The sequence below is a fragment of the Muriventricola aceti genome, from assembly GCF_025567565.1.
Classification (GTDB): Bacteria; Bacillota; Clostridia; order Oscillospirales; family Oscillospiraceae; genus Lawsonibacter; species Lawsonibacter aceti.
Genome location: NZ_JAOQKF010000001.1, coordinates 80,688 through 133,757 on the forward strand (window position 1 = coordinate 80,688; position 53,070 = coordinate 133,757).

Sequence of the window (53,070 nt, forward strand, 5' to 3'; positions counted from 1 at the left end):
CCCTCGTTTTTATGCGTGCTCCGAAAGCCGCTGGTAGGCGAGATAGAGAAAGACAAGGATCAAAGCCGACAGAATAAGAGCCGGAGGAAAGCGGCCGAAGAAGGTCATCCACAGCCCATACCAGAGGCTGTACAGGACATGGGGCGTGAACAGCAGGAAAAACCAACGCCTCCAGTTTCTCCGCCAGGGGGGAGAAACGGTGATCAGATGCTCCCGCCGGACAAAAATGGTGGAGTAACTCAGGATTTCACACAGGATGCTGTACGAAATGAAGATGACAACAGCGGCTCCCTCCCAGCCGGGCTTAAACAGCCGGAGCCGGACGCCGCACAGCCAATAGAAGAGCTGCGATGCCAGGACGAGGAGCTGGACGAGCATAAGAAAATACTCCGGGCGAAGAAGTTTTCTCCCAGCTTTGTGGGTTTCCATACAGCACTGCCCCTTTTCTTCTATAATAGGGCTGATAACTATTTTTAGTAATTTAATTTTACCATATTAACATAAAATTGTAAATATCGAACATAAAATCATTGATATAAAAGTGGATTTTATATATATTTGTGAATTTTTGAAAGCAAATCACAGCACATTGACCAGGCTGGCCTGCTCCATCTCGGCCAACAGCTGGATCTGTGCCGCCAGGTCGGCGTTGGCCGCGGCATACTGGTCCAGCTCCTGGAGCTCCAGATATTGGAGGACAGATTGAAAGGTCCGTAAAATCTGATCGGTGTCCGAGTGGCGCATGACCACATGGAGATAAAAGTGGCTGTCCTGCCAGTCCTGGTAGACCTGCCGGGTCAGCTCCTCCGCCTGGTCCCACTGCTCCCGCTCCACCAAAGTCTGGGCCTGGGTCAGCCGGCCGGACAGGCTGTCTGCCAGCTGTTGGCAGTAGTAGGCGTTGACCAGGGTTGCCCCGCACATGGCCGCCAGCAGGGCGACGGCTATCCAGAGCCGCTTCATGGCGATTCCTCCTTATACGCTCATATCCTTCCGGGCCAGGTAGATGCTGCCCGTTTGATCCACCAGCAGCAGAAAGACGGCCTCAAGGCCGGAGCAGCCCCGCTCCTCCAGCCGCTGGTCCAGCCACTTCCGGTCCCGGCCCAGAGCCCGCAGGTTATGCTCCAGCAGTCGGCCGTCGCTGATTACCACCAGGGGCAGGCCCGATTCCTCCGCCGACACCTGCAGCTGCTGGGCGGTGGGGGGCTTCTGGTTGGCATAGGGCAGGACGGACAACTGTCCATTGGTTTCCAGGATTGCGTATTTCACTGTGGCCGGATCGGTGTAACCCTTGGCCCGCAGCTCTTCCAAAAGCTCATCTATGGTCAGCCGGTTTCGGGCCATCTCCCGCTGGTCTACCAGCCCATCCCGGATGACGATGCTGGGTCGGCCGCACATGAGGGCCCGGAACCGGACGCTTTTCATAGTGAGGACGGACAGGATCATGGTCATGGCCAATAGGGCCAAAATGGGGAGGATGCCGGTGAGCAGAGGGATGCCGTAATCCTGCATAGGGACGGAAGCCAGGTCGGCGATGATGAGGGACAAGACCAGCTCGGAGGGCTCCAGCTCCCCAACCTGGCGCTTGCCCATCAGGCGGATTCCTATAATAATGAAGATGTATAGGATGATAGTGCGGATCAGTCCTGTGAACAAAAGATCACCTCGCGGTATCGATGTCCGCGCCCTTTGGGGAGGGCCGCGGGATATGGACGGCTCTTTCTTTCAGTCTTTCCCCGCCGGATGGAAAATATCCTGCAAATTGCCCAAAAGCTCCCCCGAAAATTCTGCTGAAAAAAGGAAAGATACATCTTGCCAACCAGACGATTTTTCGATAAAATAACTTGATTTAACCAAACAATAGAACTGGAACGGAAGGCGTGTGAGAATTCAATGAAAGCGACTTTGATCCTGGCCAACGGAAGCGTATTTTCCGGTGCCAGCATCGGCAGCACCTCCGACCGGATCTGTGAGATGGTGTTTAACACCTCCATGGCCGGGTACCAGGAGATCCTGACCGACCCATCCTACGCGGGGCAGGGCGTGGTCATGTCCTATCCCCTCATTGGCAACTATGGTGTCAACAGCGAGGACAACGAGTCCAGCCGCCCCTGGGTGGAGGCTCTGGTGGTCCGGCATCTGTCCCCCCGCGGGAGCAACTTCCGCTGTGAGGACACCTTGGATGATTTTTTGAAGCAGCATAATATTTCCGGCATCCAGGGTGTGGACACTCGGGCGCTGACAAAGATACTCCGCAACCAGGGGAGCATGAATGGTATGCTCACCTGTGCGGAGCATTTTAATGTCGCTGAGGCCCTGGAAAAGCTGAAAGCCTATAAAGTGGAACATGCCGTGTCCAAAGTCACCCGGACTCAGCCACAGGTGTTCCCCGCCCAGGGAGAGGAGAAATGCCGCCTGGCGGTGATGGACTACGGCGTCACTCAGGGCGTGGTGGACAGCCTGACCCGCCGGGGCTGCGCGGTGACCGCTCTGCCCGCCTCCACCCCGGCCGAGGAGGTGCTGGCCGGCGGGTATGACGGAGTGCTGCTGTCCAACGGTCCGGGCGACCCGGCCGAAAACACCGCCCTCATCGCCCAGGTGAAGAAGCTGTATGACAGTTCCCTGCCCCTCTTTGGGCTGGGGCTGGGCCACCAGCTGCTGGCCCTGGCCACCGGGGCCAGGACCGAGAAGCTGCCCTACGGACACCGGGGAGGCAACGTGCCTGTCCGGGATCTGGAGCTGGGAAGGGTATTCATCACCAGCCAGAACCACGGCTATGCCGTGGTCCGGGACTCTGTGGACCCGGCGGTGGCCCAGGTGTCCCTGGAGAATGTGAACGACGGAAGCTGCGAGGGATTGAGATATGCCCGCCCCAACTGCTTCTCCACCCAGTTCCACCCCGAGGGCAATACCGGCCCCAAGGCTGTGGAGTATCTGTTTGACCGCTTTGTTGGATCCATGGGAGGTGCCAAGTAATGCCGAAATATACGGACATAAAGAAGGTACTGGTGCTGGGCTCCGGCCCCATCGTCATCGGTCAGGCCGCCGAGTTCGACTACGCCGGGACCCAGGCCTGCCGGGCCCTGAAGGAAGAGGGGCTGGAGGTGGTGCTGGTCAACTCTAACCCCGCCACCATCATGACGGACAAGGATATCGCCGACCATGTGTATATCGAGCCAATGAATATCCCCTCTATCACCCAGGTCATCGAGAAGGAGCGCCCTGATGCCCTGCTGCCTAACATGGGCGGCCAGACCGGCCTGAATATGGCTATGGCTCTCCATGAGAACGGGACTCTGGCGAAATATGGGGTGCGCCTGCTGGGCACCAGCCCTGCCTCTATCCACAAGGCGGAGGACCGCCAGGGTTTTAAGGACTGCATGGAGTCCATCGGGCAGCCCTGCGTGGTGTCCAAAGTGGTCAACACCGTTCAGGACGCGGTGGACTTCACCAATGAGATCGGCTATCCAGTCATCGTCCGTCCCGCCTATACCCTGGGCGGAACCGGCGGCGGCATCGCCTATGACGAGGCATCCCTGCGGGAGATCTCTGAGCGCGGCATCGCCCTGTCCCGGGTGAACGAGGTGCTCATCGAGCGGTGCATCTCCGGCTGGAAGGAAATCGAGTTCGAGGTCATGCGGGACTCCGCCGGCAACGTCATCACCATCTGCTCCATGGAGAACATCGACCCCGTGGGAGTTCACACCGGCGACTCCATCGTGGTGGCCCCTACCCAGACCCTGGCCAACCGGGAGTTCCAAATGCTCCGCTCCGCCGCCTTGGACATCATCACCGCCCTGGAGATCGAGGGGGGATGTAATGTTCAGTTTGCCCTGAATCCGGACAGCTATGAGTACGCGGTCATCGAGGTCAACCCCCGTGTGTCCCGTTCCTCCGCCCTGGCCTCTAAGGCCACAGGCTACCCCATCGCCAAGGTGGCCGCCAAGGTGGCTCTGGGCTATACCCTGGATGAGATCCCCAACGCGGTGACCGGCACCACCATGGCCTGCTTTGAGCCCACCATTGACTACTGTGTGCTGAAGATTCCCCGCCTGCCCTTTGACAAGTTTACCACCGCCAGCCGCACTCTGGGTACCCAGATGAAGGCCACGGGCGAGGTCATGTCTATCGCCAACTCCTTCGAGGGCGCTCTGATGAAGGCCATCCGCTCCCTGGAGCTGAATGTTCGTGCCCTGAAGCTGGACAAGCTGGAAGGACTGTATACCGACGAGATCGAGGATATGCTGGTCCAGGTCACGGACGAACGCCTATTCGTGGTGGCCGAGGCCCTGCGCCGGGGCTTCTCTCCCCAGAAGATCAATCACATCACCAAGATGGATGTCTGGTTCCTGGACGGCTTCAAGCGCATCATCGACATGGAGGAGGAGCTGAAGGCCTGCAAGGGCGTTCCTGACGCCGACCTGCTGAAGCGGGCCAAGGAGATGTGCTTTGCCGACAGCTATATCGGCACCCTCTGCGGCATGAAGCAGGCGGAGGTCAAGGCCCTGCGGGAGAAGTACGGCATTATTCCGGCCTTTAAGAAGGTGGACACCTGCGCCGCCGAGTTCGACGCCGCCACCCCCTACTACTACTCCTCCTATGACGGGGAGAATGAGGCTGTGGACAACGGGGGGGACCGCAGGAAGGTGCTGGTGCTGGGCTCCGGCCCCATCCGCATCGGCCAGGGCATCGAGTTCGACTACTGCTCTGTCCACTCTGTTTGGGCCTTCAAGCGCCTGGGCTATGAAACCATCATTATCAACAACAACCCGGAGACCGTATCCACCGACTTCGACGTGGCGGACAAGCTCTACTTTGAGCCCCTGACCGCTGAGGACGTGCAGAACATTGTGGAGCAGGAGAAGCCCTGGGGAGCCGTGGTTCAGTTCGGCGGGCAGACCGCTATCAAGCTGGCTAAGGCCCTGACTGACATGGGAGTGCGCATCCTGGGCACCCCCGCCGACGGCGTGGACGCGGCCGAGGACCGGGAGCGGTTCGACGAGATCTTGCAGAAGTGCAACATTCCCAGAGCCAAGGGCCGCACCGTCTATACCACCGAGGAGGCTTTGGCCGCCGCCCATGAACTGGGCTATCCTGTCCTGGTCCGGCCCTCCTATGTGCTGGGTGGACAGGGGATGGAGATCGCCTACTCTGACCGCAACATCGAGGAATTCATGCGCATCATTAATATGACCGTCCAGGAGCACCCCATCCTCATCGACAAGTACCTGATGGGCCGGGAGCTGGAGGTGGACGGCGTATTCGACGGGGAGGATATCCTTATTCCCGGTATTATGGAACATGTGGAGCGGGCCGGCGTCCACTCGGGCGACTCCATCGCCGTGTATCCCCCCCTTCATCTGGAGCAGAAGCACCGGGATCTCATCCTCCAGCACACCCGGAACATGGCCCAGCACCTGGGTGTCATTGGCCTGATCAACGCCCAGTATATCCTCTATAACGACGACATCTACGTCATTGAGGTCAACCCCCGCTCCTCCCGCACCATCCCCTATATCTCTAAGGTCACCGGCGTGCCTATCATCGACCTGGCCACAAAGGTCATGCTGGGCCAGAAGCTGAAGGACCTGGGCTATGGCACGGGCGTCTATAAGGAGGCCAGCTACTTCGCCGTGAAGGCCCCCGTCTTTTCCTTTGAAAAGCTCACCGATGTGGACACCGGCCTTGGCCCTGAAATGAAGTCTACCGGTGAGGTGCTGGGACTGGCCGAGACCTTCCCCCAGGCGCTGCTCAAGGCGTTCAAGGGCTCCGGAATGCGGGCTCCCAAGAAGGGCGGCCGGGTCATCCTTACGGTCAAGGATGAGGACAAGAGCGAGGTGATCTCCATTGCCCGGGGCTTTGAGGACATGGGAGTGGAGCTCTATGCCACCTCTGGGACCTGTGACGCACTGAACGAGGCTGGTATTGAGTGCAAGCGGGTGAACCGGGTATCCCAGGCCCACCCCAATATCCTGGATATGATTGCCTCCGGGACTGTGGACCTTGTCATCAACACCCCGACGCGGGGCCGGAAGCACGACTCTGACGGATTCCGGATCCGCCGCTCCGCCGTGGAGCATGGGGTGGGCTGTGTTACCGCCATCGACACCGCCCGGGCCCTTCTCACCGTCCGGCAGCAGAGCCGCAGTGAGGACCTGACACCCATAGACATCACCAAGATCTAAGCTCCCCGCGGGGGAGGGAAATTCCCTCCCCCGCTCATCTTTTTCAAAATCTTTTTCATCTGTCCGCAACTCCGCCCTATGATTTCCGTCTTATACAATAGAAAGGATTTGGGAGGCGTAAAGGATGAAAAACGCGGTCAAAAAATGGGGATCCTTCTGTGGGGTGCTGGCTATCCTTCTGGGAGGGCTGGCGGCCTTTGCCTGGTTTACCTCCCGGCCCGTGTCCCTGCGGGCGGAGGAGCTGACCCCGGCAGAGACGATGGAAGCCTATTCTGGCGCGGAACTGACCCTGGAAACCACCGGGTATCAGCTGTATCTGACCTTTTCCAATTTCAGCGATGCGCGGCTGGAGTCGGGGGCCTCGGTGGACCGGGAGGGGAAGCTCTTGTTCGATGCCGGGCTGACTGCCCTGCTGGACGGACAGTGGTACTGGGTCCCCCATAAGGAATACGACACTGCCGGGGTGGGACTGGAAGCGGAGCCGGGGGATACTGTTCAGGGACAGGTATTTCTGTCGCCCTATGGAAAACTGCCCGACGGACAGTACCGGATCACCTTCGGCTATTGGCACAGGAGTTCCGACGGCCCCCTTCAAGAACAGGACTATTATGAGTCATATGCCCAGTTCCGCGTAGAGGGCGGGAGATACATCCCATAAAACAAAAAACCCACACCCTTCGGTGTGGCTTCTTGCACAGATCTGTTCGTGTTACCGCTCACTGGCGACGGTCTGCTGGTCCTCATAAATCAGATCCTCCAGATCAGAGCGGCTGTTCCAGTAAAAATCATTCATGGCATGACCTCCTTTCCTTGTGTTCTGCGTTTATCATAGCGCCGCTGGAGGTAAAAAGCAAGGCGGGGACGGTTAAATCTTTGTAAATTATTCCATTTTATGAAGCAAGGAAGGATGTTTCCATGTCCCATCAGACTGTCATCGTTCTGGACTTCGGCGGACAGTATAACCAACTCATCGCCCGCCGGGTCCGTGAATGCAATGTGTATTGCGAGGTAAAGCCGTACACGACCCCCTTGGCCGAGCTGAAGGCCATGGACCCCATCGGCATCATTTTCACCGGCGGTCCCAACTCTGTGTACCTGGATGATTCCCCCCATGTGGATCCGGACATTTTTACCTGGGGCGTGCCCATCCTGGGCATCTGCTATGGCTGTCAGCTGATGGCCCACGCTCTGGGTGGACAGGTCACCGAGGCCCAGGACGACTCCGCCCGGGAATACGGCAAGACCCAGACCTACTACGATACGGCCTGCAAGCTGTTCCACGGACTGTCGGCCCAGGGCATTTCCTGGATGAGCCATGGGGATTATATGGCCAAAGTGCCAGAGGGCTTCGCCTTGGTAGCCCACAGCGATGCCTGCCCCAACGTGGCTATCGCCGATGAAACGCGGGGATTCTACGGCGTTCAGTTCCATCCGGAGGTGAATCACAGCGAAAATGGTGTGGCGATGATCCGCAATTTCCTCTACGAGGTGTGCGGAGCCAAGGGCGACTGGACTATGGAGGATTATAAGAACACGGCTATCTCCGCCGTCCGGGAAAAGGTGGGGCAGGGAAAGGTTTTGCTGGCCCTGTCCGGAGGGGTAGACTCCTCGGTGGTGGCCGCCCTGCTGGCTGAGGCGGTGGGAAAGCAGCTCACCTGTGTCTTTGTGGACCACGGACTGATGCGCCTGAATGAAGGCGACGAGGTGGAGGCCGCTTTCTCCAAGTGGGATATCAACTTCGTCCGGGTGGACGCCGAAAGCCGTTTCCTGCTGAAGCTGGCCGGAGTGGACGAGCCGGAGCGCAAGCGGAAGATCATCGGCGAGGAGTTTATCCGGGTTTTTGAGGAGGAGGCCAAAAAGGTGGGGGCCGTGGACTTCCTGGCCCAGGGTACTATCTACCCCGATGTCATCGAGTCGGGAGCGGGGGACGCCGCCGTCATCAAAAGCCACCACAATGTGGGTGGGCTGCCTGACTATGTGGACTTTCGGGAGATCATTGAGCCGCTGCGCCTGCTGTTTAAGGACGAGGTCCGCCAGCTTGGGCGTGAGCTGGGTCTGCCGGAATATCTGGTGTCCCGGCAGCCCTTCCCCGGCCCCGGCCTGGCCATCCGCATCATCGGGGATATTACCAAAGAGAAAGCCGATATGCTCCGGGAGGCGGACTTCATCTTCCGGGAGGAGATTGCCAAAGCCGGTGAGGACAAGAACTTGAACCAGTATTTCGCCGTCCTTACCAATACCCGCTCTGTGGGAGTCATGGGAGACGGCCGGACCTACGACTACACCCTGGCGCTCCGCGCCGTGACCACCAGTGACTTTATGACCGCCGACTGGGCCAGAATCCCTTACGACGTGCTGGACAAGATCTCCACCCGAATTGTCAATGAGGTCAAGGGTATCAATCGCATCTGTTACGACATCACGTCCAAGCCCCCCGCCACCATCGAGTGGGAATAATGGACGCTTCTGAAAAGCGGATGAAATTTATTTGAAATTCTGATTTTTATATCAAAAAAGGCCCCTGTCTGAACTTAAAAAGTTCGGGCAGGGGCCTTCTTTTTTTGCCTGTGGCTCTACAATGGCTCTACGGCATCAAATCATCGAGCTTTTTGACCACTCCATCTGTTGTGGAGGGGTATAAGTGGCCGTAGGTCCTCAGGGTGGTTTCAATGTCCTCGTGACCAAGCCTTTCGGACACAGAGAGAACAGGGGCGCCGTTGTTGATGAGAAGCGAAGCGTGAGAGTGCCTGAGGTCGTGCAGGCGGATGCGCTCCACCCCTGAGGCCTTGCACCCCTGATTCATCTGATGATGGAAATAATACTTTGTGAATGGGAACAGCCTATCGTCTGGCTGAGGCTCATATAAGGCGTCCTCATACTGCCGTATCATGTCGCACAGTTTCCTGGGAAGCTGGACGGTTCTGTTTGCCTTGGGTGTCTTTGGCTCTGTGATTATTTCCTTGCCGTCTATTGTCTGGAAACTCTTATTCACTGTCAGAGTTCCGGCCTCTAGGTCTATATCCTCCAGAGTAAGAGCCAGCAGCTCCCCTATGCGGAGGCCTGTCCAGAATAGGACTGAGAAGCCGACCCTCGCCGGGAACTTTGGAACGCACTCAATAAACTTGCTGAACTGTTCCACCGTCCAGAAGTTCATCTCCTGGGCCTTCTTTTTCCCTATGGAGCCGGCCACCCTGGCCGGATTTTCCCGGAGGCCATAGTACCTGACAGCGTAGTTGAAAATGGCCGAGAGCTGATTATATATCGTCTTGACGTAGGTGGGCGAATAGTCCTTTGACAGCAGCTCAGATTGCCATTTCCGTACATGGGCTGGAGTGATGTCGTTTACCTGGAGGCCCTGGAAGTATGGGAGGATTTTCAGGTTTATCAAATACTCCTTGCTTCTCATGGTGGTGGCCCTGAGCCTTGGGCGCATATCGTCCATGTAGAGCTCCACCATGGAGCCGAAGGTCATGCTGCAGGTCCTGGAGCCTTTCTTCAGAAATTCCTCCTCGTAGGCCTCAGCATCCTTCTTCCTGGGGAAGCCCCTCTTTTTCTTCTTTTTGCGCTTCCCGGTCCAGTCCACATAGTAAAACTGGCAGTACCATGTGCCTCGCTCTGTGTCTTTGTATGCTGGCACTATTTTTCACCATCCCCTGGCCCTGTCTGGTCCCTCTCCCTAAGTAACTTTTCTTTGATAGCGTCACAGATAATCTCCTCTTCACCGAGGCCATCTGTATTGTGGGAGGCCTTAAAAGCGTCCAGCTCCGGAATAGGGATTGACGATGCCCTGATTATGCAGTCGAGGCAGTATCCGGCCCCATTAAGCGGCTTGAGGCCCCAGCACCCCTTGCAGCAGCCTTCTTTCCCCTGATATTTCGGATTATGCAGTTTTTTGTAATGGGAAGCAGGGGGAAGGCCTACCTTTCGCTCAAACTTCTTCTTGCTGTTTTGGGCCTCAACCATCTTTTTGTATTCCAGAGCCTTCTCGAAGATGTAGTCCCTCGTCAGAGTATATGAGCCCTGGGGATATGAATACAGGTTAGCCTTTGCAAATGGCTGTAATAGGTCCGTAAGCCTGAGCGCAAGTAGGCATCTATTATATCCGGTCATAGGTGTTTTTGCGCTGTCCACTAAAACCATGCTGTCGTGCATCTGTTTAGAATACATGTGATAGTTCATACCACAGGTATTACAAACTCCCTTAAACCTTCGCTTCTCCGGAAGTTTTGCCCCGCAGACAGAGCACTTCTTTGAAAACAGGCCCATGTGGAAAACCTCCTCCGCTTTCCTCTCCCAGCTAGGAGAGGAGAACATAATAATCATTGTCTATATACATACACTGTCTTAATAACTAAATAAGGTGTCAAGGGCGTATTCGGTAAAAAAACTTTACCGAAACAGCACTTATTCGGTAAGAAATATTTACCCTAATTGATGTAATTCGGTAAAAATTTTTTACCGAATTTTTTATGCCTTCCCGTGGCTGTGGAAAACAATGTGGAAAAGCTATCGGAACTCTCAAGCAACCCTCCAATATTGGAGAGTTGCTTTTTATTTGCCCTTCCCGAAGTCTACCCAGATCACACGACCCTCTCCTCTTGACCGCGGGGGGCCCCTGTTTCGATGGTATCCTCTGCCGGGGCCATGGGCGCCACCATCTCCTGAAGGCGGCCAATCAATATAAGCTGCTGCCGCTCTGGAAGCTGTTCAAAGAGGGCCAGCATCTCCCTGGAGTTCTCTCGAAGGCCCCCACTTGCCTGGCCTGTCCCCGCTGTGGCGAGCTCTGCTGTCCTCCCAAGAAGATAGTCTACGGAGCACTCCAGACGGTCTGCTAATTTTGCGAGACTGGCGGCGTTTGGCATTGACTTCCGCATATTAGTCATCAGGTTAAAACTGAGGCCTGCATCATTCAGAGCATCTTTCATCGTAACTCCTCTGAGCTTTGCCACAGCCCTAAGCCTGTCCGCTACGTCTGATGATTTATACATAAGACGATACCTCCATTTGTGCATAATGACAAATATATAAAATTTGAGATTTATCGCTTGCAATCTCATTATTTACGATATATACTCAAGTCAACCTCTAAAAAATGAGATTTACGAAGCGTAAATTTATAGAAGGAGAAATAACCATGAACACCTATGAAATCAGCATCCAGCGTGAGAACGGAACCACCTGCACCGACCGGGTGGTGGCTGCCACCCCCGCTGAGGCGAAGAAACTATTCCGGGAAATCTACCGCCACGGAGAGGCCTTCCAGAGCAAGGACCTGAAGGTGGAGCTGGTGGCCGAAAATGTCCCCGCCTCGAAAGACCAGGAGCTGGAGGCCCTGGAGAGGATTAAGGCCATTGTGGAGAGCCTGGGCCCTGACAGTTATGTTGGGACTGCCTTCGAGGGGTGCTTTGAGATTGCCGAGGACAACATCGGAAATGACTTCGCCTGTTCTATGAAACAGCGGGTTGAGGCCGTGGTGGTTGAGAACTCCAGACTGAAGGAGAAGGTCAAGGAACTGGAGGAAAAACTGGCCGAGAGCAAGAAGAACTATGAGGGCGTCCGTTCCTTCTCCCGTGAAGTGGTAGCCGAGAAGGATGCCGAAATCTCCCGCCTCAAGGCTCTGGCCCTATCCGATGATGACCTGACCGATTGTATCCAGATGGCCCGGGAAGCTGCCTATGGGTATCTGCTGGAAATGGAGAAGGCTGCCGCCTCTGTTGTGGAGCTGGCCGAAGACCCCACTTCCCCTGAGTTTGTTCAGGCCGTGAAGGACCACAGAAACGCCAAGACCTCCAAGGAATATGCTGAGGGACTGGCTGACCGCCTGACTGAGAAGCAGAAGAACCTCGCCGGGGCCTGAGCGCCCCGGCCACCCTGAAAGGAGAAATAACCATGCTCGATAAGAACGGTATTGAAATCCGCACCGGCCAGGTCGTGAAGGTATCCGGGGCCTTCTTCCAGAACGACAACGGCCTCTACTATGTGGAGCACTCCCCCGGGGACCCAACCTGGAGCGGCCACGACTACTGCCTGAAGAAGGTATGCAAGGACGGGCGCCTCAGCAAGTCCACCCGGAACATCTGCTTCTGGCCTATCGGCGCATTTACCAATGACCGGGTGAAGAACGCCAAGGCTAATGCCTGGAACCGAGAGCACTCCGAGATTGAGGTCGTTACCATCTCTGATATGTCCTGGATACTGGGACGCTTCCGGGAGAAGCTGGAGCAAACCGCCAAGGATGTTCAGCGTCACACCTGGGACTTTGGAGAGGACGATACGATGGTCCAGAAGGAGAAGGCCATCCAAAGCCACTATGAGGGTGTCATCCGCTTTATCGAGGGGAAGGAGTTTTGACTATGAGAGCGTGCGAGCTGCTGGAGCTCCTGGAGGAGCTTTGCGACCATGACCCCGATGTGGAGGTTAACATTGCCTACCAGCCTCATTATCCACTGGCGGCTCCCGTGTCCCATCTGAAGGTCCGGGGTGGGGAGGCCTATATCTGCGAGAGTGGCTACGGGGGCAACTGCTACGCCCCCGGCCATCTGTTCGATGACAATGAGAGCAGCATGGAGGACTACTACGGGGAGGACGAGGACTGATGAGCTACCGGGAGGAACTGAGCGCCCGGTACGGCTGGCCCCTGAAGATACACAGCCTGGGGCACGATGCCTACCTGGTAGACCTCCAGCTGCTGACCGGCGGCGAGGTGGCCGCCATCTACCGCTTCCCCGGAGGGGACAGCGTAGTGTTCGATGATGAAATCCGGGCCAGCCTGCCCGCTGAGGAAGGAGAAAACCATGGGACTGTTTGAGCTGTACCGCCTGGACCGCCCGGAGGTAGTTGTCCAGACCGTGGAGGCCGGGACATCTGAGGAGGCAATGGAGCTGGCCGGGAACCGGCTGGCGCCACTGTTTGGGGGAGCGGTTCAGGTATCCATCCCCCTGCTGACCCTGGCCGCCCCGGTGGGGCTGCTGGGGGTCCGGCGGGGGGCATCCCCCAGGAGGGAGGCGGCAGACGAATGGTGACCGCTGAAACTCTGGACGCCGCCGTGGTGTTTCTGCTCTATGCAGCTGGTATCCTCCTCACCCTGGGTGCCGGCGGCCTAGTGGCCGATTACATATTCCCGCACATCAAGCCTCTGGGTCGGTTCATGGACGGCCTCCCCATGATGGATGATGAGGAGGAGGGGCCAGGGTGAGCCGGTGCAAGTTCTGCGGGGCCCAAATCGACTGGATATGGAGCCAGGAGTGCGGAGGCTATGTGAAGGTCGATTCCGAGCCTGTATTCGTGGACCTGAGCGGCGGAGAGGTCACCTTTATTACGGATGAGGGTGGAATACTCCAGGGAAGGCTTGCGCCGGCCACCGGCGACCATACCGGCCAGGACGTGGCTTTTCTTCCCCACCGTTGCGGTGGATATTCCCAATATATCAAAAACGAGACTAAAAAACAAGAGAAGGGGGCGAGACAGCGTGAAGAAGCCGAGAACTGAGTTCGGTGTGGAGTGCAAAATCTTTATGGCCGAGACTGGAATGACCGTCCGGGAGCTGGCCCAGGCCTCCGGCGTCAAGGAGAATACCCTTGTTGCGGCCATGGTCGGTAAAACCCCCGGCCATGACCTGGTGCCTATGGTTAAGGGCTACATGGAGAAGCACCGCGGCGGAAAGGAGGCTGCCGTATGAGGACCGCCAAGGAAACCTTCTATTTCGTCGAGGACGTGATGAAGATGCTCGGCCTGTCCAGGTCGAAGGCCTATTCCATCATCAAGCAGTTCAATTCTGAGATGGAGGAGCAGGGCTATTTCACCGTCCCTGGGCGTGTAAACCGGAGGTATTTTGATAGCCGCATGAACTTTGAGCCTGAGCCGAAGCCGGGCCGTAAGCGGGCTCGCACGGCCTGAGAGAACGAAAGGAGAAATAACCACTATGTCAATTTTTAGAGAGTGCCCCAAGTGTGGGGCGAACTTGGACCCAGGCGAGGCCTGCGACTGCACCGCCAAGAAGGCCGTGGTCACCTACGCCGACTGGGAAGCTGCCGGGAGCTTCGACAAGGCTGCCAAGCCTGGGGATGCCGTGGAGGAGCGCATTGTGGACGAGTTCCTGAACTGCCTCCCTCCCGTGCGTCAGGAGTATGGCTTCATCCAGTGTGGGGAGCCGCACAGCCATGAGTTTGACCCTGAGACCGGGCGCTGGAGGGCGACCTTCGCCACCTTCCAGAGGCTGGCCGGGGTGTGGTACTACTGCGGGAACTGCTTCGCTGGGAAGTCCGTGGAGCCTGTTCGCATCAGCCCCTCCGCCGGGGCCCGTGAGGGGGTGTGACCGTGTACCGCTACTACACCACTAAGCTGAACCAGTACGGCATCATGGAATATCCTCCCCTCCCCATCCCCGATACCGTGGGCCACTATGGGAAGAACGGGATTGCCTTCGAGGGTATCTGCGGCCACTTCTATGGCTTCGTGGAATATGAGAAGGAGCTGCCGGCCTCCGATGTAGCCAACTTCGACCTGGTCCCCGGACCGTCCCCCAGCTACTACCCCATCGACGAGGAGACTGCCAGAAGGGCCCACGAGATGATGTCTTTCAGGGACTACCAGAAAGGGTCCAAAACGTGGCAGTACAGGGTCCGTGTGGACGAGGCCTCTATGATTGCTGACCGCCAGAAGAAGCGCATCGACCCCATGTACCACGAGAAGGTGGACCGTCTCCTCGCCAGTTTCTCCCGGCGGCTGGCTGAGAACCTGAATGCGGAGAGCCGCATCGGGACCATGTGCCCCTCGGTCCTTATCTCTGGAGGGTCTAACTTCCCTGTCAGGAAGAAGCAGCGCCAGAATGAGGCATCCGAGCGGAACATGAAGGAGTACCAGGAAATCATGGGCCTTATTTCTCGAATCTGCTCTGTGGGTACCGGGGGCATCTCCTCTGATGAGCCCCAGGCCATTGAGAAGCTGAAGCTCAAACTGGAGAAGCTGGAGAAGCACCAGGAACTGATGAAAGCGGCCAACGCCGCCATCCGAATGAAGGACCGGGGCAAGGGGGATGCCAAGCTGAAGGAGTTGGGCTACGCCCCCGACGAGATTGCCGAGCTGCGGGCCCCTGACTTCTGCGGGAGGGTCGGCTATCCTGCCTATGAGCTGTCCAACAACTTGGCGAACATCAAGCGCGTCCGGGAGCGCATTGCCTCCCTGGAGAAGCTGAAGGAGGCCCCTCCTGAAGGGTGGGGCTTTGATGGGGGCCATGTGGTGGTGAACACTGAGGAGAACCGGGTCCAGCTCATCTATGACGAGAAGCCTGATGCGGATACCAGGGCGAAGCTGAAGGCCAACGGCTTCAGGTGGGCGCCGTCCCAGGGGGCATGGCAGCGCCAGCTTACATCTGCTGGTATGTCTGCTGCCCGTGATGTGGCCCCTCCCGTTGAGAGCTGACCCCCTGCAACTATTCCCATGATACCAGAAAGGAGGATTGACACTGTGGCTGTGACAGAAGCAAAACGGCCCCCCGCATATCTGCGGGAGGCACGTTCAAGGGCTGGATATGCGAACCGGGTGGCTGCTTCTATGGCTGTACCATTTTCCCCGGAGACCATAGGCCGCCATGAGAGAGGAGACGTGGAGATGGAGCCTGAGGACGCTATCCTCTACTCCGAGAAGTACCGGGACCCATCTATCCTCGTTCGCTACTGTGCTGACTGCCCCATTGGAAAGAGGACCGGGAAGGATGTCACGGAAAGGCCCCTGCCATTTGCCACACTGAGGGTAAGCCGGATGCTGGATGAGGCTCAGCAGATTGCAGACCGGCTGGAGGACATTGCCTATGACGGGCAAATTGATGAAAGCGAGGAGGCGGACTTCAAGAACGCCCTGGCCTTTCTTCGGGAACTGGACCAGACCATAAATGACATGCTGCTGCTCGGTATGCGGGTGGGAATGACTGAAGCCGCCACACCCGCCGGGAACGGGTGAAGCGGCTCCATGAAGAAATAACCATGCTTACTGTACCATACCAACTTGCCGCTGTCAAGCTGCTGCTGAAAGGAGAAATAACCATGATTGAGGTCAAAATTACCCCTAAGGGAGAGGGGCACGATGTAATGGTGGCCGTAAACGGCAACTTCAAGGAGCTGGTTGCTGAGGGCCTTCTGGCAATCGGGACCATCTGCGAAAGCATCCGGGAGTGCGGGCCTCTGGAGGCCGCAATTTTCAATGACATTCTCCTGAAGGCCGTTCAGGATAAGGCCTCCCCCATCTGGAACCTCCAGGGCGCCAATCATACCAAAATCATCTTCGCACCGCCTGTCAACAGGGAATGAGCTGGCTGGATGTGCCGGACCACCCCGTTATCGTAGCCTGTGAGCGGACAGGATACCCTCCGGGGATGGAGCCGAAGGTCTACACCTGCCCCATCTGTGGGGCGGAATGTGAGACGGTTTTCACTAACTATATCCGGGAGCCTGTGGGCTGTGATGTCTGCCTGGAGGCCAAGGACGTGTACGACTACTACGAGGAGGAATGACCAATGCGAGGCATCAAGAAGGTATCCATTGCCGGGAAGAGCCGGGAGGAATGGCTGGAGATGCGGAGGCACACCATCGGCGGGTCCGATGCTGCCGGTATCATCGGCCTGTCTAAATGGTCCAGCCCCATGAGCGTGTGGGCCGATAAGACCGGACGGATCCCCGATAAACCTGACACCGAAGCCATGCGCCTTGGGCGGGACCTGGAGGGCTATGTGGCCCGCCGGTGGATGGAGACCACTGGGAAGAAGGTCCGGCGGCTCAACTCCATGCTCTATAACGAACTCTACCCCTTTGCCCATGCTGACATCGACAGGGAGGTTGTTGGGGAGAAGGCTGGCCTGGAGTGTAAGACTACATCCACCCTGGACGTGAAGCAGTTCCAGGGGGTGGAGTTCCCGGAGAAGTATTACGCCCAGTGCGTCCACTACCTGGCTGTCACCGGGTACGACCGCTGGTATCTCTCCGTCCTGGTGTTTGGCCGGGGCCTGTTCAACTTCGTGCTGGAACGGGACCAAGCGGAAATCGACGCCCTGATGAAGGCGGAGAGGGACTTCTGGGGCCTGGTGGAGAAGGACACACCTCCGGCTGCTGACGGGACTGAACCCACGGCGGAGACGCTTCAGACCATTTACCGGGAGAGCACGGATAACGAGGTTGTCCAGCTTTTTGGCCGGGAAGGGCTCCTCCAGGAATGGAGTGGTATCAAAGAGCAAATCGAGGCTCTGAAGGGCCGTAAGGAGGAAATCGAGAACACTATCAAACTGGACCTGAAGGAAGCCGAGCGAGGAGCCTGTACTGGATACGGGATTACATGGAGGCCCCAGAGCCGCCGGTCCTTCCAGGCTGCCGCCTTCGAGAAGGCCCACCCCAACATTGACCTGTCCCCGTTCTATAAGACCAGCGAGGCCCGTGTGCTTCGCATTACTGCAGAAAAGGAGGCTATTTGAATATGGCGAACAATACCATCCAGCGGCGTACCCAGGAGACTGCCGCGGCCCGGACTACTGAGGGCCCGACTATGCAGCAGTACATCAAACAGATGCAGGGGGAAATCAAGAAAGCCCTGCCCTCTGTGATGACCCCGGAGCGGTTCAGCAGAATTGTGCTGTCTGCCCTCTCTACCAACCAGAAGCTGGCTGAAACCACCCCGCAATCCTTCCTGGGGGCTATGATGACCGCCGCACAGCTCGGCGTGGAACCCAACACCCCCCTGGGGCAGGCATATCTCATTCCCTACTGGAACAGTAAGGCCCGCGCCCTCGAATGCCAGTTCCAGCTCGGCTATAAGGGCCTTCTCGACCTTGCCTATCGTTCCGGGGAGGTCTCCACTGTGATGGCCCAGGTGGTCTATGAAAATGACGAGTTTGAGTATTCCTTCGGCCTGGAGCCCAAACTGGTACATCGTCCCGCCCTGGAGGAACGTGGCAACCCGAAGTTTGTCTACGCCATGTTCCGCACTAAGGACGGAGGCTACGGATATGAGGTCATGTCGATTGCTGATGTGCGGGCCCATGCGCAGAAGTACAGCAAGGCCTTCAACTCTGGGCCCTGGCAGAACAACTTTGAGGAAATGGCGAAAAAGACCGTCCTCAAACGTGTGCTGAAGTATGCCCCCCTGAAGTCTGAGTTCATGCGGGCTGTGAGCCAGGATGAGGTCATCAAGAATGGCCTGAGCCCTGATATGTATGAGGTCCCCAGTACCTATGTGGAGGCCGATTACGATGTGGACCCTGATACCGGGGAAGTTATGAATGGGCCCGATGAGAAGAAGGGCGAGGGAGGCGGAAAGCCTCCTGAAGGCGGTGACCTTGTGGAAGGTCAGCAGCAGATGACCGTATAACCTCTGGAATGATGCCAAAGCAGTGATATGGAGGGAGGGGCGGCCGGTTGCGCTATCTGACCGAAATCAATGCTTTCGAGCGGCTGATGGACCGGCGCCCCCTTCCGCTTGCTATCCGTGGCCTCTGGTACACGCTCATGCGTGAGGCAAACCGGCGGAGATGGCCCGATACAATGCAACTCGACAACGAGTATCTTCTGGGGATTACAGGGCTTTCAAAGCCCACCCTCATCACTATGCGAAAAGCCCTCTCCGACGCTGGCCTTCTGGAGTTCTCGCAGGGGGTAAAGGGGCAGCCGAGCACATACAGGCTCATACCTCCCTCACTTGTGGAGCTCCAGGAGGCACACGGGGGCGCCTCTGGGCTGCCCTATGAGGAGGGCAACGAGTACCTGGAGGACGTGGAGGCCCCGGAGCGTTACTTCGGATGGACTGAGGCCGCCGGGAGGGAGCTTGCGAAAATCACTCGTGACCTGTTTGCTGCATACTGGCCCGGAAGGTCCCCAGATGACCGGGACCGACAGCGGGTGTTCTTCTACATCAAGGACCAGCAGATGGATGAGGACGGCGAGTGGACCATGAGCTTCCCGGAGGAACGAAAGGCCCTGCTAGCGTATGCTTTTGAGGCGGCGTCAAGGGCAGGGGCCGTAAACTGGAATTATATCGCCGGGGTATATCGGAACCTGGGGGCTAGGGGCATTAAGACTGTGGAGCAGGCACATGAATACGACGAGAAAAGGAGCTCTCAATACCGATGAGAAACCAGATTAAACCTAAGGGGGGGCGGAGGCTGGAAAAGCGCCTCCATCCTATGATGGGCGTTGTGCTGGCGGCAGCACTCTTCATTCTGGTGTTGCTGTCATTTTCCTTCTCTGCCGAAGGGGAGAACTACCAGGGCGCTAAGAAAGGGACCCAGCAGAGCGCACAAGCCGCGCTTCCGTCTCCTGGGTGGGAAATTACCCTCATTCAAGCAGAGCCCTCCAGCGGGCGGGAAATGTACCAGGAAGCGGAAGGAGAAGCTGAGGCGCCGGTACTATGGACCGAGGCCGAGCTGGAGGTGATAGCTCAGACCGTATGGGCTGAGGCCAGGGGAGTGGAGAGCCAGGCTGAACAGGCCGCCGTGGTGTGGTGTATTCTCAACCGAGTGGACGCCGGGACCTGGGGCGACACCATCTCCCAGGTGGTTACATACCCCAGCCAGTTTGCCTGGGACCCATCCAGCCCCGTGAAAGCTGAGTTCGTGGAGCTGGCTGAGGATGTGTGCCTCCGGTGGGCTGCTGAGAAGGCCGGGGCCTCTGATGTAGGCCGGACCCTACCAGCCGGATACCTGTACTTCGAGGGGGACGGAGAGAGAAACCACTTCAGGACGGAGTGGGAGAAGGACCAGGGGCTCACCTGGGACTGGAGCCTCCCGAACCCCTATGTGGAATAACGATGAAACGAAAAGACAGCCTACATATTGACCAGAGCCAGCTCCAGTACATTGCCCGGATAAGCCACGGGAAAGATAGCCTAAAAATGCTCGATGTCATTGTAACTAGGGGCCTCCCCCTGGACCGCATTACAACGACGGACGTTTGGGCCACGGATACAATCCGCGGTGAGCACCCGAAGATGGTGGCCTTCAAAGAACAGGCGGACGAGTTTATCTGGAGGAAGTACCACATCGAGGTGGAGCACCTATGCGCCATGCGAAACGGTGAGAAAGTGACCTACGAGAAACTTTTTTATCGAGTTCCGAAGCGCAAAAATGCGGAAAGCGCAAAAAACGGGAAAATCCTGGGCTTTCCTACCTTGTGGGGGCCTTGGTGCCAATCGGACCTAAAGAGGAACGTAAAGGATAAAAGAGTTTCCATCCATAAGCCGTGGTTTAGGACGGATAGTATCACCGGGTTTCCTGTCAGCTTCACAAATAAAGGAACCCGGTGCCAGAAACTCAAAACCAGGTTTTTAGAAAGCCCCGCTGCAAGGGACCGTAAAAATATTGTGGAATACCTTGGAATAGCTGCTGATGAGCCTGGGCGGTTTGGGCAGTTGAACGAGCGGAAGAGAGCTCCACTGGTAGAGTTCGGCATTGAGGAGGAGCTATGCGGCTTGTACTGTAAGTACAACGGTATCCTCTCCCCATCATACGAAACTAGCTGCAGGGATGGGTGCTGGATGTGCCATAACCAAGGCGTGAACCAGCTCCGGCAACTTCGGAAGGATTATCCAAAGCTCTGGGCGCTGTTGCTGAAATGGGACACTGACAGCCCGGTTTCATTCAAGCCAGATGGAAAGACGGTCCATGACTACGACGAGCGTTTCCAACTGGAAGATGAGGGGCTGATATGGCCTGGGGAGCGTTTCCTGTGGTCCATGCTGGAGGACGGAGGAATAAATTACCGGCTATTTTGAAGGCGAGGAGGAAAGACCATGCCGCTGTTGATTTACTACCGTAAGGACGGGGCCATTGTCCGCCACCACATGGCACCTAAGGAGTGGGACGAAGATACCTTGAAAGACCGAATAGACCAGTACAATACTGACCATCCTGGGTGCCAAGCGGAGGCCCTAGAGGTCGAGCCCGGAAGCCTGACCGAGTACCTTCTGGAGAAAATCCAAGCTGAGGCCCGCCGCTCCGATGAAGCAATCGAGGAGGCTCTGGACGCCCTGGATACCGCCAGGGATTGTGTGAGAAGCCTTCAGAAGTAGGGGGCCGAGTATGGGAAAACGACTTTATCCACGAGGCTGTACTATCTTCAACTGTGACCGCCGGCGGGGAAATGTCTGCTGCGCTGACTGCGGATTTAATCCGCGGAATAATGGGACCTGCAAAAATCCCTGCCTGAATGGGCCGGACCGTTGTGGTCAGGTCCTGCCTAAAGCTAAAACCAACAAGACCAAGAACGGGAGGAAATGACGATGGAATTTGAAATTGCTGAGATGACCCCGGAGCAGCGGGAGATGGCCCTTTACGAGGAGGCCGTGGAGCATTTTGGGGAAAAGGCCCAAATCCTCCAGGCCGTTGAGGAGATGGCCGAGCTCACCAAGGCCCTTCTGAAGTATATCCGCTACAAGGACTTCGGCCACGGGGACCTGGGCGACATTCTGGAGTGCATCAATGAGGAGCGGGCCGATGTGTCCATCATGCTCAACCAACTGGAGGTCATCTTCGGTGACAACAGCGAGGATGAGTGCTTGAAGCTGAAGCACCTTCGGGACTTCCTGGACGAGGATACCAGGAAAGGTGAAAGGGAATGAAGCCCAGGAGCCCGGAGGAGATGACCGACCAGGAGCTTCTGGAGGAGCTGGAGAAATGGAGAGCCAGGGAGAGCGAGGCATACGATGCCTTTGTCCGGGCTCCAGCCAGTAAGGCCGAGAAGTTTCTGAAGGATAGCCTCATAGCTGCTGAGGCCCAGAGCGATATTCGCCATGAGATGGCGCGTCGAAGGCGGCGAGAACATGAGCGAGCAGAAGAATGACGTTTTCACCATCCCCGCCCGTCGGTGCAAGCGGTGTGGCGGTCTCCTGACCAGCAAGCAGGGCCTCCGGGACGGATACGGGCCATGCTGCCTCCAGAAGATGCGCCAGGAGGAAGCCGAGCGGAAGATGGCTGAGAACCAATACAGCCTGTTTGATACCGGCGGGCTGAATATGACGGAGGAGAAATAACCATGAACCTACATAAAACGAAAATTGAGTGGGCGACGCATACCTGGAACCCCGTTACCGGGTGCCTTCATGGATGCGAATACTGCTATGCCAGGCGCCTCATCTCTCGGTTTGCGCCCCATGCCTGTGAGAGGCCGGAGCCTGAGCCTCTGGAGTACCTTCCCAAGGGGTCCGGCATCTACGTCACCAACTCACCGTGCAACGCGGTGGACGACGTCCAGAACTATGCTAGGACCACGCCGTACCCGAAGGGCTTCGCGCCTACCTTCTACACCTACACCCTGAGCTACCCCGAGAAGCGATTTATCCCCTCCAGGGTGTTTGTGTCCAGCATGGGGGACCTGTTCGGGGAGTGGGTACCGGATGCCTGGATACAGGAGGTTTTCGAGGCCTGCAAGAGGGCGCCCCAGCACACCTATCTGTTTCTCACAAAGAACCCCCAGCGGTATTGTGACCTCGCCAACGCTGGGAAGCTCCCGGCGGAGCCGAATTTCTGGTATGGAACGACGGTGACAGGGAAAGGGGCCCCGGCCTTTGCCGAGAGCATCCACTTCAACACCTTCCTGAGCATCGAGCCCCTGCTGGAGGACATCGACCCAGGCCTGGGGAGCTTTGGAGGTGTCCGCTGGATTATCGTCGGGGCTATGACAGGACCTGGCAGCCGGGAACACCAGCCCAGCCGGGAATGGCTGGAGAAAATCGTGGAGGCTGCCGCCTTAACTGGGGCCAAGGTTTTTATGAAGGACAGCCTCAAAGGAGTATGGGGCCCGGAACTTATCCGTGAGCACCCGGAGGGCATGGTATGGCCGGAGGGATGATGCAGGCCGCACGGATTGAGTGCGAGAAGGCAGAGGACCGGGACACCCTGGTGGTTATCCTGGCCCGAAATGGCTACTCTGTCCGACAGGTGAAAGAGAAGCCGAACCCGAAGGGAACCAGGTACGCCTACTTCGTTGAATACTGGAAAGGGGGCGTAGCCCGTGAGCAATAAGAAAAACCTCCGCCGCCTGAGTGTGCTCGTCACTGCTCAGACCATGGGGAACCTGGAGAAGTTGGCTGCTATGGAGGGATACAGGAACACCGGACGGGTCATTGACAAGCTGGTGCGGGACCGTATGCTCGCCCTCCGGCCCGGAAACTGGAAAGGGGGAGACAACAAATGAGCGTCAAAGCTGTGTTCCTATATCCTGAGAATGGGACCAAGTACGACCAAGAGAAGGCCGTGAAGTGCGGACTGGAAAAGGGAAAGGAGTACGAGGTATCCCACATCGTCATGGGGCAGAGCAGCACATCTGTCTATCTGGAGGAGTTCAAGGGGCCCTTTAATTCCGTCCATTTTGGATTTATGGAAGCTGGGAAGCCCCTGGACATCTTCCGGGACCCCCGTTTCAATCCTTACCTGGGAAGGGGTGGACGCCTGTGAACCTCTATGACAACGATGCCTATCGGGACACATTCATGGAGGGGGTATATGACCTCCTGGAGGATGACCCTACCAACGAGAGGGCGAATGCCATCATTGAGCTGTTCGACAAGGCACCATCTGTTACCATTCCAGAAAACGAGCCGCTGACACAGACTGACCTTGATAAGATGGACTATGACAAGGTATGGATTGACTATGGAAATGAGAACTGTGGCGAGTGGGCCCTGGTAGTTGGTGGACGAATTTACTCTATTGATACCCTGGAGGGCTGCGGGATGGAGGACATTTTCCGGGATGAGGTAAAGGGGGAGACACTGGATTACCCAACAGGAAAATACACCGTGTACCGCCTCCCTCCTGCGGGAGAGGAGGACCGCACATGAGCACCGGCCAAATTAACCTTCTCGATGAAATCATCGTTGACAACTTCGCCGGCGGGGGCGGTGCCTCCACCGGGATAGAGCTGGCGACAGGACGGGTGGTGGATATTGCCATCAACCATGACCCGGACGCAATCCTGATGCACCGCACCAACCACCCCCACACCACCCACTACCAGGCCAGCGTATGGGATGTGGACCCTGTGGAGGTCTGCCGAGGGCGCAAGGTTGGGCTTGCCTGGTTTTCCCCGGACTGCAAGCACTTCAGTAAAGCCAAGGGCGGGAAGCCCGTGGACAAGAACATCCGGGGGCTGGCCTGGATTGTGCTGCGGTGGGCCGGGACTGTCCGCCCCAGGGTCATCATCCTGGAGAATGTGGAGGAGTTCCAGACCTGGGGCCCCGTCCGCAAGGGAAAGCCCGTGAAGAAGCTCACCGGCCAGACCTTCAGGAAATGGCTGGACCAGCTCCGCAACCTGGGCTACGCCGTGGAGTGGCGGGAGCTGGTGGCTGCCGACTATGGAGCCCCTACCACCCGCAAGCGGTTCTTTCTGATTGCCAGATGTGACGGGCGGCCCATTGTGTGGCCTACCCCCACCCATGCCCCCGCTGACAGCCCGGAGGTAAAGGCTGGGCTGAGACAGCCGTGGAGGAGTGCCGCTGAAATCATCGACTGGAGCCTCCCTACGCCCTCTATCTTTGACACCAAGGAAAGTATCCGGGAGAAGTATAACCTTACCGCACAGCGTCCCCTACGGCCCAATACGATGGCCCGTGTAGCCCGCGGCGTGGATAAGTTCGTCATCAAGACCGCCTCCCCCTTCCTGGTGGTGGTCAATCACTCGGGGGAGTTCCGGGGGCAGGACCCTGGAGAGCCCCTTCAGACTGTGACCGCCAAGCATGGGTATGGGGTGGCCTCCCCCGTGCTGGCCCCCTGGACCGTGACCAACACCACGAACTCCACCGGGCACCCTGTCTCTGAGCCTGTGGATACCGCCAGGACCGGGGGCGGCGGGGGCCAGATGTTCCTATCCGCAAGCCTGGTGCAGTACCACACGGAGCAGGGGGAGCGAGTAAGGGGACAGGGACTTGACGCCCCTCTCCTGACCGTGGACGCCTCCAACCGCTACGGCCTGTCTGCTGTCTGCCTGGAGAAATACTACGGAACGGCAACCGGCCAGGGTGCCGAGGAGCCCCTGCACACCATCACGGCAAAGGACCGCGAGGGAGTGGTGGCTGCCAGCCTCTCTAAGTTCTACGGGGGCGTGGTAGGGGCAGAAATGTCCCAACCACTCCCTACTGTGACCTCCATCGACCATAATGCCGTACAGATGGCCCACATGGCAAAGTTCTATGGGAATGAGTTCGGAGAACCTATGAGCCGTCCGCTGTCAACTGTGACCGCAAGCGGTGCCCATCATGGGCTGGTAACAACTACTGTGGTCCCTGTTTCCAATGTGGCTGACCTGAAGAACTGGCCCAAAATCCGGGAGCTGCTGAACACATACTGCGGATATGACCTGAAGGAGAATGAGGTCATCTTGTTTCGGATCTCCGGCAGCCTTTATTTTATGGCTGACGTGGGGCTCCGAATGCTGACCCCCAGGGAGCTCTACCGGGCCAACGGCTTCCCAGATGACTACATCATAGACCGGGACTATACCGGGAAGGAGTATGGGAAGGCAAAGCAGGTGGCGAGGTGTGGGAACGCCGTGCCCCCTCCATTTGCCACGGCCCTGGTCAGGGCCAATCTCCCGGAATGGTGCGGCCAGACCATCACGACGATGGAAGAACTCGAAAAGGCGGTGGCGGTATGAGTAACTTGTGGAGATTTTACGACGGGACCTTCAGCGGCGTGGTGGTGGCCTGGACCGAGAAGGAAGCTCTGGAAAAGGCCAAACTTTACCTGAAGATTCACTTCGATGGTTATGAAGAAAGCGCCGGCATGAAAGTGTGGCCTTGCAAGAGTGATGACGACTTTGACGAGGCCGCCCCCTGGGCCCTGGCTGTGTCCTACTGAAGGAGGGGGACATAATGGCAAAGCAAAGTGGATACCTGAAGCGCCAGAAGGTCAGGGACGATGTTCTGGAGCGGGCCTATAAGCAGACCTATCAGCAGTACATGACGGATATGTTCATAATCGCCCTGAATGACCCCTCCGTGATGGGGAAGGACGTGCTGGGGTATAAGCGCCTCATGCGGGTGTTGCTGGCTGTTGAGGCCAACTATGACCGCTTCTTTGATGCCCTGACCAAGAACGCTGAAGCTGACTACGCCAGGGAGAAGATGGACGCCATCATGCGGAATATCTGCCCTCCCGAGAAGTTTATTCCCTTCGAGAAGCGGTATGAATGGCTGCCGGAGATAACCTACGAGCCAAGGAAGTGAGCGCATGACCAAGACAGAGAAAGCCCTTCTCCTCCGCCGCCAGAACCAGCTCAACCGGCACCAGGGTGCTAACTTTGAGGAGCTGATAAAGTCCGCCTGTGAGTATTACAGGGGGCGGGGTGTGGCCGACATTGAGAAAACCCCTGAGGAGATGAAGCCACTCAAAAACATGGGAGCTGGCCGTTTCGTGGCTGTCTATGTGAAGAAGGCACAGGCTGACTTCAAGGGCTTCCTTCGAGGAGGGCGGGCTGTCAACTTTGAAGCCAAGCATACTGACACCCCCAGAATGGAGCAGGACCGTGTGACCCCTGAACAGGCTGAGCGTTTGGAGAGAGCCTTCACCTACGGAGCTGCTGCCTTTGTGGTGTGCTCCTTTTCTGGCAGAGATTTTTTCAGAGTTCCGTGGGAAGTGTGGCGGAGCATGAGGGCCCTATATGGGCACAAATATATGACAGTCCAGGAGGCAGAGCCCTTCCGGGTCCCCATAGGGGGCCCTGGGGTCCTGCTGTTCCTGGAGGGACTGGAGGAGAGAAAATGCTGATAGTATCCCAGAACAAGAACACAATCCTCAATGTGGAGCACATTGTCCGTATCTTTAATGCTGGGGCGGAGGTGGTGTCTGTTGACACCAATGGAACCAAGACCTCGATTGGGGAGTATGCCAATGCGGAACGGGCAATGGAAGTTATCCATGAAATTGCGGTAGAGAATGCGAAGTATTTCAAATGCGAGGGTGGTCCTATCTATTCCAAGCCTGGTGGCTATGTTCAGCCGATACTGTTTGAACCGCCCAAGACATTTGAAATGCCAGAAAAATGAGGAGGAAAAGGGAACATGAAGTTCAGAGAGAAGAAGCCGGAGAAGATGAGCGACGGGGAGCTGCTTCAGGAGCTCGACAGGATGATTGCCTCGGCTGAGGCCCAGGCCCACCCCAACCCTGCCGCCTCTGCCATCCTGGAGAGCCTGCACCCTGCCATGAAAGCGGCCATGCCTGAGACCGTGAAGAAGGCCAAGCAGAACCTTCGAGCCCTGAAGCAGGCCAAGGAGCGGTTGATGGACCTCATGGTGGAGGTGGCGAAGAAGTGAGCGCACGTCGGGAAAAGCGCCTCCGGGCCCTGGAGCGCCGGGTGTCGGAACTGGAGGGCATTGCCTATATGGGGCTCGTTCCAGCGCGCCCCCTGGAGGAAAGAAAGCGGGCCGAGGTCATTGACGCTCTGTGGGCACGTCTCCCGGAGCCTGCCCCTGCCCCTGCCTTTAGTGTGGAGACCGCCCACCGGGGCCTCTGGCAACGGCTGGTGGATATTTTCAGAAAGGACGATTGACCATGAAACAGTACATCGGAACCAAGCTCATTGAGGCTGAGCCCGCATACCGTGTGCGGAACCCTGGGGGCGACTACCAAATCACCACTGATGCGCGGGAGGCCTTCACCAATTTTGCTGAGGTGGAGGACGGGTACAGGGTCCGCTACCCTGACGGATACGAGAGCTGGAGCCCCCTGGAGGCCTTCCAGGAGGCGTACCGCCCCACTGAGCACATGAACTTCGGCCTTGCAATCGAGGCTGCCCGGAAGGGCAAACGCATTGCCCGCAAGGGGTGGAACGGAAAGGGCCAGTATGTGGAGCTGGCGTCCGCAATCTCCTATACCCCCCCCGGCGGGGAAACCGTCAATGCCAACCATGAGGCTATCGGGAACCACGCTTTTGCCTTTGTCGGGACCTCTGGCGTCCAGATGGGGTGGCTGGCCTCCCAAGCTGATATGCTGGCGGATGACTGGACCATCGTAGAATGAGCTGCCAAAACTGCCTCTGTCTCACCTGTGCCAATAATGGGGAGAGCCTGAACACCAGGCCCGGCGAGGCCTCTTTCCCTTGCTATTACTGCGACGCTTGTATCATGTTCATAGGGTCTATTCCCGGAGCTGTCCATACGAAGCGCCTGAACTGTGAGCACTACAAGATGTCTGAGCACTCGAAGGAGGCCAAGGACAAAGCTGATGACCGTAAGGCCAGGAAGTTCCGGGCCTCCTTCAGGGTCATCGTGGGTGGAGCTGGAAAGGCCCCGGAGGAATAAAAAAAGCCGCCCCCTCCGAGGAGGGAACGACCTGTGGCAAGGAAACTATACCACGAAGGGGGCACATAGTCAATGGGGAGCCGAAAGACCGTTGAACAGAATAGCGTGGAGGAAATCATCCGGCGGGCCGTTGAAGCTGGCCGCCAGTCTGCTGAGAGGTCCGCAAAGGACGCCTTCAAAGCCACCGAGCGCCGTCTGTACGGCCTCCCCACGCTGGAGCTGAAATACAGGGATGACCTGGAGAAGCTGGCCGAGCTGAAGGCCTACGGGCCCAGGGAGCGCGATAAGAGCATTACCCGCTTCTTCAAGACGGGGGTGCGCCTGACCAAGGAGGAGATATTCGAGGCCCAGGTCATTGACCTGGAAGCCAAGATTGCCTCCGATAAGTATGAAATCGACGCACTCCACGGGGCCCTGCGGACCGTCCAGGAGGATGAGTATTACCCCGTTATCCCTGGCCGCTATTTCAAAAATCTGCCCGACGATGCCGTGGCCGATGGGCTGCACTGTGATACCTCCACCGTATGGCGGAACCGCAAGCGGCTGGTGCAGCGTATGGCTGTTTGGCTTTACGGGGCTGAGGCTGTTCGATAGGCCTCCTCGGTGCCCCTTCCGTGCAATTTATCGGTGCAAAAAAGATGCAATAGACTGGTGCAATTTACTGTGATATAATCTCAGACAATAGAGAAATAGCACACAGCGGCAGAAAGCCCGAAGGCCTTTCTGCCGCTGTGTGCTATTTCTGAGCCCGGAAAAGGAGGTATAGCTGTGGACATCGTATGGAAAAGGCTGGACGAGATTACCCCATACGAAAATAACCCCAGGGACAACGACCAGGCCGTGGACGCTGTGGCCTCCTCCATCAAGGAGTTTGGCTTCAAGGTCCCAATCGTGATAGATGCCCAGGGGGTCATCGTAGCCGGTCACACCAGACACAAGGCTGCCAAAAAGCTGGGCCTGGAGAAGGTCCCTTGCATCGTGGCCGATGACCTGAGCGACGAGCAGATCAGAGCTTTCCGGCTGGCTGATAATAAGACGGCGGAGCTGGCAGACTGGAACGAGGACCTTCTGGCCCAGGAGCTGGCCGAGATTGAAGACATCGACATGACCCTATTCGGTTTCGGGGATGAGGAGAGCGACCTTGCCGACGAGCTGGAGGATAATCCCTACACCACGGCCACGAACGTCCCCCAGTATGAGCCCACCGGGGCGAAGCCCTCCCTCTCCCAGCTCTATGACGCCGATAAGACCGATGACCTCATAGCCGAGATTGAGGCCTCCGGCCTGAGCAAGGAGGAGAAGGGCTTCCTGCTGCGGGCCGCCGGCCGGCACACGGTTTTCAACTATGGCCTGATAGCTGAGTATTACGCCCACGCATCCCCGGAGATGCAGGAACTCATGGAGAAGTCGGCCTTGGTCATCATCGACGTGGACAATGCCATTGCCAATGGCTATGCCACCCTCATGGGTGAGGTCCTGGACGCTATGGGGGAGGCTGGGGACGATGCGTGATGACTTTGCCGTGCTCATCCTGACCCATGGGAGAGCCGATAACGTGGTCACCATGAAAACCCTTCAGCGGCAGGGGTATTCCGGGAAGTGGTACATGGTCATTGATGACGAGGACGATATGGCCGATGACTACCGCCGGAACTTCGGAGAGGAGCACATCGTCACGTTCTGCAAGCAGGAAGCCGTGGACCGAGCGGACACCATGGACAATCTGGATGAGCACCGGGCCATCCTGTATGCCCGCAATGAGAGCTTCCGTATCGCGCGGGACCTGGGCCTGAAATACTTCCTCATGTTGGATGACGATTACAGCGACTTCCTGTTTCGTTTCCCTGAAGGGAAGAAGCTGGCCTCCAAGACCCCCAGGGGAAAGACCCTGGAGAGGATTTTCGAGGCCATGCTGGGCTTCCTGGACGCTTCCGGGGCCGCAACCGTGGCCTTTGCCCAGGGCGGTGACTTTATCGGAGGCCTGAGGGGCGGGAACTTCAAGAAGCGCCTCCTCCGTAAGGCCATGAACAGCTTCTTTTGCAGAGTGGACCGCCCCATCCAGTTCCGGGGGACCATGAACGAGGACGTGACCACCTACACCACCTTGGGGAGCCGCGGGGAGCTGTTCTTCACCTTCGTTGATGTCCATATCATCCAAATCCCCACACAATCCCTGGGCGGCGGCATGACGGCTGCCTACCGGGAGAGCGGGACATACCTGAAAACCTTCTATTCAGTCATGTCCATGCCGTCCTGTATCAAGGTCGGGATGATGTACAGCAAGAACAGCCGGATACACCACCGCATCGACTGGGAGTGCTGCGTCCCCAAGATACTGAACGAGAAATACCGAAAGGAGAGATAGCTTCATGCAGGGCATAGCTGGCGATAAGATGCTGGCCCATATTGGAAGGGTGGCCGGAGATCACCGGCCCATTACTGCCGACATCTTCCTGACGAACTACTGCAACAACCGATGTCCCTACTGCACATACAGGCGGTGGGACCTGGAGGGCGGGGCCTATTCCATGACCCTGGCCGAGTTCAAAACCTATACCGAGCGGCTGAGGGCCCTCGGAGTGCTGGGCTTTATCCTCACTGGAGGAGGGGAACCCACGGTTGCCCCTGACTTTCCCGCCATTGCTGGATGGCTGGAGAGCCAGGGGCTTCATTATGGCGTCAACACCAACTTCAATGAGCTGCACTTCATCAAACCCGACTATCTGAAGGTCAGCCTGGATGGGTGGGACGAGGATAGCTACGAATGGCGCCGGGGGGTGAGGCGCTACGATACCGTCCGGGAGAATATCCAGCGTTATGCCTCCTGGAAGGAGGAGCACAGCCCCGGCACCTCCCTGGGGGTCCAGTGCGTGGTGGAGAGCGTGGGGGACGTTCTGAAGTTCTACCAGGCCAACCATGGGCTGAAGGTCGATTACATGGTATTCCGTCCCAAGGAAAGCACCTGGGGCAAGGCGTATTCTGGGGAAGCTGGGAAGGTCATCGCCTCCAGTATTATCCGGGCCGTGAATGAGCTGGCCGCTCAAGACCCTCGCGTGGTGCTCAACTTCAAGTGGCACCTGCTGGGGACGCAGGAAACCTCTTGCGTTGCTTCCTGGGCCCAAATCGCCCTGAATGAGCGAGGCGAGGTCATGTACTGCTGCCACAAGCCCTATCAGGTCATCGGCCATGTGCTTGATGAGGATATTCTGGAAAAGAAGGCCGCCGCCGTAACTGATATGCGGACCTGTGACATACCCTGCCGGATGACCGCTCCCAATGCTTTTGTAGCCCGGACTATGGCCGAGCGTAAAGATGTCTGCTTCATCTGAGCGGGCACCTGACCAAGGAACGAGAGGTGGTGAGAGTGGCCCATCAGAACAACGAGCAGAACCTTATCCCCTTCAATGAGCGAACCGAGGACGAACGGAGGGAACTGGCTTCCAAAGCTGGGAAGGCCTCTGGAGCTGCCCGCCGGAAGAAACGGACCATGAAGGCCACCGCCAAAATGCTGTTTGACCTCCCTATCACCTCCAAGGAGCTGAAGCAAAAACTGGCTCTGCTGGGCGTTGACACGGATGATGCCACATACCAAACCGCCGTCATGGTGGCTATGCTCAACCAGGCCATGAAGGGCAATGTCAAGGCTGCCGCCTTCTGCCGGGAGCTGCTGGGAGAGGACCCGTCCATCCAGCTCCGCCGGGATGAGCTGAAGCTGTCCCGGGAGAAGTTCCAGCATGAGAAGGCCATGGACGAGCGCACCGTGGCCGCAGACGAGCAGAAGGCGTCCCTGGCTGATGCTATCCAGGCAGCCTACCAAATGCGGCTCAAACGTGAGCAGACGGGCGGTGACGATGAATGATAGACCCGGAGGCAATCCTGTACTATGCGGACAACCCTGTGGACTTTGTGGAGGACATCATCCGGGCAAAGCCTGACCCCAACCAGCGGGACATACTCAACTCCATTGCCAAGTATCCTATGACCTCTGTTCGGTCCGGCCACGGCATCGGCAAGTCTGCTGTGGAGAGCTGGGCCGTTATCTGGTTTCTGGCAACCAGGCCCTTCCCCAAGATACCATGCACAGCCCCCACTCAGCACCAGCTCTGGGACATTCTGTGGGCTGAAATCGCCAAATGGTTGAGGTCCAACCCCGTACTGAGCAACGACCTTATCTGGACCCGCGAAAAGGTCTATATGAGGGGCTACCCGGAAGAATGGTTTGCGGTAGCCCGGACCGCCAGCAAGCCCGACGCCCTCCAGGGCTTCCATGCTGACCATGTGCTCTATATCATCGACGAGGCCTCCGGCGTCCGGGATGATATTTTCGAGCCTGTCCTGGGCGCCCTCTCCACCGAGGGGGCCCGCCTGGTTATGTGCGGGAACCCTACTAAAATCACCGGCTTTTTCTATGATAGCCACCACAAGAACCGGGCGCAGTACAGCACCCTCCACATTGATGGCCGGAACAGCAGCCGGGTAGATGAGGAGTTCATCCGAACCATCATTGAGATGTTCGGGGAGGACAGCGACGTTTTCCGGGTCCGTGTGGCTGGAGAGTTCCCGAAGGCACTTCCTGACAGTTTCATTGCTATGGAGTGGGCTGAGAAGGCCAGCGAGGGAGAGGCCCCAGACATTGAGCGGGTCCTGAGGGTAGACATTGGAATTGACGTTGCCCGATATGGAGATGACAGCAGTGTGTTGTCCCCTGTGCTTGATAAGACCGTACAGGACCAGCCCCAGGTCTACCACCACAACGACACGATGGAGCTTGCCGGGAGAGCTGTCCAGGCAATCAAGGCCTATGCCCTGGCCCATGAATGGGCTGCCATCTATGTCAAAGTGGACTGTGACGGCCTGGGTGTGGGGGTGTACGACCGGCTTGCTGAGCAAAAGGAGGAAATCATAGAAGCTGTGGAGGTTGACCGGGCATCCAGGTATGAGGATGAGGACCCGGATAAAATCCCCCCTCCATTCCACCTGGAGGTCCTGGAGTGCCACTTCGGGGGTGAAGGTGGACGGATTGCTGATGATGACCCTATCGAATATCAGAACAGTACCGGGCTCATGTGGGGAGCTGTGCGTGAGGCGTTGCGGACTGGCAGCCTTCACCTCTGGTATAGCGACGTGCAAATTAGCCAGCTATCAAACCGAAAGTATTCCGTGAACAGCTCTGGACGGATTGAGCTGGAGCGAAAGGAGGCCATGAAAAAACGGGGCCTGTCATCCCCGGATATGGCCGATGCTCTGGCCCTGGCCCTCCATGACCCCGTTGTGAGCGACTGGAGCCTTGAATTTTAACATCGAGGAGGAAAACACCGTGAAAAAGTTGAACGGGTATCTTGTGGGAGGCAAGGGCCTCCCGATGAAGTTTGTCCGGGCCGAGAACGTAAAGGACGCCCGCCGGCTGTGGAGAGCCAGAACCAACGCCGGCAAATCCACCGCCCCTGCTGTCTCCCAAGTGACCTGGAGGAAACCCCGCCCCCGGCAGAAGAAGGGGGTCGAGGAGTAAATGGCATTTTGGGATAGGTGGAGAAGTCCCCAGGGGGCCGCATCCCGCCCGTACAGAGAGGGCGGCTTTATGGTCCCCCGGTGGTCCACTCCCCCTGAGAGAAATACTGAGGAATGGGTACAGGCATTCAGGACCAACCCACGGCTGGCTGTGGTGGAGCGCATTGCGTCGGATCTCTCTGCTGCCGCCGGGAAACTGTACCGAATTGGGAGGGATGGAGAGGAACAGGAGCTTGACGAACATCCCTTCCTGGAGTTCTGGGACAACCCAAACCCTCTGCACGAAATGAGCAACGCCGCCCTCTGGCGGCTGCTGGAAATCTACCTCGCCCTCAAAGGAGAGGGCTATTTCATTATCGAGAAGGATATGTTCGGTCGGCCTGTGGAGCTGTGGCCTGTTCCCGTGCATTGGGTCCAGATGACCCCATACCTCGACCACCCCTATTACACAGTACGGGCTACCTCCGGGACCCTCATGCAGGTGTCTGTGGATGATATGTTCGTGATGAAGGACCTCAACCCCTACGACCCGTTCCGGCGGGGCCTGGGGCAGTCTGAGGCCCTGGCGGATGAGATTGAGACAGACGAATATGCTGCTAAGTTCCAGAAGCGGTTCTTCTTCAATGACGCCACCCCCAACCTGGTCATCTCCATGCCAAAGTCTACTGAGGAACAGCGAAAGCGTTTCCGGGCTGAATGGCTGGAGCGGTTCAGAGGTCACTTCAATTCCCACGGTGTTGCCACCGTCAACGGCGAGGTGATTGTGAACAAAATCGGGGACACCATGAAGGACATGGACATGGTGAATGGCCGTATCTTCATCCGGGACGCCGTGCTGGAGCATTTCGGGGTCCCCCGTGAAATTATGGGCATTACTGAGAGCAGCAACAGGGCCACCTCTGAGGCCGCTCAGTATATCTATGCCCAGAATGTCCTTATGCCGAGGCTGAAGCGCCGGGAGGAGGCCATCAACAAGCAGCTCCTCCCGATGTTCGGCCCCGACCTGATATGGCGGTATGAGGACATCGTACCCCGCAACCAGGAGTTCGACAAGGCTGTGGGTCTGGATGGCTGGAACGCTGGTCTGCTTACCAAGGACGAGGCCCGCGAGAAGCTGGGTATGCCCCCGGCACCTGTGGGTGGAGATGTCTACAAGACCACCTTCTCTGACGTGTTCGTCCATGAGGATGACGACCCCGCCGCCCTCTCCGTTGCCGCCGCCAACCTCCAGTATGCAGACGGCGCTCCGCCGCTCCAGGAGAGCGGAAGCGAGGACATAGAGATAACACAAGGGGGCGACCCCATCCAGGGCTCAGGCGTTGACGTAGGGGGCGATACGGCGGTGGAAATCACCGACGGGAAGAAGCGGCCCACACCAGAGGAGAAAAAGGCCTCCCTGGTCCAGGCCGCCCAGCGTGCCCTCCTCCAGGCCGAGCGGGAGGAGAGCCGCCGGTTCGAGATTGCAACGGCGAAGTTCTTCCGGGAGCAGTCCAACCGGATCACCGCCGCCATGGGCGGCACTGAGAAGGCCGAAAGGACCGTGTGGGACATTCTGCTGGATGGTGTCCCCGAGTATGATGTGGACCCGTCCGGGGCCTGGATGAAGCTCGACGAGGCTGAGAGAGCCCAGCGGGTAGACAACTTCGTGCTGGGGCTCATCGACTGGCCCGGAGAGGCTGCTGTCCTGGCTTCCATCTTCGACCCTCTCTGGAAGGAGAGCTACGCCAAGGGCGCAGAGGTAGCGTCCAGGGTGTACGGCCTTCAGGCTATTCAGAGGCCGGAGCTGTTGTCTACCGCCAAGCTGAGGGGCGGCGTCAGGGTGAAGAATATCACGGAAACCACCCAGAAGGAAATCGCCCGTATTGTCTCCTCTGGCCTGGAGCACGGGGACAGCAGGGCCACGATTGCCTCCCAAATCCAAGAGGAGATGCAGACCACCAGCGCACGGGCCCGGACCATTGCCTCCCAGGAGTGCAACAGCAGCCTCCTCACCGGGAGCCATGACATGATGAGAAGGGCCGGGGCTGAGTGGAAAATATGGCACGTCACCAATATGGCCGTGGCCCGTGATAGCCACAAGAGGCTGAACGGGAAGCGGTGCCCCATTGATGGGAAGTTCGAGAACGGGTGCCGCTATCCATGCGACCCTGATTGTGATGACCCTGCAGAGGTGGTCAACTGCCACTGCTTCCTGACTTACGAATGATGGAGGGCAGGCCTATGGAGTTCACGATAGACCAGGCAACGGCTGCTGCTGAGGCGGCCGGCATTGACCTGAAGAAGGAGCGGTTTACCGCTGAGGCCCTGGCCGCCGGTATGACGGCGGAGCTGGAGCATGGGGCTGAGAGCCCCGATACTGACATCACCAATAATGACCCCATACTGACGGCGAAACTTGCGGTGGCTCACCTCCGCAAATCGCCGTTTTATTATGCCCCGAAGAAGGGGCTGAAAGCGTGGGAGGCTTCGCTCGGGAAGGGGGTGAAAACCAAGAGCATGAAAACCGAGTACAAGGTCCTTCAATTCAAGGCGGACGAGTACGAGGAAGATACTGGCATTTTCAGCGGCTACGCCGCCGTGTTCGGGAATGTGGACAGCGGCGGCGACATCATAGAGCCCGGAGCCTTCACGAAGACAATCGCCGAAGGCTGGGAGCGGGTCAAAATCCTGGCCCTGCATAACGACTGCTGGCTTCCCATTGGCCGCCCTCTGGAACTGAGGGAGGACAGCAACGGCCTTTACATCAAGGCCAAGGTCAGCGACACCTCGATGGGGCGCGACATCAAGGTGTTGCTGAAGGATGGCGTCCTCAATGAGCTGTCCATCGGGTATGACCCTGTCGTATTCGACTACGACAAGGACAGCGGGGTCCGTCATCTCCGCGAGGTGAAGCTGTGGGAGGTGTCCGTTGTCACCTGGGCTATGAACCCGGAGGCAGTCATCACCGACTACAAGCAGGCTGCTGAAGCCGCCGAGAGAGCCAACGCCATGGCCGCTGAAGCTGCAGCCGACGTAAAAGCCGGCCGCAAAATCAGTGCCGCCAGGATGAAGGCCCTGAAGGAGGCGAGCGCCAGTATGAAGGCCGCCACCAAAGCCCTTGACAGCATCATCCGTGAGGCTGGAGAGGAGAGCACACCCAAGGGGGCCCCGGCCCCTGAAGCCGGTAAGGGAGCGCACCCTGCCGGAGCTACCACCATCGAAATCTTACTTTGACAGGAGGAACACCAGAATGAGCAAGTACATTCCCAAGACCAAGAACTCCCCCGCCCCTGCTGGCCGCAAGTCTGTGAAGATGGAGGCCGACGAGCTGACCGAGAAAATCAAGGCTTGCGTCAAGGAGGCCCTGGAGGAGCAGTCCGAGGCCAAGGCTGAGGGCGAGGGCGAGGAGGGCGACCCCACTGTGGAGGCTGCCCCCACTGACATCTCCGCCCTGATTGAGCAGGCCATGGACGTAGTGGCCCAGAAGCGCAAGGCCCGCAAGGACGCTGGCGAGGAGCTGGGCGACGTGAGCGCCGACGAGGTCCTGGAGGCCGTGGGCGAAATTATGGAGGCCCAGGAGGAAGCCAAGGCCGATGACGGCGTGGAGGATGAGGAAGCCAAGGAGGATGAGGGCATGGAGGAGAACGAGGCGAAGGGCCGCAAGGCTGCCGCCCGGCCCACCAGCACCAAGTCTGCCCCTGGCCGTAAGGCTGCCCCTGCTCCCGTGCAGCGGAAGTACAGCGGCATCTACATGAGCCGGGGCGCCGGGGCTCCTTCCTCCAAGAAGTCTGTGCCCCCCGCTATCCAGCTCGCCCGCGCCATCAAGTGCCTGGACGTGTTTGGCCGCCACGACCCCGATATGGCCTCCTTCTATGCCCGGAAGAAGTACGACGATGCGGATATGGCCCGCGAGTTCAAGGCCCTGTCCGCCACCAACCCCTCCGGCGGCGGCTACCTCATCCCGGAGGTTTACCTGGATGACATCGTGGAGCTGCTGTACGCCAAGACCGTCATCTTTGAGCTGGGCGCTCAGAAGGTCCCCATGGCAAACGGCAACCTGAACATCCCCAAGATGACCTCCGGGGCCCGTGCTACCTGGGGCGGTGAGGGCCGCAAGATTGCCAAGAGCCAGCCCGCCTTCGGCAACATTAAGCTGTCCGCCAAGCGCCTGGAGGCTATCGTCCCCCAGACCCGCGAGCTGCTGATGTCTACCAACTTCTCTGCCGACCAGATGTTTGCCAACGACCTGACCCGCCGGATGGAGCTGGGCCTGGACTTCGGCGCTATGTTCGGCAAGGGCGGCGAGTTCCAGCCCCTCGGCGTGTTCACCGACAAGGAGGTTGAGCACGTAGACGCCAAGACCCTGGGCAACACCGACCTGTCCTCTGCTGAGGGTGCCATCACCGCCGACTTCCCCGTGTATATCCGCTCCAAGGTCCTGGCCAAGAACGTGGATGACAACAAGCTCGGCTGGGCCTTCAACTCCGTGCTGGAAGGCTACCTCATGAATATGAAAACCACCACCGGCGCCTACATCTACCGGGATGAGATGAACAGCGGCAAGCTGCTGGGCTTCCCCTACCGGGTGTCCAATCAGATCACTACCGACGGCACCGGCCTCACTGAGCTGGCCTTCGGTAACTGGTCCGACCTGCTTGTGGGTGAGCAGCTGGGCCTGGAGACCTACACCACCCTGGACGGCTCCTGGACCGACGAGGACGGCGTTCAGCACAATGCCTTCGAGGAGAACCTGGCGGCCACCCGTGCCCTGATGTACGTTGACATCGCCGCCCGGCACAAGGAGAGCTTCATCCACGTCAAGAACATCAAGGCTTTTTGAGCCTGAGAAACAGGAGGTAAAAGAACCATGAAGCGTGAACTCATTCAGAACGTGAAGGTCACTCCCTATACCAGCGAGGACGCTATTGACCGTGACGGCTTCCTGTCTGCTGTCCTGGGGGTCCTGGTTGGCACTCCTACTGGGTCCCCCACCGGCCTGGCTGTTAAGCTGACCGTGACCGAGTGCGATACCGAGAGCGGGAGCTATACCCCCGCCGCCGATAAGCTCATCCCCGTGGACAAGGCCCTGGACGCTGACGGCTCCATTTCCCTGGATACTGATGCCGGCGGCGGCGCCCTGGTGAACTTCGACCTTGACCTGGTGGGCTGCAAGCAGTTCATCAAGATTAAGGTCGAGGTCGTTTGCACCGGCGGCTCCTCTGCTTCCTGCACCGCCACCGCCGCCCTGGTGCTGGGGGATAAGGCCTACACCCCCGCGTAATGCCGTGTAGAGAAGCGTACAAAGGAGGTTTTCACTATGGCAAGGGTATATGACCCCCCGAAGGCAAAACCGGCTGAGAATAAGCTGGAGCGGCCCGTAAAGGAGCGCAAAGGGACCACCTCCAAGAAAACCGAGAAGGAGCAGAAGGAGGGGGAGGGCGAATAGCCTTCCCCCTCCCCGCTGAAGGGAGGCGAGTTCATGTCCGAGGCAACCGTGGCCCTGGCCCCTAATGCCATGACCACACTGGAGGACACCATGGAGCGGCTGGGCATCTCTGAGGAGGCGGCGGACCAGGCCACCAAAAACAACCTTGTTCGCATCATCAATGCCGCTTCTGCCTGGATTGAGACCATCACCGGGCGGCACTTTGGAAAGGCCACCTATACTGACCGCTACGCTGGCCCCGGCGCTCAGGAGCTTGTCCTTCGGGAGTACCCCATCCGCTCTGTTGAGTATGTGAAGGACACCGTGACCGGGGGGCTTATTGACCCCGGCACCTATGACTTCTCTATGAGTGGCGACATCGGGGTATTGTATCGGGACATGGGCTGGACCTTCCGGGGCTACCCCTACGGGCTGGCAAATGACTACCGGGCCGCCAGCCGCTATCTGGAGGTCAAATTCACCGCCGGTTATGTCCTGCCGAAGGACGCCACAGAGGATGAGCCCTCCGACCTGCCCGCCGACATCATCTCCATTGTCTGGGGTATCGCGGAACAGGAATACTCCATCCTTGTGAACGGGTCCCAGGGGCTTTCCGCCTTCTCTATCTCCGACGTGTCCTGGACCTTCGACAAGGAGCCCAGGGCGTCGTGGATGGAAACCCTCAGCCACTACATGAGGTGGTGAGCCATGAAACTGAGCGACCGCGTGACCCCTGAGCTGCTGCGGATAAAGGGAGAGCTGGAACAGCTCCAGAAGCTCCGTATCAAGGTGGGTATCCAGGGCGACGCTGACAGCGAGATACTGACTATCGCCCGTGTCCATGAGTATGGGGCCGTCATCCATGCAAAGCAGGCCAAAAATCTGTGTATCCCAATTAGCCAAGAGAGCTACGACAAGAGCCCCAGGGACTTCCCGGACCTGTTCTTTATCAGGTCCAAAAATGGCTATCTGCTGGGAGTGACCGCCAAGAAGCCCCGCAAGCGTAAGAAGAAGGGAGACGAGGGGCCGTCTGATGACCTCAATCTCCTGTTCCTGCTTCTGCCCTCTGTGACCATCCCGGAGCGGTCCTTTATCCGTGCCGGATATGACGCCAACCGCAACCTCCTGGCCGATGTGTGCCAGCAGGCTATGGGGAAAATCATCCATGAAAAATGGGACGCCCACAAAGCTGCTGAGTGGATAGGCGGAAAGGCCGTGGACCTTATCCACGAGTTTATGTCCGATGCGTCGAACTTCGAGCCAAAGGGCCGTATCCAGAAGGAGCGGGCCCCAAGCTGGGCCAACAATCCCCTGACGGTTACCAAGAGGCTTTTCAATTCTGTCACCTGGAAGGTGGAGGAGGGCGACTAAATGGGCGCGTTCAAAATGGCACAGCCTGTCATCCCACGTGGGCTGCTGCACACCATGTACGACCTGAAGGCTGGGAGCAAGTTCGACCAGTCTAAGGGCGGCCAGTATATCCCCGGGGGAGCTACTGAGCGGACCCCCTTCCAGGGGGCCGTGCTGCCGGTCAGCGATAAGGACCTGGTGAGGGAAATCACCGGCACCGTCACTGACCACAGCGAGAAGATTTACACCAACGGCTATGCGCTGAGGGTCGGGGCCCAGGTCTTTGACCCTCAAACTCAGATCACCTACACCGTCACCCAGGAGCTGGGGCACAACAGCATCCACCCTATGAAGCGGTATCTGGTGGAAGCCAGAGGGGAGGCGGCCACGAAATGAGGTCCTATATCGAGAAGCGCAATGCGCTTATCCTGGCCCTGAGCAATTTCGTCGGCTGCCCCGTCCTGATGGCCTCCCAGGTGGAGCCGGAGATGGAGCCGCCGTTCATCGTGTACTCCATCACCTCTGACTACACCCCCGACAATGGGCTGGGCAACTACTCTCTGGAGGACGGGAGTACGGAAGGAACAGCGGTGGAGGTCCGGGAGGAGCAGCCGACCACCACCATGTCGTTTACTGCTTGCAGCATCAACCGAGTTGAGGAGAAAGACGGCGAACAGGTGTCTATCCTGGGCGCTGACGAGGCCCTGGAGCTGGCTACGCTGGCCCAGGGCTTCTTCCTTCATGGTGGGCGTTACGCCATTCAGAAGGCTGGTTTCGTGGTGGTGGACGTGACCAACGCCACCAGCAGGGACGCCCTGGAGCTGGACGAGATGGGCCGTCGGTTTGGCTTCGATGTCCGGCTGAGGTACACGCGCACCGACCTTGCCGAGGTTGATACTGTCACCAATGTAATTACCAAACAGAAGGAGTGATAACGAATGCCGAATGATGTCATTGTTGTTGTCAACATCGACGCCCGGCCCACCGGCACCGAGAACCTGGACATTCTGCTTCTCTCCACCGAGGGAGAGAAGGCCATCGACACTTACCGGGACCTGGAGGTCATCCAGACCACCTTCACTGGAAAAAAGGTCGCGGCAATGGCTGAGAAGCTGTTCAACCAGGGGGACACTACCCTGGCCGATACCCTTATCCGAAAGGTGAAAATCGCCGGTATCGAGGCCCCTACTGGGACCGGCGAAAGCGACAAGGCCACCGCTCTGGTCCAGGCCATCGAAACCCTCCGGCAGACCGACGATGACTGGTATATCCTGCTCACCGACCAGACCGGGGCCGAGGCGGTGGAGGCCCTGTGCGCCTGGGCTGAGGGCACCGAGCCCACCGAGGCGGAGCTGGGGGCCGGCGAGGAGGACCACCGCAAGCTCTACTTTGGGCAGACCAGCGATAAGGAGCTGGCCCTTACCAATGCCCGGAGCATTATCATCTATACCGATGACCCCACCGAATATGCCGACGCCGCCTATGTGGGCAACGTGGGCCCCTTCTATCCTGAGAGTGTGACGTGGAAGTTTAAGCGGCCTCAGGGCATTGCTGTTCCCGACCTGACCAAGGCGGAGCGGGACGCCCTGGAGGAGGCCAACGTCAACTTCCTCACCGTGGAATACAAGCGGGAGTATGTGAAGAATGGGACCTGCCTCAACGGTGAGTTCATCGACGTGCAGATGGGTGCTGACTACATCGCCAAGACCATGCGGGAGAACCTGTACGACATCTTCCTGGAGAACGCCAAAATCGGCTATACCGACGAGGGCTTTGCCATCATTGCTGATGGAGTTTTCCAGGCCCTCAACCGGGCTGTGGACCTGGGCATCATTGCCCTGGATACCGAGAGCGGCCAGGGGGTCTACACCGTCACTGTGCCCAAGCGGTCTGAGGCTACCGACGAGCAGGCCCGTAACCGGCAGATGCCCGACATCACCTGGGAGGCCCAGCTTGAAGGGGCCGTTCATGGTGTGAAGGTCAAGGGGACCCTGCGGGCCACCCTGAGCGCGTAAGAAGGGAGGAAAATCCATGTCTATCGAGGTCCAGAGCTATGACCCCAAAAAGGTAAACGTCATCGTCGCTGGCCGGGCCATTACTGGCTTCGCCTCTGATGGTGTCGTGACCCTGAGCAAGAACGAGGACAGCGTGACCCCATCCGTGGGGGCCAAGGGCGACGTTGCCTATTCTGAGAACGCCAATGAGAGCGGGACTATCGCCCTCACCCTCATGTCTACCTCCTCCAGCCTCCCTTATCTCCGGGAGCTGGAGGCAAAGCGGCGCCTCATCACGGTATCCGTGCAGGACGCCAATGATGCGGACAGCTTCGCCATGAGTGCGGATAACTGCCGCATTCTGAAGATGCCCGACGCGGCCCGCCAGAAGGAGCAGAGCACCGTCACCATCAACATCTATGTGCCTTCCATGGTGCTGAGATGACCCGGCGGCGGTGAGCTGCAAGGACTATGAGCAAGAAATGGCTGGAGAGGCCAAAGTCGCTGAGTGAAAGGAGCTATCGAAAGTATATGGCAAAGCAGAAGAAGGTCACCGTAAACGGCCAGGAGTTCACCCTTCAGAGTGTGTCCCCCACCTGGTATTTCCAGACCAACGACGAGTGCGGGATGACCGGCGGCAAGAAGGACACCACCAAGTATCTGGATACCATGTTCAAGAACGTGGTCATTGCCCCTGCTGAGGTGAAAACCGACGGCATGGGCTACTTCGACGCCCAGGAGGACGTAAAGACCCCGGAGAAGCTGATCGCCGCCATCGAGAAGTTTCTTCGAGAGTGAGTATTCACTGGAAGCGGCCCACCGGCGGGCCGTCCGCAATAAGGCATTCTGGATGATGGTCTACGGTGGCAATGGCCTGTCCTATCAGGAACTCCGCGAAATGGACATGGCCGACTACCGGGAGGCTGTCGAGGCCAGGATACTCTACAACACAGAATGGACCAAAAAGAGGGGTGGGGCCACATGAGCCTCCCCCTCTTTTTGCGTGTAAGGAGGTGAGGAAAAAATGGCGGACAGTAGAGAGATGACCTTCGGGCTCGACTTCGGCCTGAAGGACGCTATTGACCAGCTTGAGGATATTGTCACCCGCCTGGAGCAGGCCGTGGATAGCGCCAGAGATGCTGAAGAAGCCGGGCGCAGCATGGGGGCTGGTATTCAGGCCGGGGCTGACACCGGGGCCGCTGGGCTTCGGAATATGCGTGACGAAGCTGAGGACGCCGGGGACAGCCTTGATGACATCGGGACCAACTTCCGAGCCATAGGCCGTGAGGCTGACAGTTTCGGGTCCGCCGTCGCCAAGTCTATGGGGACCGCGGCCAAGGAAAGCAACAGCGTTTCTAAGACCATGCGAGCCGGTTTTGATGGAGCCATCGGCTACACTGAAAAGAAGTTCAACACCTTCACTGGGAAGGTACAAAAGGGCGTCAAGGGCATTGGGACCGCCTTCACTCACCCGATAGCTACTATCAAGGGAAAATTCCTGGGGGCCGTAGAGGAGGCAGCCAACAAGCTCAATGGCCTGGGAGATGATGCCGATGATGCCCGAAGGGACCTCGACGATATGGGGGACGAGGGCGAGAAAGCCGGTGGAGAGGTCAAGGAGGCCATCAAGGGGGCCCTGGCTGCCTTTGTCGGCTTCGAGGCAATCCAGGCCGGTATAGATATGCTGAAGGAACTGGGGGCCGCCGCAATCGAGGCTGCCGGTGCTGCTGAGAACAGCGGGAAGAAGTTCGAGGCCAGCTTTGCCGGAACTGATGCGGCCGCATGGGTGGATAACTATGCGGCCTCTGTCCACCGGAGCACTGCTGAGGTGCAATCCTTCATGGTATCCAACAAAGCCATGTATGGGGAAATGGGTATCACCGGGGATGCCGCCGCCGAGCTTTCCAAGGTCACCACGTCCCTGGCCTATGACTTCGGCAACGCCTTTTCCATGGCTGATGCTGACGCCCTGGGGGTGGTCCAGGACTACCTCTCCGGCAACAGCGCCGCCCTGGAGGAGTACGGCATACACATTGACGACACCGTGCTGAAGAACAAGGCCATGGAAATGGGCCTCGGTAGCCAAATCGACGAGCTGGACGACGCGGCCATGGCCCAGGTCCGGCTCAATGCCCTGCTGGATAAGAGCGGGGACATTCAGCAGGCGGCCATAAAGGATACTGGGGGCTTGGTGAATAGCACCAAGAGCCTGAACGGTGTATGGTCTGAGTTCATGGCCGACGCAGGGTCCCAGTTCACCCCCGTTCTGGAGGGGCTATTCGGCACTATCCTGGAGAGCTGGCCCACAATCGAGCCCATGCTGATGGACTTCGTGAGTATGCTTTCCGAGGGGCTGGGGGAGGCCATCCCCGTGGTCATGGAGCTGGGCCAGACCCTCCTCCCGGTGCTGACAGACGTACTCGGCACCCTGTTCCAGGCGGCCACCCCACTTATCTCGGTTTTCTCCAACCTGGCCCAAACTATCCTACCGCCCCTGGCAAACATCGTCGGCATGATAGCCGAAACCGTCATGCCGCCCCTGGTGGACATTCTGAATACACTGACCACCAGCATTATTGAGCCCCTGATGGGCCCCCTTCAGAGCATAGCCGAGGCCCTGCTACCCCCAATCGCGCAACTGCTGGGGCTGGTGTCCCCTATCCTGGAGGCCATGAGCCCGGTCCTGTCCACCATCGGGGACGTACTGGGGGTCATTGCTGATGTCCTGGGAACCGTAGTCGGCTGGCTGGCTGACGGCGTGGGCAAGGTGGTCAACTTCTTCAGCGGCCTGTTCGGTGGAGCTTCTGAAAGTGAGGCCGCCGTGAACGACCTCAGCGGGGCCGTGGAGAACCTGGACGGCGTGACCTCCAAGGAAACCTCCCTCGCTGTGGATACCTCCGAATATCAGGAGAAGGTCAACGGAGCTGCTGAGACGGCCACCAAAGCTGTGGAGGAAAGCTCCAATGCCGCCGCCGAGATCACCGACGTAAACTTTATGGCAATGGGGACCTCTGCTGAGGTTGCCTACGGCCAAATGCAGACCGACGCAGAAACGGCCTGGAACGCCATGACAGCCGCCGCAGACGCGGGGGCTACTTCTATTGTCGATGACTTCAAACGCATCACAGCGGCGGCGAGAGAGGCCAATACAGCGACCTCCGGCACTGTCGGCACAAATATCCCGCACAATGCCAGAGGCACGGATAATTTCCCCGGCGGCCCAACCTGGATGAATGAGGAGGGCGGCGAGCTTGCCATCCTCCCTGGAGGGTCTGCCATTATCCCGGCGGACCAGACCGAGCGCCTGGTGAACTCCTTCAGCACCACCAACCAGCAGAACAACACCCGGACCATGAGCTTTAATCCCCAAATCAGCATCGTGGTCAATGGTGGTGCCGACGGCGGGGCCGTGGATGAGCTGGAGGCCCGTATTCGGGCCCTGTTTGGTCAGCTCTATGCTGAGGCCCAGGAGAAGGACTACGCCGAGAGAGCCATGCAGCATGGCTTTGCGTAAGGGAGGGAAAGCGAATGTATGTACTCCAGGGGGCCAAATGCGGAAGTGTTCGCTTTGAGCCCTTCATCAATGGTGTCATCAACAAGGAGACCGTCAGCCGGCAGAGCACCATAACCGATAACCCGATAGAGGGTGGCGGTAGTATCAACGACCACGTTTTCAGGTCCCCCCTGAGCTTCCAGCTTTCCGGGACTGTGACCGACGGGGCCGCGGCTATCGCCACCCTCCAGCAGATGTGGATGAAGGGCGACGTCCTGACCTATACCGGGCGGAACCAAATCAATAACCTGGTCATCCAAAACCTTCAGTCCACCCATGACGCTACCAATCGGAAGGGCTTCACCTTCACTGCGACCCTGAAGCAGATCACCATAGGGAGCAGCGAGGACAGCGGTACGGCAAGCATGATGTCTGACCAGGATAGCACCGCCGCTTCTCAGACTTCCTCCAGCTCCAGCAGTAAGGCATCGTCTCAGACCTCCAAATCGTCTGCTGCTGGGCTGAAAACCACCGTATCCGAGACTATATCCAGCTCGGCTTATGCCGCCTATGTGAATACCTACAACACCAAACCCGCAAGCAGTTCCGGGCCTTCCTCCCGGTCCACGCCTACGAATACCGGGAGGAGGTGACGGAAAATGCTTCAGCTCATAGAGCTGGGCGCCGAGGTTGAGTATATCGACATCGACACCAGCAAAATTCCCTATACCTTCAACATAAAGCTGACCGATAAGACCTACTCCTTCACCGTCCGCTACAACGACGTGGGGGGCTTCTTCACCATCGACCTGAGCGTTGCCAATACTGGCGAGGTCCTGGCCTATGCGGACCCCGTGCGGTATGGCCGCCCCATGTTTGGCCCTATCGAGGACGAGCGGTTTCCCTTGCCCGTCATCATTCCCCTGTGTCTTACCGGGGACGAGGTGGACGAAGTGACCTGGGAGAACTTCGGGAAGCAGGTCAAGCTCTACCTGTACGAGAGGAGGTCTGAATAAATGCCCTTCTGGATGAGGGAGGCCACCCTCCAAATCGGCTCTAAGGTCTACCAGATGGACGACCTGTATTTTGAGTTCGAGGTCCCCTTCGAGGACAGCGACACCCTCCAGAGCGCCACCTTCAAGGCCTATAATCTGGCCGAGAGCACCCGGAAGGGTATCAAGCGGGGAAGCGTTATCATCCTGAACGCTGGCTATGAAGGGGACATCGGGGCCATTTTCGTGGGAAAGGTCTCCGCCTGTTCCCATAAGCACGACAAAACGAACTGGATAACCAGCATCACGGCCACCGCCGCTATGGATGAATGGCTCAGCTCCAAGGTCACCAAAACCTATGCCAAGGGGAGCACTGGGCAGGAAATCGTCTCCGACCTGCTGAACATCTTCGGCCTGGAGGTGGGCGAGTTCACCCTGGCCGTGAACAAGGTCTATGACCGGGGCCTGGTGTGCAATGGGAAGGTCAAGGACCTGCTGAAGCAGGTCGTGGTGAATGACTGCAAGAGCCGGTTCCTTATCAGGACCGGCTCCGTCATCATCAATGACCCTTCCAAGGGCATAGCCAATGGCCTGGTGCTGACCCCGGAAAGCGGGCTCCTCATGTCTGGTGACGAGGTGGAGGAGACCGTCATAGCGGTGGGGTCTGATAGCCAGAAAAGCACTGAGGCCAAGGACGAGGAAGGGAACTACGTCACCAGGGAATGTCTCCTCAACTACCACATCGGCCCTGCTGATGCTGTCACAGTGAAGTCTCAGAGCCTCAACGGGAAGTTCGTCGTGGTGAGTGGAAAGCACGTCGGCAGCCCCAAGGGAGACTGGAAAACCACCATCCAAATGAAGCCGGCATAAGGGGGGATAGTATGGCACGGCAAAGCAAAAAGCGGGCCTTTGAAGATGCCCAGGCCCAGTCCATGGCCTCCTCCATCTGTGTGGCTGACATCGTGAAGGTGGTAGCCTTCGACGAGGCCAACATGACGGTTGATGTGCAGCCTATCACCCGATACCCAGACGAGGACAGCTTCCAGACGAAGCCCCAGGTCCTGGCCGTCCCTGTCGCCATGATTTATGGCGGGGGCTGGGCCTTCCGGCCCGTGTACCAGGCCGGGGACATCGGCGTGGTGCTGTACCTGGACCGGGACAGCGACGCGGTGATAGCTGGCGGGGCTGAAGCTGACCCCAACACGGAACGGCTCCACAGCGGGGATGACGCCATCTTCCTGGGGGGTATCCGAGTCGGGTCCAACACCATTTCTGGCTTCCCCTCCGGGACCCTCTGCATGGGGACCACTGACGGGAGCGTTTACTTCTCCATGACCAAGAGCGGCATCGACATCAAGGGGAATGTGACCATCACCGGGAACCTGACCACCACCGGCGGCGTGGTCAATCTGAACTGAGAAAGGAGGGCCTGAGCTATGCCTGGAGCCGCCAGACTGAATGACAGCATACAGGGGACTACCGGCGGAGAGCACACCGGCCACGTCCCCCCTCATGGTCCCCTGCCTATCTCTGGGCAAATCTCCGGGGGGTGCTCCGGGGACGTGAATATCAACGGGCAGCCAGCGGCCACGGTGGGAAGCACCACTACGGAGCTGGACGCCTGCTGTGGGTCTAATTCTGGAGCCGTTGCCGCTGGCAGTGGCTCCGTTTTTATCAATGGGAAACCGGCGGCCCGCATGGGGGATGCCCTGGCCCCTCATAGTGGGACCGGGTCCATCTCCTCCGGCAGCTCCGACGTCCTGATAGGAGGGTGAACCGTGGAGGACAACTATACGCTGAGAATTGACCCTGAAAGCAGGGACATCACCTTTGACGCCGACGGCATGATGGAAACTGTGGCCGGGGATGATACGACGGCTCAGGCGGTCCGCCTGACCCTCCAGACCTGGCTCGGCGAGTTTGCCCTTGTCCCGTCCCATGGGACCGACTACGAGGCGATTATGGGGAAGAAGCCGAAGGACCTGACCGAGGATGAGATACCAGAGGTCATCCGGGCCGCCATCTTCCAGGAGCCGGAGGTCCAGGAGGTGGAGGAAGTGAACTATACGCAAACCGGGCGGGCCCTTGACATCTCCTTTGTGGGGCGCCTCGCCAACGGGAATACCATCAGCACGGAGGTGACGATGAATTGAACAATGAAGAATGGGGCGTGACCGAGCGAGGCTTCCACCGCCCGACCTATGTTGAACTCCTGAACGCCATCGAGTATAAGGCTCGGGAGCTGTTCGGGGACAGGGCCAACCTGACCGTCCGCTCCCCCCTGGGGCTCTTTCTCCGGGTGTTTGCCTGGATACTCAATATCCTGTTCTCCCTGATGGAGGACGTCTACAACAGCCGCTTTGTGGATACGGCAGTGGGTACGAGCCTCTATAACCTGGGGAAGGCCATCGGCCTGTCCCTTCTCCCGGCGCAAAAGGCAACCGGCTATGTTACCTTTACCGGGACCGCAGGGACAGTTATCCCCTCCGGCTTCCTGGTCAAGACTGTGGCCGGACTTCAATATGCCGTGATGACCGAGGGGCGTATTGAAAGCTCCGGGACCGTGACCCTTCCTGTCCAGGCTGTGGATACCGGCTCCGACTACAATGCCTCTGCTGGTACGGTGACGGAAATCGTGAACCCCCTGGACGGGGTGGCTTCCTGCTCGAACTCTGCTGCTGTGGATGGTGGCCGGGGTAGGGAAACCGATGAGGAGTTCCGGGACAGATATTACCAGTCCGTGGACTATGCCGGCGGCGTGAACGCTGACGCCATCTCCGGCGAGCTCCTTCAGAACGTGGAGGCCATCTATTCTGTCATCTGCTATGAGAACGACACCGACGAGACAAACGACCTGGGCCTCCCCCCGCACAGTATCGAGGTGGTGGCTTATGGAGGGCTCGACGAGGAGGTGGCGGCGGCCATCTACCGCCGCAAGGCCGCCGGTATCCAGACCTATGGAGGGAAAACCATTGCCGTGCTGAGTGCCAGCGGCCAGAGCATCGACATCAACTTTTCCAGGCCCACCACCGTCCCTGTCTACCTGAAAATCACGAACCTTCAGACCAACAGCAACTTCCCGTACAACGGGAATGACCTCATCAAGGAGGCCCTCATCAACTACATCGGTGGAGATACCTGGGGCGGCCTGACCATCGGCCAGGATGTGCTCTATATGGCTATCCCCGGCGTCATTCTCGGCGTCTCCGGCGTGGTAGACTTTGACCTCCTCATCAGCAAGGATGGGGTGGATTATAGCCAGAACAATATCGAGATAGGCACCAGGGAGAAGGCCATCACCGATGGGGAGAAGGTGAGCATTGAAGCATGAGTTACGGATATTTGTCTCAAATGCTGGACCAGCTCACCAGCGCCTATGCGCGAGAGGATATTCGGAATGACCGAAAGGGGCTGCCCCTGGAGACCAATATCGGCCGTCTGTTTGAGACGCTGGCCTGGGGTCTGGAGTTCGTCCATGAGCACGCGGAGCGCATGAGGGTATGGGATGACCTGGACAACGCGAAAGGGGCTGTGCTGGACCGCTACGGGGCAAATTTTGGCGTTGATAGAGGCGGGGCCACGGATACCGTGTACCGGCTCCTCATCAAGGTCAAGATGATTGCCCTCATGTCCGGTGGCGACATCGACACTATTATCTGGGCCGCCGCAAGCCTGTTCGACGTCCAGCCCACCGATATTGAAATCCAGGAGAAATTCCCCTGTAAAATCCGCATCTGTGTGGACGAGGCCCTTCTGAGTTCTGAGCGCCTGACCTCCATCGAGGTCATTGCGGAGCTGATGAAACGCATTGCTGCTGCCGGTATCGAGGTCCACATCCTGCTCAGGAACCGGAGGACGTATCAGTATGAGGTCATCATCTCCCGCGGCTGTGCTTTTGAGACGGTGGTATCTGGAGGGCCCGCTGTGGGCTCCTCCACCTACACCGTCTCCCGTATCAAAGGAAAAAGAATAGACAAGGAGGCTTGAAACTATGCCCTTATTCACCGATGGCTGCTACCAGTGCGCACCTGCTGAGGCTCTTATTGCCAAGGTGCTGGCTGGCCGCTGCACCATGCACTATACGAGGGTCGCCGTGGGGAATGGGAGTATCCCGGAAGGAAGCACCCCGGCTACGATGACTGAGCCCGCTGGATATGTGATGAACGCCAAACTCAGTGGGGCAACAAACCCGGTCGATGGAGAATGTCAGGTCACAGCTCAGATCACCAGTGACGATGTGACCGCTGACTTCTCTGCGACCGGTGTTCTTTTGTATGCCGAGGACCCTGACCTGGGAGAGGTGCCCTATACATACCTCGTCCTGGAGGCTGCCCCTGAGCCCATCAAGTCCAAGACTTCCACAGTCGGCAAGATTGCTATTTTTGAGCTTGTGGCTGCTGTGGGGGCCGTAGACAACGTGACCGCCGACATCGACCTCGAAACTCTGGTGACCGCTGAGAAGGTGGCTGAGATGATTGCGGCCCATAACTCGGATAAGGAGGCTCACCCAGACATCAGGCAGATTGCCCAGGATGCTCTTGACCAGGTGGAGGCTTTGACCCATACCATCAGCACTATCCCCACCCAGAACGGCAGTCTGACCTATACCGGGTCCCCGCAGTCTCCGAGCTGGAACGGCTATGACCCGACCACCCTGACCCTGGGAGGTACCACGGAGGCTACCGACGCCGGAACCTATACAGCTACCTTCACTCCAAAGGATGATTACCAGTGGGCTGATGGAACTAAAGAGGCAAAGTCGGTCCAGTGGAGCATCGGCAGGGCGAATATTGCCAGTGTGCCTACCCAGACGGGCAGCCTGACCTATAACGGGAGCGCCCAAAGCCCTACCTGGTCCGGCTATGATGCCTCCAAGATGACCTTGGGGGGAACCACCAGCGGCACCAACGCTGGAAGCTATGCCGCCACCTTCACCCCGAAGGCGAATTATCAGTGGACCGATGGGACCACGGCGGCCAAGGAAGCCCCCTGGACCATTGGAAGGGCTACCGTCTCCACTCTCCCCAGCCAGTCTGGGTCCCTGACCTATACCGGCTCGGCACAGTCTCCCACCTGGGCCAATTATGATACCTCGAAGCTGACCATCGGCGGGGCTACCAGCGGGACCAATGCCGGGACCTATACCGCTACATTCACCCCCACTTCCAACTATCAGTGGGATGGCGGCGGCGTCGGCCCCCAGAGCGTCAACTGGAGTATTGGAAAGGCTGCTGGCAGCCTGACCCTGAACAGGTCCAGCCTGACCCTGAATAATGCCACCAGGACCGGGACCATCACTGTCACCCGCCCTGGAAATGGAGCCGTCACTGCTTCTTCCAACAACACCGGCATCGCCACCGTGAGCGTGAGCGGTACTACCATCACCGTGACCGCCGTTGCCTATGGCTCGGCCACAATCACCGTCAAAGTGGCTGAGGGGACGAACTATACAGCCCCCTCCAGTAAGACGTGCAGCGTCACCGTGAACCTTTTCAACGCTACCCTGAACTCCAACACCTGGGCTGCCATTAAGGCCGCCAGCGACGCTGGAGACGCTGCTAATGTGTGGAGCGTGGGAGATACCAAGAGCATCCGAATCAATGGTAAGGTTGGCAACTTTACCTTCTCCAACCAGTCTATTGATGCCTTTATCGTAGGCTTCAATCATAATAGCGGTAAAGAAGGCGGCCAGAGGACCCACTTCGCTATTGGAAAGATTAGTGGGAAGATGGTGGCTCTCTGTGATAACCAGTACAGCAATGAGCAGACCTCCTCCGGCTATTTCAATATGAACACCAGTCGTTCCAATGTCGGTGGCTGGAATAGCACCAATATGCGGCGAAATATTCTTGGCAATACTGGGACCCCCACCAGTCCC

The 53,070-nt window shown here is 58.2% G+C and carries 78 protein-coding genes (1 of these 78 cut by a window edge); 73 read left to right on the forward strand and 5 right to left on the reverse strand.

The features are described from left to right. A partial coding sequence (locus OCV64_RS00370; protein WP_262668859.1) for a hypothetical protein occupies positions 1 to 477 on the forward strand: 477 nt, incomplete at its 5' end. Positions 478 to 579: 102 nt separating this feature from the next. Here OCV64_RS00370 and OCV64_RS00375 read toward each other — a convergent pair. Together OCV64_RS00375 and OCV64_RS00380 are read right to left on the reverse strand one after the other, a co-directional pair. After that, positions 580 to 960 carry a DUF4363 family protein gene (locus OCV64_RS00375; protein WP_262668860.1) on the reverse strand — a complete coding sequence of 127 codons (381 nt, stop codon included), beginning with the start codon at positions 958 to 960 and terminating at the stop codon, positions 580 to 582. A gap of 12 nt (positions 961 to 972) precedes the next feature. After that, the gene (locus OCV64_RS00380; RefSeq protein ID WP_240288094.1) at positions 973 to 1,653 is read right to left on the reverse strand and encodes a DUF421 domain-containing protein; all 681 of its coding nucleotides are present in this window, start codon (positions 1,651 to 1,653) and stop codon (positions 973 to 975) included. A gap of 237 nt (positions 1,654 to 1,890) precedes the next feature. Here OCV64_RS00380 and OCV64_RS00385 point away from each other — a divergent pair, with 237 nt between their 5' ends. From OCV64_RS00385 to guaA, 4 genes are all read left to right on the forward strand, one after another. Then, positions 1,891 to 2,973: a carbamoyl phosphate synthase small subunit gene (locus tag OCV64_RS00385; protein WP_186851965.1), complete on the forward strand. Its 1,083-nt coding sequence runs from the start codon at positions 1,891 to 1,893 to the stop codon at positions 2,971 to 2,973. Further along, entirely contained in the window at positions 2,973 to 6,182 is a 3,210-nt protein-coding gene (carB, locus tag OCV64_RS00390; RefSeq protein ID WP_147571424.1) for a carbamoyl-phosphate synthase large subunit, read from the forward strand. The genes OCV64_RS00385 and carB overlap by 1 nt, the downstream gene beginning before the upstream one ends. 124 nt (positions 6,183 to 6,306) lie before the next feature. Continuing rightward, positions 6,307 to 6,840 (forward strand): hypothetical protein, encoded by a 534-nt coding sequence (locus OCV64_RS00395; RefSeq protein WP_262668862.1) that lies wholly within the window; start codon positions 6,307 to 6,309, stop codon positions 6,838 to 6,840. 257 nt (positions 6,841 to 7,097) lie between these two features. Continuing rightward, positions 7,098 to 8,639 carry a glutamine-hydrolyzing GMP synthase gene (guaA, locus tag OCV64_RS00400; RefSeq protein ID WP_262668864.1) on the forward strand — a complete coding sequence of 514 codons (1,542 nt, stop codon included), beginning with the start codon at positions 7,098 to 7,100 and terminating at the stop codon, positions 8,637 to 8,639. A gap of 127 nt (positions 8,640 to 8,766) precedes the next feature. On the opposite strand, the gene OCV64_RS00405 is transcribed toward guaA, so the two are convergent. The 3 genes from OCV64_RS00405 to OCV64_RS00415 form a co-directional block, all read right to left on the reverse strand. Continuing rightward, on the reverse strand, positions 8,767 to 9,819 hold the full coding sequence (locus tag OCV64_RS00405; RefSeq protein ID WP_262668865.1) for a tyrosine-type recombinase/integrase: 1,053 nt from the start codon (positions 9,817 to 9,819) through the stop codon (positions 8,767 to 8,769). Then, positions 9,819 to 10,448 (reverse strand): hypothetical protein, encoded by a 630-nt coding sequence (locus OCV64_RS00410; RefSeq protein ID WP_262668866.1) that lies wholly within the window; start codon positions 10,446 to 10,448, stop codon positions 9,819 to 9,821. The genes OCV64_RS00405 and OCV64_RS00410 overlap by 1 nt, the downstream gene beginning before the upstream one ends. Positions 10,449 to 10,762: 314 nt before the next feature. Then, positions 10,763 to 11,170 (reverse strand): helix-turn-helix domain-containing protein, encoded by a 408-nt coding sequence (locus OCV64_RS00415; RefSeq protein ID WP_262668867.1) that lies wholly within the window; start codon positions 11,168 to 11,170, stop codon positions 10,763 to 10,765. Positions 11,171 to 11,316: 146 nt separating this feature from the next. On the opposite strand from OCV64_RS00415, the gene OCV64_RS00420 reads away from it, so the two are divergent. From OCV64_RS00420 to OCV64_RS00755, 68 genes are all read left to right on the forward strand, one after another. Then, on the forward strand, positions 11,317 to 12,039 hold the full coding sequence (locus OCV64_RS00420; protein ID WP_262668868.1) for a hypothetical protein: 723 nt from the start codon (positions 11,317 to 11,319) through the stop codon (positions 12,037 to 12,039). A gap of 32 nt (positions 12,040 to 12,071) precedes the next feature. Beyond that, the gene (locus tag OCV64_RS00425) at positions 12,072 to 12,533 is read left to right on the forward strand and encodes a hypothetical protein (RefSeq protein ID WP_262668870.1); all 462 of its coding nucleotides are present in this window, start codon (positions 12,072 to 12,074) and stop codon (positions 12,531 to 12,533) included. A 2-nt stretch (positions 12,534 to 12,535) separates the two neighbouring features. Beyond that, the gene (locus tag OCV64_RS00430) at positions 12,536 to 12,778 is read left to right on the forward strand and encodes a hypothetical protein (protein WP_262668872.1); all 243 of its coding nucleotides are present in this window, start codon (positions 12,536 to 12,538) and stop codon (positions 12,776 to 12,778) included. Next, a complete protein-coding gene (locus OCV64_RS00435) occupies positions 12,778 to 12,990 on the forward strand; it encodes a hypothetical protein (protein WP_262668874.1) in 213 nt (70 codons plus the stop codon). The genes OCV64_RS00430 and OCV64_RS00435 overlap by 1 nt, the downstream gene beginning before the upstream one ends. Beyond that, positions 12,977 to 13,204, forward strand: a complete 228-nt coding sequence (locus OCV64_RS00440; RefSeq protein ID WP_262668875.1) for a hypothetical protein — start codon at positions 12,977 to 12,979, stop codon at positions 13,202 to 13,204. Before OCV64_RS00435 ends, OCV64_RS00440 begins: the two co-directional genes overlap by 14 nt. Beyond that, positions 13,198 to 13,377 carry a hypothetical protein gene (locus tag OCV64_RS00445; RefSeq protein ID WP_262668876.1) on the forward strand — a complete coding sequence of 60 codons (180 nt, stop codon included), beginning with the start codon at positions 13,198 to 13,200 and terminating at the stop codon, positions 13,375 to 13,377. The genes OCV64_RS00440 and OCV64_RS00445 overlap by 7 nt, the downstream gene beginning before the upstream one ends. After that, positions 13,374 to 13,670: a hypothetical protein gene (locus OCV64_RS00450; RefSeq protein ID WP_262668877.1), complete on the forward strand. Its 297-nt coding sequence runs from the start codon at positions 13,374 to 13,376 to the stop codon at positions 13,668 to 13,670. The genes OCV64_RS00445 and OCV64_RS00450 overlap by 4 nt, the downstream gene beginning before the upstream one ends. After that, positions 13,651 to 13,860: a hypothetical protein gene (locus tag OCV64_RS00455; protein ID WP_262668878.1), complete on the forward strand. Its 210-nt coding sequence runs from the start codon at positions 13,651 to 13,653 to the stop codon at positions 13,858 to 13,860. Before OCV64_RS00450 ends, OCV64_RS00455 begins: the two co-directional genes overlap by 20 nt. Continuing rightward, positions 13,857 to 14,078 (forward strand): transcriptional regulator, encoded by a 222-nt coding sequence (locus tag OCV64_RS00460; protein ID WP_262668879.1) that lies wholly within the window; start codon positions 13,857 to 13,859, stop codon positions 14,076 to 14,078. Before OCV64_RS00455 ends, OCV64_RS00460 begins: the two co-directional genes overlap by 4 nt. 25 nt (positions 14,079 to 14,103) lie before the next feature. Beyond that, positions 14,104 to 14,496 (forward strand): hypothetical protein, encoded by a 393-nt coding sequence (locus OCV64_RS00465; protein ID WP_262668880.1) that lies wholly within the window; start codon positions 14,104 to 14,106, stop codon positions 14,494 to 14,496. 2 nt (positions 14,497 to 14,498) lie between these two features. Beyond that, the gene (locus tag OCV64_RS00470) at positions 14,499 to 15,602 is read left to right on the forward strand and encodes a hypothetical protein (protein ID WP_262668881.1); all 1,104 of its coding nucleotides are present in this window, start codon (positions 14,499 to 14,501) and stop codon (positions 15,600 to 15,602) included. Positions 15,603 to 15,647: 45 nt separating this feature from the next. Next, positions 15,648 to 16,139, forward strand: coding sequence for a hypothetical protein (locus tag OCV64_RS00475; RefSeq protein WP_262668882.1), 492 nt, complete (start codon positions 15,648 to 15,650; stop codon positions 16,137 to 16,139). 23 nt (positions 16,140 to 16,162) lie between these two features. Next, on the forward strand, positions 16,163 to 16,486 hold the full coding sequence (locus OCV64_RS00480) for a hypothetical protein (protein WP_262668884.1): 324 nt from the start codon (positions 16,163 to 16,165) through the stop codon (positions 16,484 to 16,486). Then, on the forward strand, positions 16,483 to 16,689 hold the full coding sequence (locus OCV64_RS00485) for a hypothetical protein (protein WP_262668886.1): 207 nt from the start codon (positions 16,483 to 16,485) through the stop codon (positions 16,687 to 16,689). The genes OCV64_RS00480 and OCV64_RS00485 overlap by 4 nt, the downstream gene beginning before the upstream one ends. A 3-nt stretch (positions 16,690 to 16,692) precedes the next feature. Next, positions 16,693 to 17,640 (forward strand): YqaJ viral recombinase family nuclease, encoded by a 948-nt coding sequence (locus OCV64_RS00490; RefSeq protein WP_262668887.1) that lies wholly within the window; start codon positions 16,693 to 16,695, stop codon positions 17,638 to 17,640. A 2-nt stretch (positions 17,641 to 17,642) separates the two neighbouring features. Next, complete coding sequence (locus OCV64_RS00495) at positions 17,643 to 18,533, forward strand: recombinase RecT (RefSeq protein WP_262668888.1); 891 nt, start codon at positions 17,643 to 17,645, stop codon at positions 18,531 to 18,533. A 47-nt stretch (positions 18,534 to 18,580) separates the two neighbouring features. Further along, on the forward strand, positions 18,581 to 19,291 hold the full coding sequence (locus OCV64_RS00500; protein ID WP_262668890.1) for a DnaD domain protein: 711 nt from the start codon (positions 18,581 to 18,583) through the stop codon (positions 19,289 to 19,291). Continuing rightward, complete coding sequence (locus OCV64_RS00505) at positions 19,288 to 19,965, forward strand: cell wall hydrolase (RefSeq protein ID WP_262668892.1); 678 nt, start codon at positions 19,288 to 19,290, stop codon at positions 19,963 to 19,965. Before OCV64_RS00500 ends, OCV64_RS00505 begins: the two co-directional genes overlap by 4 nt. 2 nt (positions 19,966 to 19,967) lie before the next feature. After that, a complete protein-coding gene (locus tag OCV64_RS00510; RefSeq protein ID WP_262668893.1) occupies positions 19,968 to 20,930 on the forward strand; it encodes a hypothetical protein in 963 nt (320 codons plus the stop codon). Between the two features lie 18 nt (positions 20,931 to 20,948). Continuing rightward, on the forward strand, positions 20,949 to 21,227 hold the full coding sequence (locus OCV64_RS00515) for a hypothetical protein (protein WP_262668894.1): 279 nt from the start codon (positions 20,949 to 20,951) through the stop codon (positions 21,225 to 21,227). 10 nt (positions 21,228 to 21,237) lie between these two features. Further along, positions 21,238 to 21,435: a hypothetical protein gene (locus OCV64_RS00520; RefSeq protein ID WP_262668895.1), complete on the forward strand. Its 198-nt coding sequence runs from the start codon at positions 21,238 to 21,240 to the stop codon at positions 21,433 to 21,435. Positions 21,436 to 21,437: 2 nt separating this feature from the next. Then, positions 21,438 to 21,776, forward strand: coding sequence for a nucleoside triphosphate pyrophosphohydrolase family protein (locus OCV64_RS00525; RefSeq protein WP_262668896.1), 339 nt, complete (start codon positions 21,438 to 21,440; stop codon positions 21,774 to 21,776). Continuing rightward, the gene (locus OCV64_RS00530; RefSeq protein ID WP_262668897.1) at positions 21,773 to 21,997 is read left to right on the forward strand and encodes a hypothetical protein; all 225 of its coding nucleotides are present in this window, start codon (positions 21,773 to 21,775) and stop codon (positions 21,995 to 21,997) included. The genes OCV64_RS00525 and OCV64_RS00530 overlap by 4 nt, the downstream gene beginning before the upstream one ends. Further along, on the forward strand, positions 21,978 to 22,187 hold the full coding sequence (locus tag OCV64_RS00535) for a hypothetical protein (RefSeq protein WP_262668898.1): 210 nt from the start codon (positions 21,978 to 21,980) through the stop codon (positions 22,185 to 22,187). The genes OCV64_RS00530 and OCV64_RS00535 overlap by 20 nt, the downstream gene beginning before the upstream one ends. A 2-nt stretch (positions 22,188 to 22,189) precedes the next feature. Beyond that, positions 22,190 to 23,005, forward strand: a complete 816-nt coding sequence (locus OCV64_RS00540; RefSeq protein ID WP_262668899.1) for a phage Gp37/Gp68 family protein — start codon at positions 22,190 to 22,192, stop codon at positions 23,003 to 23,005. Next, positions 22,990 to 23,178, forward strand: a complete 189-nt coding sequence (locus OCV64_RS00545) for a hypothetical protein (protein ID WP_262668901.1) — start codon at positions 22,990 to 22,992, stop codon at positions 23,176 to 23,178. The genes OCV64_RS00540 and OCV64_RS00545 overlap by 16 nt, the downstream gene beginning before the upstream one ends. Then, positions 23,168 to 23,350 carry a hypothetical protein gene (locus OCV64_RS00550; RefSeq protein WP_262668902.1) on the forward strand — a complete coding sequence of 61 codons (183 nt, stop codon included), beginning with the start codon at positions 23,168 to 23,170 and terminating at the stop codon, positions 23,348 to 23,350. Before OCV64_RS00545 ends, OCV64_RS00550 begins: the two co-directional genes overlap by 11 nt. Beyond that, on the forward strand, positions 23,347 to 23,610 hold the full coding sequence (locus OCV64_RS00555) for a hypothetical protein (RefSeq protein ID WP_262668903.1): 264 nt from the start codon (positions 23,347 to 23,349) through the stop codon (positions 23,608 to 23,610). The genes OCV64_RS00550 and OCV64_RS00555 overlap by 4 nt, the downstream gene beginning before the upstream one ends. Continuing rightward, the gene (locus OCV64_RS00560) at positions 23,607 to 23,996 is read left to right on the forward strand and encodes a hypothetical protein (protein WP_262668905.1); all 390 of its coding nucleotides are present in this window, start codon (positions 23,607 to 23,609) and stop codon (positions 23,994 to 23,996) included. The genes OCV64_RS00555 and OCV64_RS00560 overlap by 4 nt, the downstream gene beginning before the upstream one ends. After that, positions 23,993 to 25,807, forward strand: coding sequence for a DNA cytosine methyltransferase (locus tag OCV64_RS00565; RefSeq protein WP_262668907.1), 1,815 nt, complete (start codon positions 23,993 to 23,995; stop codon positions 25,805 to 25,807). Before OCV64_RS00560 ends, OCV64_RS00565 begins: the two co-directional genes overlap by 4 nt. Continuing rightward, on the forward strand, positions 25,804 to 26,010 hold the full coding sequence (locus OCV64_RS00570; protein WP_262668908.1) for a hypothetical protein: 207 nt from the start codon (positions 25,804 to 25,806) through the stop codon (positions 26,008 to 26,010). Before OCV64_RS00565 ends, OCV64_RS00570 begins: the two co-directional genes overlap by 4 nt. Positions 26,011 to 26,024: 14 nt before the next feature. Next, positions 26,025 to 26,378 (forward strand): hypothetical protein, encoded by a 354-nt coding sequence (locus OCV64_RS00575; protein ID WP_262668909.1) that lies wholly within the window; start codon positions 26,025 to 26,027, stop codon positions 26,376 to 26,378. A 4-nt stretch (positions 26,379 to 26,382) separates the two neighbouring features. Then, entirely contained in the window at positions 26,383 to 26,919 is a 537-nt protein-coding gene (locus OCV64_RS00580; protein ID WP_262668911.1) for a Holliday junction resolvase RecU, read from the forward strand. Further along, positions 26,913 to 27,197, forward strand: coding sequence for a hypothetical protein (locus tag OCV64_RS00585; RefSeq protein ID WP_262668912.1), 285 nt, complete (start codon positions 26,913 to 26,915; stop codon positions 27,195 to 27,197). The genes OCV64_RS00580 and OCV64_RS00585 overlap by 7 nt, the downstream gene beginning before the upstream one ends. 15 nt (positions 27,198 to 27,212) lie before the next feature. Further along, positions 27,213 to 27,464: a hypothetical protein gene (locus OCV64_RS00590; protein WP_262668913.1), complete on the forward strand. Its 252-nt coding sequence runs from the start codon at positions 27,213 to 27,215 to the stop codon at positions 27,462 to 27,464. Beyond that, complete coding sequence (locus OCV64_RS00595; protein ID WP_262668914.1) at positions 27,461 to 27,700, forward strand: hypothetical protein; 240 nt, start codon at positions 27,461 to 27,463, stop codon at positions 27,698 to 27,700. The genes OCV64_RS00590 and OCV64_RS00595 overlap by 4 nt, the downstream gene beginning before the upstream one ends. Positions 27,701 to 27,702: 2 nt before the next feature. Then, entirely contained in the window at positions 27,703 to 28,170 is a 468-nt protein-coding gene (locus OCV64_RS00600) for a DUF2829 domain-containing protein (protein WP_262668915.1), read from the forward strand. Further along, positions 28,167 to 28,451: a hypothetical protein gene (locus OCV64_RS00605; RefSeq protein ID WP_262668917.1), complete on the forward strand. Its 285-nt coding sequence runs from the start codon at positions 28,167 to 28,169 to the stop codon at positions 28,449 to 28,451. Before OCV64_RS00600 ends, OCV64_RS00605 begins: the two co-directional genes overlap by 4 nt. Positions 28,452 to 28,523: 72 nt before the next feature. Then, positions 28,524 to 29,045 (forward strand): hypothetical protein, encoded by a 522-nt coding sequence (locus OCV64_RS00610; RefSeq protein ID WP_195259669.1) that lies wholly within the window; start codon positions 28,524 to 28,526, stop codon positions 29,043 to 29,045. Between the two features lie 174 nt (positions 29,046 to 29,219). After that, positions 29,220 to 29,963 carry a ParB N-terminal domain-containing protein gene (locus tag OCV64_RS00615; RefSeq protein WP_262668918.1) on the forward strand — a complete coding sequence of 248 codons (744 nt, stop codon included), beginning with the start codon at positions 29,220 to 29,222 and terminating at the stop codon, positions 29,961 to 29,963. Then, entirely contained in the window at positions 29,956 to 30,816 is an 861-nt protein-coding gene (locus tag OCV64_RS00620; protein ID WP_262668919.1) for a GREB1-related protein, read from the forward strand. The genes OCV64_RS00615 and OCV64_RS00620 overlap by 8 nt, the downstream gene beginning before the upstream one ends. Positions 30,817 to 30,820: 4 nt before the next feature. Continuing rightward, entirely contained in the window at positions 30,821 to 31,780 is a 960-nt protein-coding gene (locus OCV64_RS00625) for a radical SAM protein (RefSeq protein WP_262668920.1), read from the forward strand. 35 nt (positions 31,781 to 31,815) lie between these two features. Then, positions 31,816 to 32,310, forward strand: coding sequence for a hypothetical protein (locus OCV64_RS00630; RefSeq protein ID WP_195259665.1), 495 nt, complete (start codon positions 31,816 to 31,818; stop codon positions 32,308 to 32,310). Continuing rightward, positions 32,307 to 33,749 carry a terminase gene (locus OCV64_RS00635; RefSeq protein ID WP_262668921.1) on the forward strand — a complete coding sequence of 481 codons (1,443 nt, stop codon included), beginning with the start codon at positions 32,307 to 32,309 and terminating at the stop codon, positions 33,747 to 33,749. Before OCV64_RS00630 ends, OCV64_RS00635 begins: the two co-directional genes overlap by 4 nt. A gap of 19 nt (positions 33,750 to 33,768) precedes the next feature. Continuing rightward, positions 33,769 to 33,960 carry a hypothetical protein gene (locus OCV64_RS00640; protein ID WP_262668923.1) on the forward strand — a complete coding sequence of 64 codons (192 nt, stop codon included), beginning with the start codon at positions 33,769 to 33,771 and terminating at the stop codon, positions 33,958 to 33,960. Continuing rightward, positions 33,961 to 36,165, forward strand: a complete 2,205-nt coding sequence (locus OCV64_RS00645) for a phage portal protein (RefSeq protein ID WP_262668925.1) — start codon at positions 33,961 to 33,963, stop codon at positions 36,163 to 36,165. Positions 36,166 to 36,179: 14 nt separating this feature from the next. Further along, entirely contained in the window at positions 36,180 to 37,172 is a 993-nt protein-coding gene (locus OCV64_RS00650; RefSeq protein ID WP_243242537.1) for an HK97 family phage prohead protease, read from the forward strand. A gap of 16 nt (positions 37,173 to 37,188) precedes the next feature. Beyond that, positions 37,189 to 38,778, forward strand: coding sequence for a phage major capsid protein (locus OCV64_RS00655; RefSeq protein ID WP_262668929.1), 1,590 nt, complete (start codon positions 37,189 to 37,191; stop codon positions 38,776 to 38,778). Positions 38,779 to 38,805: 27 nt separating this feature from the next. Then, positions 38,806 to 39,219 (forward strand): hypothetical protein, encoded by a 414-nt coding sequence (locus tag OCV64_RS00660; protein ID WP_262668930.1) that lies wholly within the window; start codon positions 38,806 to 38,808, stop codon positions 39,217 to 39,219. A 36-nt stretch (positions 39,220 to 39,255) separates the two neighbouring features. After that, the gene (locus OCV64_RS00665) at positions 39,256 to 39,384 is read left to right on the forward strand and encodes a hypothetical protein (protein WP_262668932.1); all 129 of its coding nucleotides are present in this window, start codon (positions 39,256 to 39,258) and stop codon (positions 39,382 to 39,384) included. A 33-nt stretch (positions 39,385 to 39,417) separates the two neighbouring features. Then, a complete protein-coding gene (locus tag OCV64_RS00670) occupies positions 39,418 to 40,068 on the forward strand; it encodes a head-tail connector protein (RefSeq protein ID WP_243242536.1) in 651 nt (216 codons plus the stop codon). A gap of 3 nt (positions 40,069 to 40,071) precedes the next feature. Further along, complete coding sequence (locus tag OCV64_RS00675) at positions 40,072 to 40,734, forward strand: hypothetical protein (protein ID WP_262668935.1); 663 nt, start codon at positions 40,072 to 40,074, stop codon at positions 40,732 to 40,734. Then, entirely contained in the window at positions 40,735 to 41,109 is a 375-nt protein-coding gene (locus OCV64_RS00680) for a hypothetical protein (RefSeq protein ID WP_262668936.1), read from the forward strand. Further along, entirely contained in the window at positions 41,106 to 41,645 is a 540-nt protein-coding gene (locus OCV64_RS00685) for a phage neck terminator protein (RefSeq protein ID WP_262668938.1), read from the forward strand. Before OCV64_RS00680 ends, OCV64_RS00685 begins: the two co-directional genes overlap by 4 nt. Positions 41,646 to 41,651: 6 nt before the next feature. Beyond that, positions 41,652 to 42,728, forward strand: coding sequence for a DUF3383 domain-containing protein (locus tag OCV64_RS00690; RefSeq protein ID WP_262668940.1), 1,077 nt, complete (start codon positions 41,652 to 41,654; stop codon positions 42,726 to 42,728). A gap of 16 nt (positions 42,729 to 42,744) precedes the next feature. Next, positions 42,745 to 43,152 (forward strand): phage structural protein, encoded by a 408-nt coding sequence (locus tag OCV64_RS00695; RefSeq protein ID WP_195259656.1) that lies wholly within the window; start codon positions 42,745 to 42,747, stop codon positions 43,150 to 43,152. A gap of 86 nt (positions 43,153 to 43,238) precedes the next feature. After that, complete coding sequence (locus tag OCV64_RS00700) at positions 43,239 to 43,505, forward strand: hypothetical protein (RefSeq protein ID WP_243242535.1); 267 nt, start codon at positions 43,239 to 43,241, stop codon at positions 43,503 to 43,505. 52 nt (positions 43,506 to 43,557) lie between these two features. Continuing rightward, entirely contained in the window at positions 43,558 to 43,692 is a 135-nt protein-coding gene (locus tag OCV64_RS00705) for an acetyltransferase (protein ID WP_262668943.1), read from the forward strand. Positions 43,693 to 43,731: 39 nt separating this feature from the next. Then, entirely contained in the window at positions 43,732 to 46,221 is a 2,490-nt protein-coding gene (locus OCV64_RS00710; protein ID WP_262668944.1) for a phage tail protein, read from the forward strand. Between the two features lie 14 nt (positions 46,222 to 46,235). Beyond that, positions 46,236 to 46,853, forward strand: a complete 618-nt coding sequence (locus tag OCV64_RS00715) for a phage baseplate protein (protein WP_262668946.1) — start codon at positions 46,236 to 46,238, stop codon at positions 46,851 to 46,853. Between the two features lie 6 nt (positions 46,854 to 46,859). Next, positions 46,860 to 47,216: a phage baseplate plug family protein gene (locus tag OCV64_RS00720; protein ID WP_262668947.1), complete on the forward strand. Its 357-nt coding sequence runs from the start codon at positions 46,860 to 46,862 to the stop codon at positions 47,214 to 47,216. Beyond that, complete coding sequence (locus OCV64_RS00725; RefSeq protein WP_262668948.1) at positions 47,217 to 48,062, forward strand: phage protein; 846 nt, start codon at positions 47,217 to 47,219, stop codon at positions 48,060 to 48,062. It begins immediately after the preceding gene. 11 nt (positions 48,063 to 48,073) lie between these two features. Next, positions 48,074 to 48,610, forward strand: coding sequence for a Gp138 family membrane-puncturing spike protein (locus OCV64_RS00730; RefSeq protein WP_262668949.1), 537 nt, complete (start codon positions 48,074 to 48,076; stop codon positions 48,608 to 48,610). Positions 48,611 to 48,628: 18 nt separating this feature from the next. Continuing rightward, the gene (locus OCV64_RS00735; protein ID WP_262668950.1) at positions 48,629 to 48,967 is read left to right on the forward strand and encodes a PAAR domain-containing protein; all 339 of its coding nucleotides are present in this window, start codon (positions 48,629 to 48,631) and stop codon (positions 48,965 to 48,967) included. Positions 48,968 to 48,970: 3 nt separating this feature from the next. Continuing rightward, the gene (locus tag OCV64_RS00740; protein ID WP_262668952.1) at positions 48,971 to 49,345 is read left to right on the forward strand and encodes a contractile injection system sheath initiator; all 375 of its coding nucleotides are present in this window, start codon (positions 48,971 to 48,973) and stop codon (positions 49,343 to 49,345) included. Then, positions 49,342 to 50,523 (forward strand): baseplate J/gp47 family protein, encoded by a 1,182-nt coding sequence (locus OCV64_RS00745; RefSeq protein WP_262668954.1) that lies wholly within the window; start codon positions 49,342 to 49,344, stop codon positions 50,521 to 50,523. The genes OCV64_RS00740 and OCV64_RS00745 overlap by 4 nt, the downstream gene beginning before the upstream one ends. Then, positions 50,520 to 51,179, forward strand: a complete 660-nt coding sequence (locus OCV64_RS00750; protein ID WP_262668955.1) for a hypothetical protein — start codon at positions 50,520 to 50,522, stop codon at positions 51,177 to 51,179. The genes OCV64_RS00745 and OCV64_RS00750 overlap by 4 nt, the downstream gene beginning before the upstream one ends. 4 nt (positions 51,180 to 51,183) lie before the next feature. Then, on the forward strand, positions 51,184 to 53,070 hold the 5' portion of the coding sequence (locus OCV64_RS00755) for a DUF6273 domain-containing protein (RefSeq protein WP_262668957.1). Its footprint extends 399 nt past the window's final position; 1,887 of the gene's 2,286 nt are visible here — the first part of the coding sequence; the start codon lies at positions 51,184 to 51,186; its stop codon lies beyond the right edge, outside the window.

Coding starts and splice junctions, on each gene's coding strand:
- OCV64_RS00735 (WP_262668950.1), top strand. CDS start 48,629: ATGCCTGGAGCCGCCAGACTGAATGACAGCATACAGGGGACTACCGGC.
- OCV64_RS00565 (WP_262668907.1), top strand. CDS start 23,993: ATGAGCACCGGCCAAATTAACCTTCTCGATGAAATCATCGTTGACAAC.
- OCV64_RS00520 (WP_262668895.1), top strand. CDS start 21,238: ATGGGAAAACGACTTTATCCACGAGGCTGTACTATCTTCAACTGTGAC.
- OCV64_RS00425 (WP_262668870.1), top strand. CDS start 12,072: ATGCTCGATAAGAACGGTATTGAAATCCGCACCGGCCAGGTCGTGAAG.
- OCV64_RS00440 (WP_262668875.1), top strand. CDS start 12,977: ATGGGACTGTTTGAGCTGTACCGCCTGGACCGCCCGGAGGTAGTTGTC.
- OCV64_RS00540 (WP_262668899.1), top strand. CDS start 22,190: ATGAACCTACATAAAACGAAAATTGAGTGGGCGACGCATACCTGGAAC.
- OCV64_RS00695 (WP_195259656.1), top strand. CDS start 42,745: ATGTCTATCGAGGTCCAGAGCTATGACCCCAAAAAGGTAAACGTCATC.
- OCV64_RS00720 (WP_262668947.1), top strand. CDS start 46,860: ATGCTTCAGCTCATAGAGCTGGGCGCCGAGGTTGAGTATATCGACATC.
- OCV64_RS00605 (WP_262668917.1), top strand. CDS start 28,167: ATGAGCTGCCAAAACTGCCTCTGTCTCACCTGTGCCAATAATGGGGAG.
- OCV64_RS00665 (WP_262668932.1), top strand. CDS start 39,256: ATGGCAAGGGTATATGACCCCCCGAAGGCAAAACCGGCTGAGAATAAG.
- OCV64_RS00655 (WP_262668929.1), top strand. CDS start 37,189: ATGAGCAAGTACATTCCCAAGACCAAGAACTCCCCCGCCCCTGCTGGC.
- OCV64_RS00495 (WP_262668888.1), top strand. CDS start 17,643: ATGGCGAACAATACCATCCAGCGGCGTACCCAGGAGACTGCCGCGGCC.
- OCV64_RS00375 (WP_262668860.1), bottom strand. CDS start 960: ATGAAGCGGCTCTGGATAGCCGTCGCCCTGCTGGCGGCCATGTGCGGG.
- OCV64_RS00525 (WP_262668896.1), top strand. CDS start 21,438: ATGGAATTTGAAATTGCTGAGATGACCCCGGAGCAGCGGGAGATGGCC.
- OCV64_RS00635 (WP_262668921.1), top strand. CDS start 32,307: ATGATAGACCCGGAGGCAATCCTGTACTATGCGGACAACCCTGTGGAC.
- OCV64_RS00555 (WP_262668903.1), top strand. CDS start 23,347: ATGAGCGTCAAAGCTGTGTTCCTATATCCTGAGAATGGGACCAAGTAC.
- OCV64_RS00410 (WP_262668866.1), bottom strand. CDS start 10,448: ATGGGCCTGTTTTCAAAGAAGTGCTCTGTCTGCGGGGCAAAACTTCCG.
- OCV64_RS00395 (WP_262668862.1), top strand. CDS start 6,307: ATGAAAAACGCGGTCAAAAAATGGGGATCCTTCTGTGGGGTGCTGGCT.
- OCV64_RS00415 (WP_262668867.1), bottom strand. CDS start 11,170: ATGTATAAATCATCAGACGTAGCGGACAGGCTTAGGGCTGTGGCAAAG.
- guaA (WP_262668864.1), top strand. CDS start 7,098: ATGTCCCATCAGACTGTCATCGTTCTGGACTTCGGCGGACAGTATAAC.
- OCV64_RS00435 (WP_262668874.1), top strand. CDS start 12,778: ATGAGCTACCGGGAGGAACTGAGCGCCCGGTACGGCTGGCCCCTGAAG.
- OCV64_RS00600 (WP_262668915.1), top strand. CDS start 27,703: ATGAAACAGTACATCGGAACCAAGCTCATTGAGGCTGAGCCCGCATAC.
- OCV64_RS00705 (WP_262668943.1), top strand. CDS start 43,558: ATGATGGTCTACGGTGGCAATGGCCTGTCCTATCAGGAACTCCGCGAA.
- OCV64_RS00545 (WP_262668901.1), top strand. CDS start 22,990: ATGGCCGGAGGGATGATGCAGGCCGCACGGATTGAGTGCGAGAAGGCA.
- OCV64_RS00510 (WP_262668893.1), top strand. CDS start 19,968: ATGAAACGAAAAGACAGCCTACATATTGACCAGAGCCAGCTCCAGTAC.
- OCV64_RS00670 (WP_243242536.1), top strand. CDS start 39,418: ATGTCCGAGGCAACCGTGGCCCTGGCCCCTAATGCCATGACCACACTG.
- OCV64_RS00535 (WP_262668898.1), top strand. CDS start 21,978: ATGAGCGAGCAGAAGAATGACGTTTTCACCATCCCCGCCCGTCGGTGC.
- OCV64_RS00750 (WP_262668955.1), top strand. CDS start 50,520: ATGAGTTACGGATATTTGTCTCAAATGCTGGACCAGCTCACCAGCGCC.
- OCV64_RS00660 (WP_262668930.1), top strand. CDS start 38,806: ATGAAGCGTGAACTCATTCAGAACGTGAAGGTCACTCCCTATACCAGC.
- OCV64_RS00485 (WP_262668886.1), top strand. CDS start 16,483: ATGAGCTGGCTGGATGTGCCGGACCACCCCGTTATCGTAGCCTGTGAG.
- OCV64_RS00675 (WP_262668935.1), top strand. CDS start 40,072: ATGAAACTGAGCGACCGCGTGACCCCTGAGCTGCTGCGGATAAAGGGA.
- OCV64_RS00590 (WP_262668913.1), top strand. CDS start 27,213: ATGAAGTTCAGAGAGAAGAAGCCGGAGAAGATGAGCGACGGGGAGCTG.
- OCV64_RS00645 (WP_262668925.1), top strand. CDS start 33,961: ATGGCATTTTGGGATAGGTGGAGAAGTCCCCAGGGGGCCGCATCCCGC.
- OCV64_RS00570 (WP_262668908.1), top strand. CDS start 25,804: ATGAGTAACTTGTGGAGATTTTACGACGGGACCTTCAGCGGCGTGGTG.
- carB (WP_147571424.1), top strand. CDS start 2,973: ATGCCGAAATATACGGACATAAAGAAGGTACTGGTGCTGGGCTCCGGC.
- OCV64_RS00385 (WP_186851965.1), top strand. CDS start 1,891: ATGAAAGCGACTTTGATCCTGGCCAACGGAAGCGTATTTTCCGGTGCC.
- OCV64_RS00725 (WP_262668948.1), top strand. CDS start 47,217: ATGCCCTTCTGGATGAGGGAGGCCACCCTCCAAATCGGCTCTAAGGTC.
- OCV64_RS00610 (WP_195259669.1), top strand. CDS start 28,524: ATGGGGAGCCGAAAGACCGTTGAACAGAATAGCGTGGAGGAAATCATC.
- OCV64_RS00465 (WP_262668880.1), top strand. CDS start 14,104: ATGTCAATTTTTAGAGAGTGCCCCAAGTGTGGGGCGAACTTGGACCCA.
- OCV64_RS00690 (WP_262668940.1), top strand. CDS start 41,652: ATGCCGAATGATGTCATTGTTGTTGTCAACATCGACGCCCGGCCCACC.
- OCV64_RS00715 (WP_262668946.1), top strand. CDS start 46,236: ATGTATGTACTCCAGGGGGCCAAATGCGGAAGTGTTCGCTTTGAGCCC.
- OCV64_RS00480 (WP_262668884.1), top strand. CDS start 16,163: ATGCTTACTGTACCATACCAACTTGCCGCTGTCAAGCTGCTGCTGAAA.
- OCV64_RS00580 (WP_262668911.1), top strand. CDS start 26,383: ATGACCAAGACAGAGAAAGCCCTTCTCCTCCGCCGCCAGAACCAGCTC.
- OCV64_RS00625 (WP_262668920.1), top strand. CDS start 30,821: ATGCAGGGCATAGCTGGCGATAAGATGCTGGCCCATATTGGAAGGGTG.
- OCV64_RS00575 (WP_262668909.1), top strand. CDS start 26,025: ATGGCAAAGCAAAGTGGATACCTGAAGCGCCAGAAGGTCAGGGACGAT.
- OCV64_RS00505 (WP_262668892.1), top strand. CDS start 19,288: ATGAGAAACCAGATTAAACCTAAGGGGGGGCGGAGGCTGGAAAAGCGC.
- OCV64_RS00490 (WP_262668887.1), top strand. CDS start 16,693: ATGCGAGGCATCAAGAAGGTATCCATTGCCGGGAAGAGCCGGGAGGAA.
- OCV64_RS00710 (WP_262668944.1), top strand. CDS start 43,732: ATGGCGGACAGTAGAGAGATGACCTTCGGGCTCGACTTCGGCCTGAAG.
- OCV64_RS00445 (WP_262668876.1), top strand. CDS start 13,198: ATGGTGACCGCTGAAACTCTGGACGCCGCCGTGGTGTTTCTGCTCTAT.
- OCV64_RS00680 (WP_262668936.1), top strand. CDS start 40,735: ATGGGCGCGTTCAAAATGGCACAGCCTGTCATCCCACGTGGGCTGCTG.
- OCV64_RS00515 (WP_262668894.1), top strand. CDS start 20,949: ATGCCGCTGTTGATTTACTACCGTAAGGACGGGGCCATTGTCCGCCAC.
- OCV64_RS00700 (WP_243242535.1), top strand. CDS start 43,239: ATGGCAAAGCAGAAGAAGGTCACCGTAAACGGCCAGGAGTTCACCCTT.
- OCV64_RS00650 (WP_243242537.1), top strand. CDS start 36,180: ATGGAGTTCACGATAGACCAGGCAACGGCTGCTGCTGAGGCGGCCGGC.
- OCV64_RS00530 (WP_262668897.1), top strand. CDS start 21,773: ATGAAGCCCAGGAGCCCGGAGGAGATGACCGACCAGGAGCTTCTGGAG.
- OCV64_RS00730 (WP_262668949.1), top strand. CDS start 48,074: ATGGCACGGCAAAGCAAAAAGCGGGCCTTTGAAGATGCCCAGGCCCAG.
- OCV64_RS00585 (WP_262668912.1), top strand. CDS start 26,913: ATGCTGATAGTATCCCAGAACAAGAACACAATCCTCAATGTGGAGCAC.
- OCV64_RS00420 (WP_262668868.1), top strand. CDS start 11,317: ATGAACACCTATGAAATCAGCATCCAGCGTGAGAACGGAACCACCTGC.
- OCV64_RS00430 (WP_262668872.1), top strand. CDS start 12,536: ATGAGAGCGTGCGAGCTGCTGGAGCTCCTGGAGGAGCTTTGCGACCAT.
- OCV64_RS00460 (WP_262668879.1), top strand. CDS start 13,857: ATGAGGACCGCCAAGGAAACCTTCTATTTCGTCGAGGACGTGATGAAG.
- OCV64_RS00620 (WP_262668919.1), top strand. CDS start 29,956: ATGCGTGATGACTTTGCCGTGCTCATCCTGACCCATGGGAGAGCCGAT.
- OCV64_RS00685 (WP_262668938.1), top strand. CDS start 41,106: ATGAGGTCCTATATCGAGAAGCGCAATGCGCTTATCCTGGCCCTGAGC.